At 72.3% G+C, this 55963-nt stretch carries 52 protein-coding genes and 1 pseudogene (1 of these 53 cut by a window edge); 31 read left to right on the top strand and 22 right to left on the bottom strand.

All coding sequences use genetic code 11. The features are described from left to right. The 4 genes from folB to ACZ4U1_RS35975 all read right to left on the bottom strand — a co-directional run. Nucleotides 1-77: the 5' portion of a dihydroneopterin aldolase gene (gene folB / locus ACZ4U1_RS35990; protein WP_059251576.1), read on the bottom strand. It extends 283 nt beyond the left edge of the window; the window shows 77 of its 360 coding nt (coding positions 1-77); its start codon is at nt 75-77; the stop codon falls past the left edge of the window. 228 nt (nt 78-305) lie between these two features. Further along, nucleotides 306-842: a nuclear transport factor 2 family protein gene (locus tag ACZ4U1_RS35985; protein ID WP_467908376.1), complete on the bottom strand. Its 537-nt coding sequence runs from the start codon at nt 840-842 to the stop codon at nt 306-308. Next, on the bottom strand, nt 839-1768 hold the full coding sequence (folP, locus tag ACZ4U1_RS35980; protein ID WP_467908375.1) for a dihydropteroate synthase: 930 nt from the start codon (nt 1766-1768) through the stop codon (nt 839-841). Before folP ends, ACZ4U1_RS35985 begins: the two co-directional genes overlap by 4 nt. Nucleotides 1769-1905: 137 nt before the next feature. Then, nucleotides 1906-3720, bottom strand: coding sequence for a phosphatidylglycerol lysyltransferase domain-containing protein (locus ACZ4U1_RS35975; protein WP_467908374.1), 1815 nt, complete (start codon nt 3718-3720; stop codon nt 1906-1908). 225 nt (nt 3721-3945) lie between these two features. Here ACZ4U1_RS35975 and ACZ4U1_RS35970 point away from each other — a divergent pair, with 225 nt between their 5' ends. Beyond that, nucleotides 3946-5073, top strand: a complete 1128-nt coding sequence (locus ACZ4U1_RS35970; RefSeq protein ID WP_467908373.1) for an alpha/beta hydrolase — start codon at nt 3946-3948, stop codon at nt 5071-5073. 97 nt (nt 5074-5170) lie between these two features. Next, complete coding sequence (locus tag ACZ4U1_RS35965) at nt 5171-6433, top strand: hypothetical protein (protein WP_467908372.1); 1263 nt, start codon at nt 5171-5173, stop codon at nt 6431-6433. Nucleotides 6434-6520: 87 nt separating this feature from the next. On the opposite strand, the gene ACZ4U1_RS35960 is transcribed toward ACZ4U1_RS35965, so the two are convergent. Both ACZ4U1_RS35960 and ACZ4U1_RS35955 read right to left on the bottom strand, forming a co-directional pair. Continuing rightward, nucleotides 6521-7858 carry a PH domain-containing protein gene (locus tag ACZ4U1_RS35960; RefSeq protein ID WP_467908371.1) on the bottom strand — a complete coding sequence of 446 codons (1338 nt, stop codon included), beginning with the start codon at nt 7856-7858 and terminating at the stop codon, nt 6521-6523. Next, on the bottom strand, nt 7855-8370 hold the full coding sequence (locus ACZ4U1_RS35955) for a PH domain-containing protein (protein ID WP_467908370.1): 516 nt from the start codon (nt 8368-8370) through the stop codon (nt 7855-7857). The genes ACZ4U1_RS35960 and ACZ4U1_RS35955 overlap by 4 nt, the downstream gene beginning before the upstream one ends. 31 nt (nt 8371-8401) lie before the next feature. Here ACZ4U1_RS35955 and ACZ4U1_RS35950 point away from each other — a divergent pair, with 31 nt between their 5' ends. After that, nucleotides 8402-9553 (top strand): NADH-quinone oxidoreductase subunit D, encoded by a 1152-nt coding sequence (locus ACZ4U1_RS35950; protein WP_467908369.1) that lies wholly within the window; start codon nt 8402-8404, stop codon nt 9551-9553. A gap of 45 nt (nt 9554-9598) precedes the next feature. Here ACZ4U1_RS35950 and ACZ4U1_RS35945 read toward each other — a convergent pair whose 3' ends face one another. Next, a complete protein-coding gene (locus tag ACZ4U1_RS35945) occupies nt 9599-10897 on the bottom strand; it encodes an SAM-dependent methyltransferase (RefSeq protein ID WP_467908368.1) in 1299 nt (432 codons plus the stop codon). Between the two features lie 118 nt (nt 10898-11015). Between ACZ4U1_RS35945 and ACZ4U1_RS35940 the strand changes: the two genes are divergently transcribed. Together ACZ4U1_RS35940 and ACZ4U1_RS35935 are read left to right on the top strand one after the other, a co-directional pair. Then, nucleotides 11016-12221 carry a sensor histidine kinase gene (locus tag ACZ4U1_RS35940; protein WP_467908367.1) on the top strand — a complete coding sequence of 402 codons (1206 nt, stop codon included), beginning with the start codon at nt 11016-11018 and terminating at the stop codon, nt 12219-12221. A 51-nt stretch (nt 12222-12272) separates the two neighbouring features. Further along, nucleotides 12273-12944, top strand: a complete 672-nt coding sequence (locus ACZ4U1_RS35935) for a response regulator (RefSeq protein WP_467908366.1) — start codon at nt 12273-12275, stop codon at nt 12942-12944. 261 nt (nt 12945-13205) lie between these two features. Here the strand turns inward: ACZ4U1_RS35935 and ACZ4U1_RS35930 are convergent, their stop codons facing one another. Next, nucleotides 13206-14309, bottom strand: a complete 1104-nt coding sequence (locus tag ACZ4U1_RS35930; protein ID WP_467908365.1) for a DUF5937 family protein — start codon at nt 14307-14309, stop codon at nt 13206-13208. 160 nt (nt 14310-14469) lie between these two features. On the opposite strand from ACZ4U1_RS35930, the gene ACZ4U1_RS35925 reads away from it, so the two are divergent. Next, complete coding sequence (locus ACZ4U1_RS35925; RefSeq protein ID WP_467908364.1) at nt 14470-14676, top strand: hypothetical protein; 207 nt, start codon at nt 14470-14472, stop codon at nt 14674-14676. Here the strand turns inward: ACZ4U1_RS35925 and ACZ4U1_RS35920 are convergent. Next, a complete protein-coding gene (locus ACZ4U1_RS35920; protein ID WP_467908363.1) occupies nt 14673-15857 on the bottom strand; it encodes a threonine aldolase family protein in 1185 nt (394 codons plus the stop codon). The genes ACZ4U1_RS35925 and ACZ4U1_RS35920 overlap by 4 nt on opposite strands. A 184-nt stretch (nt 15858-16041) precedes the next feature. Here ACZ4U1_RS35920 and ACZ4U1_RS35915 point away from each other — a divergent pair, with 184 nt between their 5' ends. The 10 genes from ACZ4U1_RS35915 (at nt 16042) to ACZ4U1_RS35870 (ending at nt 24324) form a co-directional block, all read left to right on the top strand. Further along, nucleotides 16042-17052, top strand: a complete 1011-nt coding sequence (locus ACZ4U1_RS35915) for a Rossmann-like and DUF2520 domain-containing protein (RefSeq protein ID WP_467908362.1) — start codon at nt 16042-16044, stop codon at nt 17050-17052. After that, nucleotides 17049-18041: a pantoate--beta-alanine ligase gene (panC, locus tag ACZ4U1_RS35910; protein WP_467908361.1), complete on the top strand. Its 993-nt coding sequence runs from the start codon at nt 17049-17051 to the stop codon at nt 18039-18041. The genes ACZ4U1_RS35915 and panC overlap by 4 nt, the downstream gene beginning before the upstream one ends. After that, nucleotides 18038-19735, top strand: a complete 1698-nt coding sequence (locus ACZ4U1_RS35905) for an L-aspartate oxidase (RefSeq protein WP_467908360.1) — start codon at nt 18038-18040, stop codon at nt 19733-19735. The genes panC and ACZ4U1_RS35905 overlap by 4 nt, the downstream gene beginning before the upstream one ends. 25 nt (nt 19736-19760) lie before the next feature. Further along, nucleotides 19761-20738: a carboxylating nicotinate-nucleotide diphosphorylase gene (gene nadC / locus ACZ4U1_RS35900; RefSeq protein WP_467908359.1), complete on the top strand. Its 978-nt coding sequence runs from the start codon at nt 19761-19763 to the stop codon at nt 20736-20738. Between the two features lie 5 nt (nt 20739-20743). Further along, a complete protein-coding gene (locus tag ACZ4U1_RS35895) occupies nt 20744-21541 on the top strand; it encodes a type III pantothenate kinase (protein WP_467908358.1) in 798 nt (265 codons plus the stop codon). A gap of 159 nt (nt 21542-21700) precedes the next feature. Next, nucleotides 21701-22357 (top strand): hypothetical protein, encoded by a 657-nt coding sequence (locus tag ACZ4U1_RS35890; protein WP_467908445.1) that lies wholly within the window; start codon nt 21701-21703, stop codon nt 22355-22357. Nucleotides 22358-22466: 109 nt separating this feature from the next. After that, a complete protein-coding gene (locus ACZ4U1_RS35885) occupies nt 22467-22643 on the top strand; it encodes a hypothetical protein (RefSeq protein ID WP_467908357.1) in 177 nt (58 codons plus the stop codon). A 176-nt stretch (nt 22644-22819) separates the two neighbouring features. Beyond that, on the top strand, nt 22820-23242 hold the full coding sequence (locus ACZ4U1_RS35880) for a BlaI/MecI/CopY family transcriptional regulator (protein ID WP_467908444.1): 423 nt from the start codon (nt 22820-22822) through the stop codon (nt 23240-23242). Nucleotides 23243-23251: 9 nt separating this feature from the next. Beyond that, nucleotides 23252-23785 carry an amino-acid N-acetyltransferase gene (locus tag ACZ4U1_RS35875; protein ID WP_030651520.1) on the top strand — a complete coding sequence of 178 codons (534 nt, stop codon included), beginning with the start codon at nt 23252-23254 and terminating at the stop codon, nt 23783-23785. A 203-nt stretch (nt 23786-23988) separates the two neighbouring features. Next, nucleotides 23989-24324: a histone-like nucleoid-structuring protein Lsr2 gene (locus ACZ4U1_RS35870; protein WP_059251614.1), complete on the top strand. Its 336-nt coding sequence runs from the start codon at nt 23989-23991 to the stop codon at nt 24322-24324. Here ACZ4U1_RS35870 and ACZ4U1_RS35865 read toward each other — a convergent pair. After that, nucleotides 24303-24956 (bottom strand): SCO3374 family protein, encoded by a 654-nt coding sequence (locus tag ACZ4U1_RS35865; RefSeq protein ID WP_467908356.1) that lies wholly within the window; start codon nt 24954-24956, stop codon nt 24303-24305. The genes ACZ4U1_RS35870 and ACZ4U1_RS35865 overlap by 22 nt on opposite strands. 447 nt (nt 24957-25403) lie before the next feature. On the opposite strand from ACZ4U1_RS35865, the gene ACZ4U1_RS35860 reads away from it, so the two are divergent. Beyond that, nucleotides 25404-27929, top strand: a complete 2526-nt coding sequence (locus tag ACZ4U1_RS35860; RefSeq protein ID WP_467908355.1) for an ATP-dependent Clp protease ATP-binding subunit — start codon at nt 25404-25406, stop codon at nt 27927-27929. Between the two features lie 241 nt (nt 27930-28170). On the opposite strand, the gene ACZ4U1_RS35855 is transcribed toward ACZ4U1_RS35860, so the two are convergent. After that, nucleotides 28171-28791, bottom strand: coding sequence for an HAD family acid phosphatase (locus ACZ4U1_RS35855; RefSeq protein WP_467908354.1), 621 nt, complete (start codon nt 28789-28791; stop codon nt 28171-28173). Between the two features lie 463 nt (nt 28792-29254). Between ACZ4U1_RS35855 and ACZ4U1_RS35850 the strand changes: the two genes are divergently transcribed. Then, nucleotides 29255-29806, top strand: a complete 552-nt coding sequence (locus tag ACZ4U1_RS35850; RefSeq protein WP_467908353.1) for a M23 family metallopeptidase — start codon at nt 29255-29257, stop codon at nt 29804-29806. Nucleotides 29807-29838: 32 nt separating this feature from the next. Here ACZ4U1_RS35850 and ACZ4U1_RS35845 read toward each other — a convergent pair whose 3' ends face one another. Further along, nucleotides 29839-30438 carry a TetR/AcrR family transcriptional regulator gene (locus ACZ4U1_RS35845; protein WP_467908352.1) on the bottom strand — a complete coding sequence of 200 codons (600 nt, stop codon included), beginning with the start codon at nt 30436-30438 and terminating at the stop codon, nt 29839-29841. 129 nt (nt 30439-30567) lie between these two features. Here ACZ4U1_RS35845 and ACZ4U1_RS35840 point away from each other — a divergent pair, with 129 nt between their 5' ends. After that, nucleotides 30568-32151, top strand: a complete 1584-nt coding sequence (locus ACZ4U1_RS35840) for an MDR family MFS transporter (RefSeq protein WP_467908350.1) — start codon at nt 30568-30570, stop codon at nt 32149-32151. Nucleotides 32152-32240: 89 nt separating this feature from the next. On the opposite strand, the gene cseC is transcribed toward ACZ4U1_RS35840, so the two are convergent. The 5 genes from cseC to ACZ4U1_RS35815 form a co-directional block, all read right to left on the bottom strand. Beyond that, nucleotides 32241-33605: a two-component system sensor histidine kinase CseC gene (gene cseC, locus ACZ4U1_RS35835; protein WP_467908349.1), complete on the bottom strand. Its 1365-nt coding sequence runs from the start codon at nt 33603-33605 to the stop codon at nt 32241-32243. Between the two features lie 13 nt (nt 33606-33618). Next, the gene (cseB, locus tag ACZ4U1_RS35830; protein WP_467908348.1) at nt 33619-34323 is read right to left on the bottom strand and encodes a two-component system response regulator CseB; all 705 of its coding nucleotides are present in this window, start codon (nt 34321-34323) and stop codon (nt 33619-33621) included. A gap of 78 nt (nt 34324-34401) precedes the next feature. Then, nucleotides 34402-35001, bottom strand: a complete 600-nt coding sequence (locus tag ACZ4U1_RS35825; protein WP_467908347.1) for a hypothetical protein — start codon at nt 34999-35001, stop codon at nt 34402-34404. Nucleotides 35002-35042: 41 nt separating this feature from the next. Continuing rightward, nucleotides 35043-35582, bottom strand: a complete 540-nt coding sequence (locus ACZ4U1_RS35820; protein WP_055703482.1) for a SigE family RNA polymerase sigma factor — start codon at nt 35580-35582, stop codon at nt 35043-35045. A gap of 276 nt (nt 35583-35858) precedes the next feature. Then, nucleotides 35859-36734: an A/G-specific adenine glycosylase gene (locus tag ACZ4U1_RS35815; RefSeq protein WP_189303624.1), complete on the bottom strand. Its 876-nt coding sequence runs from the start codon at nt 36732-36734 to the stop codon at nt 35859-35861. A 180-nt stretch (nt 36735-36914) separates the two neighbouring features. Here ACZ4U1_RS35815 and ACZ4U1_RS35810 point away from each other — a divergent pair, with 180 nt between their 5' ends. Continuing rightward, the gene (locus tag ACZ4U1_RS35810; protein WP_467908346.1) at nt 36915-37739 is read left to right on the top strand and encodes a hypothetical protein; all 825 of its coding nucleotides are present in this window, start codon (nt 36915-36917) and stop codon (nt 37737-37739) included. A gap of 36 nt (nt 37740-37775) precedes the next feature. On the opposite strand, the gene disA is transcribed toward ACZ4U1_RS35810, so the two are convergent. Together disA and radA are read right to left on the bottom strand one after the other, a co-directional pair. Then, a complete protein-coding gene (gene disA / locus ACZ4U1_RS35805) occupies nt 37776-38900 on the bottom strand; it encodes a DNA integrity scanning diadenylate cyclase DisA (RefSeq protein ID WP_467908344.1) in 1125 nt (374 codons plus the stop codon). An 80-nt stretch (nt 38901-38980) separates the two neighbouring features. After that, a complete protein-coding gene (radA, locus tag ACZ4U1_RS35800) occupies nt 38981-40390 on the bottom strand; it encodes a DNA repair protein RadA (RefSeq protein WP_361694235.1) in 1410 nt (469 codons plus the stop codon). A 253-nt stretch (nt 40391-40643) separates the two neighbouring features. Between radA and ACZ4U1_RS35795 the strand changes: the two genes are divergently transcribed. Beyond that, the gene (locus tag ACZ4U1_RS35795) at nt 40644-42497 is read left to right on the top strand and encodes a BACON domain-containing protein (RefSeq protein ID WP_467908343.1); all 1854 of its coding nucleotides are present in this window, start codon (nt 40644-40646) and stop codon (nt 42495-42497) included. A gap of 12 nt (nt 42498-42509) precedes the next feature. On the opposite strand, the gene ACZ4U1_RS35790 is transcribed toward ACZ4U1_RS35795, so the two are convergent. Then, on the bottom strand, nt 42510-43340 hold the full coding sequence (locus tag ACZ4U1_RS35790; protein ID WP_467908342.1) for a DUF3109 family protein: 831 nt from the start codon (nt 43338-43340) through the stop codon (nt 42510-42512). A 71-nt stretch (nt 43341-43411) separates the two neighbouring features. On the opposite strand from ACZ4U1_RS35790, the gene ACZ4U1_RS35785 reads away from it, so the two are divergent. From ACZ4U1_RS35785 to ilvD, 4 genes are all read left to right on the top strand, one after another. Beyond that, nucleotides 43412-44344 (top strand): Ppx/GppA family phosphatase, encoded by a 933-nt coding sequence (locus tag ACZ4U1_RS35785; RefSeq protein WP_467908341.1) that lies wholly within the window; start codon nt 43412-43414, stop codon nt 44342-44344. Between the two features lie 144 nt (nt 44345-44488). Then, complete coding sequence (locus ACZ4U1_RS35780; RefSeq protein ID WP_467908340.1) at nt 44489-45313, top strand: sugar phosphate isomerase/epimerase family protein; 825 nt, start codon at nt 44489-44491, stop codon at nt 45311-45313. After that, nucleotides 45310-46071, top strand: a complete 762-nt coding sequence (locus tag ACZ4U1_RS35775; protein ID WP_467908339.1) for a TetR/AcrR family transcriptional regulator — start codon at nt 45310-45312, stop codon at nt 46069-46071. Before ACZ4U1_RS35780 ends, ACZ4U1_RS35775 begins: the two co-directional genes overlap by 4 nt. A 95-nt stretch (nt 46072-46166) precedes the next feature. Further along, a complete protein-coding gene (ilvD, locus tag ACZ4U1_RS35770; protein ID WP_467908338.1) occupies nt 46167-48020 on the top strand; it encodes a dihydroxy-acid dehydratase in 1854 nt (617 codons plus the stop codon). 82 nt (nt 48021-48102) lie between these two features. Here the strand turns inward: ilvD and ACZ4U1_RS35765 are convergent, their stop codons facing one another. Then, on the bottom strand, nt 48103-50241 hold the full coding sequence (locus ACZ4U1_RS35765; RefSeq protein ID WP_467908337.1) for a serine/threonine-protein kinase: 2139 nt from the start codon (nt 50239-50241) through the stop codon (nt 48103-48105). A 154-nt stretch (nt 50242-50395) separates the two neighbouring features. On the opposite strand from ACZ4U1_RS35765, the gene ACZ4U1_RS35760 reads away from it, so the two are divergent. From ACZ4U1_RS35760 to proC, 6 genes and pseudogenes are all read left to right on the top strand, one after another. Beyond that, nucleotides 50396-50713 carry an SH3 domain-containing protein gene (locus ACZ4U1_RS35760; RefSeq protein ID WP_467908336.1) on the top strand — a complete coding sequence of 106 codons (318 nt, stop codon included), beginning with the start codon at nt 50396-50398 and terminating at the stop codon, nt 50711-50713. Nucleotides 50714-50760: 47 nt separating this feature from the next. Beyond that, nucleotides 50761-51303: an EamA/RhaT family transporter gene (locus tag ACZ4U1_RS35755; protein WP_467908335.1), complete on the top strand. Its 543-nt coding sequence runs from the start codon at nt 50761-50763 to the stop codon at nt 51301-51303. A gap of 59 nt (nt 51304-51362) precedes the next feature. Next, nucleotides 51363-51766: pseudogene (locus ACZ4U1_RS35750) on the top strand (SAM-dependent methyltransferase); the annotation flags it as partial. 80 nt (nt 51767-51846) lie between these two features. Then, nucleotides 51847-52668, top strand: coding sequence for an ABC transporter ATP-binding protein (locus ACZ4U1_RS35745; RefSeq protein WP_467908334.1), 822 nt, complete (start codon nt 51847-51849; stop codon nt 52666-52668). Beyond that, entirely contained in the window at nt 52665-53465 is an 801-nt protein-coding gene (locus ACZ4U1_RS35740; RefSeq protein WP_467908333.1) for an ABC transporter permease, read from the top strand. Before ACZ4U1_RS35745 ends, ACZ4U1_RS35740 begins: the two co-directional genes overlap by 4 nt. Before the next feature lie 79 nt (nt 53466-53544). Then, nucleotides 53545-54357 carry a pyrroline-5-carboxylate reductase gene (proC, locus tag ACZ4U1_RS35735; protein WP_467908332.1) on the top strand — a complete coding sequence of 271 codons (813 nt, stop codon included), beginning with the start codon at nt 53545-53547 and terminating at the stop codon, nt 54355-54357. 28 nt (nt 54358-54385) lie between these two features. Here proC and trpS read toward each other — a convergent pair whose 3' ends face one another. Next, nucleotides 54386-55411, bottom strand: coding sequence for a tryptophan--tRNA ligase (gene trpS, locus ACZ4U1_RS35730; protein WP_467908331.1), 1026 nt, complete (start codon nt 55409-55411; stop codon nt 54386-54388). Nucleotides 55412-55963: the final 552 nt, after the last annotated feature.

Here is a 55963-nt window from a genome sequence, read left to right as displayed (position 1 = left end):
TGGCCCTCCTCGCGCTCCTTGGGGAACACACCGTGGTGCCCGCGGGCCTTGAGGCCGCGCAGCGCGACACGATCCACGCGAATCACTCCTGCAATCGTCGGGAACGACCGGCCGGTACCGCGTGCGGGCGGCACGCCGGTCTCAGACGAATCTACCTGCGGGCACCGACAAAGCCGGGCCGCGGGGGCGCCGGCACCGGCCGCCACCCGGAGGGTTCACCGCGTGTTTCCCCTGGGGAACCCGGCCCTGTCATGGGCTGGTAGCCGCTCCTACCCCGGGGTAGGTGATTCCAACCACGTCCCGGCTCAGGCGAGGGGGCCGCCGTCCGGATCCACGCCGTTCACGTGCTGGTCGTCGTCGCCGTCGTCGTCGGTCTCGGCGAGTACGGGGGAGGCGTGGTGCGACCAGAGCTTCCAGCCGGAGGGGGTGCGCCGGAACACGTTCGTGGCGACGACGAGCTGGCCGACCAGCGGACCCAGCTCGGCGCCCTCCTCGGGGGCGGGCCCGCCGCTGAGGATGTTCTCCGTGCAGGTCACGACCGCGGTGTCACCGGTCACGGAGACGTGCACATCGGTCAGGAAGAACTGGATGTAGTCGGTGTTGGCCATGATCAGGGCGTACGACCGGAGGACCTCGCCACGGCCGGTGAGGACCGGCCAGCCGGGGTGGACGCAGGAGATCACGCCGGTGTCCGCGGGGTCGTGGTAGGTCTCGTCCACGCCCAGGTCGGCGGGGGTCAGCCAGAGGGAGGAGACCTCCTCGAAGTCGCCGCGTTCCAGCGCCTCGTAGAAGGCGGTGTTGGCGGCCTCCACCTGCTCGACGTCGGTGTGGGGGGCGCTCACCGGTCTCCGTCCGCCCCGCGCTCGCCCTCAGCGCCCGGCGCCGTTCCCGTCGTACGCGCCCCCTCCTCGCGTGCCCCCTCCACGGCCCGTGCCACCCGGACCGCGTCCGCCGTGGCGCGTACCTCGTGCACGCGCACCGCCCAGGCGCCGGCGTGGGCCGCGAGTGCGGAGACGGCGGCCGTGGCCGCGTCGCGCTCCCGGGCGGGCGGGGGAGCGCCCTCGGGGCCGGCGAGGACCCGGCCGAGGAACCGCTTGCGGGAGGCGGCGACCAGCAGGGGGTGGCCGAGGGTGTGCAGGCGGTCGAGGTGGGCGAGGAGCGCGAGATCGTGCTCGGCCTCCTTGGAGAAGCCGAGGCCCGGGTCGACGACGATGCGCTCCGGGGCGATGCCGCCGGCCAGCACGGCCTCCACGCGCGCGTGCAGCTCCTCCACGACCTCCCCGACGACGTCCTCGTACACGCCCTTGACGTTGCCGCCCTGGAGGAAGCCGCGCCAGTGCATGACGACGAAGGGGGCGTCCGCGGCGGCGACCACCGGGATCATCGCCGGGTCGGCGAGGCCGCCGCTGACGTCGTTGACGAGGGCGGCGCCGGCCGCGAGGGCCTGTTCGGCGACGGAGGCGCGCATGGTGTCGACGGAGACGACGACTCCCTCGGAGGCGAGGCCGCGCACCACGGGGATGACCCGCCGCAGCTCCTCCGCCTCGTCCACGCGCGTGGCCCCGGGCCGGGTGGACTCGCCGCCGACGTCGACCAGGTCCGCGCCCTCGGCGACGAGATCCAGGCCGTGCTTGACGGCGACGGTCGTGTCGAACCAGCGGCCGCCGTCGGAGAAGGAGTCGGGGGTCACGTTCACGACCCCCATGACCGCGCACCGGTCCCATGCCGGAAGGCCGGCGACTCGGCCGCGCCCGCTGAGGTTGTTCATACGTTCAGCGTAGGCCCAGCAGGGTGCCGGGAACGCGCCGCGGCCCGGGCGGAAGCCCCCGTGCTGGAGGGGGAGGGGGCTTCCACCCGGGCCGGTCTCGGGGCCGTACCGCTCGGCGCGTGCACGACTCGGCCTGCTCAGGCCGCTCGCACGTCCCGTTCGGTCACCGCGTGTGCGCAGGGGCGCCCGGTGGTCGTCCGGCGCCGGCGCAGGAAGCGCGGCAGCGGGAGGGCGAAGTTGACGAAGCCCTCCGCCTGCATGGCGGCGAAGCCGATGCGGGGCAGGTCGGCGGAGGCCCGGTAGACCACGAACCGCGGCTCCCAGCGGGGCTGGAACTTGGCGTTGAACTTGTACAGCGACTCGATCTGGAACCAGCGCGAGAGGAACACCAGCAGCCCGCGCCAGGCGCGCAGCACCGGACCGGCGCCGATCTTCTCCCCGCGCGCGAGGGCCGAGCGGAACATCGCGAAGTTCAGCGAGACCCGGGTGATGCGGAACTTCGGCGCGGCCTGCAGGGCGGCGACGATCAGCAGCTCGTTCATGCCCGGGTCGGCGCTGCGGTCACGGCGCATCAGGTCCAGCGAGACGCCGTCCGTGCCCCAGGGCACGAAGTGGAGTATCGCCTTCAGGTCGCCGTACTCGCCCGGTTCGTCGTCGGCCTTGTGCGCGGTGGCGATCAGGCAGTCGCCGTCGGACGGGTCGCCGATGCGGCCGAGCGCCATGGAGAAGCCGCGCTCGGTGTCCGTCCCGCGCCAGTCCTCCGCCGCCCGGCGGATCCGCTCCAGCTCGGCGTCGCCGAGGTCACGAACACGCCGTACCCGGGTCTCGTAGCCGGCCCGCTCGATGCGCTTGACCATCTGGCGCACGTTGCGCATCGCGCGTCCGGCGAGTGAGAAATCCGCCACGTCCACCACCGCCTCGTCGCCCAGCTCCAGGGCGTCCAGGCCGGTCTCACGGGTCCACACCTCGCCGCCCGTCTCCGAGCAGCCCATGACCGCGGGCGTCCAGGAGTGGGCCCTGGCCTCGTCCATGAAGCGCTCGATGGCGCCCGGCCAGGCCTCGACGTCCCCGATGGGGTCGCCGCTGGCGAGCATCACCCCGGACACGACCCGGTAGGTGACGGCGGCCTTGCCGCTCGGCGAGAACACGACCGCTTTGTCGCGGCGCAGCGCGAAGTGGCCGAGCGAGTCGCGCCGGCCGTGCTTCTCCAGCAGCGCGCGCAGCTTCACCTCGTCCTCCTCGGTGAGGTGCGCGGCCGGGTGCTCGGGGCGGAAGGCCAGGTAGATGGTGGTGACCGCGGTGATCCAGCCGAGGGCGCCGAGGGAGAACGCGACCGTCCAGGAGGTGTTGCCCTGGTAGTCGACCGGGCCCTCGAAGCCGAACAGCCCGTAGATGACGTGCGTCAGCCGGTCGGCCAGACTCGGGTCGCCGATCGTCCGGTTGGGGTGGACGCTGACGATGACCAGGCCCAGGGCGAGGGAACCGGCGCTCATGAGCACGAAGTTGGCGAGCGCCCGCCACCTGCTGCGCGGGTCGGGAAGCGCCGCGAACTGGTCCCGGTGGCGCAGCAGCGGCACCAGCAGCGCGACCGCGATGAGCACGCCGACGATCGAGTGCCGGTACGCGAACTGCGCCGCCGCCCCCGCCGGGAGCAGCGCGACCGCGGCGCGCCAGGCCCGGCGCTTGCGCCGCTTGAGCCCGTGCGCGAGCAGCAGCAACAGCACGCCCGCGCTGAGCGAGAGCGCCGCCGCGAACGGGCCGAAGGAGCCCGGCAGCACCTCGGCGATGGCGTGCATACGGCTGTGCCTGAAGCGCGGGAAGACGCCCGCGGCGATGTCCAGGAGGCCCACGAGCGCGGCCGCCCTGCCGACCCAGACGGGGACGGCCTCGGGGCGCGGGCCGCGCAGTATGCGCCGCGCCCTGCTTGATCGGCCCGGAACCTCGCCCGACATTTCCCCATCTATCCTGACAGACATCGCATCCCGTAGTTCTGCGAGAGACCTTGGACCCGGGCCCGATCGGGCGTCCGGCGACATTGCGCCCTCTAGGACGGTGTCTCGGGGAGAGAGGTTCACTCCCCACCGGAAAGTCGGGTCAAAGGCCAAGGAAAGCCCCGGGCAAGTCCACGCGACGATGCGTGGCCGCGCACGGGCGGAAAGCGCAGGCAGGAAGCAGCCATGGGTCTCACGAGCAACAAAGTGCTGGTGCTGGCGATTCTGATCGCCCTGGTGCTGTTCATCGGCACGGTGTGGCTGTGGCCGCGCCTGGCGCGCCAGAACTGGCGGACCGTCAGCGGACGGATCGGTCTGCTGCTGTTCACCCAGGTGGCGCTCTTCGCCTGCGTCGGGCTCGCCGCCAACCAGGCGTTCGGTTTCTACGCCAGCTGGGCCGACCTGTTCGGCAAGGAGACCGACCAGGGCGTGGTCATCGACCACTCGGCCAACGGCAGCACCGGCGGCCCGCTCCAGGTGGTCTCCACCTCCGACGTGCCGGGCGTGCGCGCCGCGCGGCCGGAGACGGGCGGGCAGATCCAGAAGGTCGACATCGTGGGCCGTACGACCCACATGGTCACGCCGGCGTACGTCTACCTGCCGCCGGAGTACTTCCAGCCGCAGTACCGGACCCGTACGTTCCCGGTCTCGGTCGTGCTGACCGGCTACCCGGGCACCTCGCGGTCGCTGGTGGACAAGCTGAACTACCCGAGCACGGCGCAGCGGCTGGCCAAGGACGGGCGGATGCAGCCGATGATCCTCGTGATGCTGCGGCCGACGGTGGCGCCGCCGCGGGACACCGAGTGCGTGGACGTACCGGGCGGGCCGCAAGCGGAAACGTTTTTTGCCAAAGATCTGCCGGACGCCGTCCTGAGCCACTACCGGGCCGGCAAGCGGCCGGGCAGCTGGGGCGTCATCGGCGACTCCACGGGCGGCTACTGCGCGCTCAAGCTCGCCATGCACCACCCGAACGTCTACGCGGCCGGTGCGGGCCTCTCGCCGTACTACAAGGCGCCGATCGACCCCACCACCGGTGACCTCTTCCACGGCGACAAGACGCTGCAGAACCGTTCCGACCTGTTCTGGCTGCTGGAGCACGAGGAGGCGCCGGACACCTCACTGCTCGTCACCAGCAGCAAGGTCGGCGAACACAACTACAAGTCCACGCTGAAGTTCATAGAGCAGGTGCAGGCCACCAACCTGACCCGGATCTCCTCGATCATCCTGGAGAGCGGCGGGCACAACTTCAACACCTGGCGGCGCGAGATCCCGCCGACGCTCCAGTGGATCAGCGGCCGGCTCACCGACCGCTGACCCGGTGGGCCCCCGACGCCCCGTGAAGCCTTCCGGATGGCTGTGTTTTTACGGGGCGGGGACCCATGATTCGCCTACGCGCGGTAAGTTTCTGGCCATGCCACGTGGACGCCACCGCCATTCCCCGCCTCTGCACCGGCTGTTGCCTCCCTCGGCGATCGCCGGCGTCTCCGTCGTCTGCGCGCTGGGTCCCTGGGTGTTCTCCGAGGCCACCGTGTTGCGCGCGCTCGCCGCTGCGGCCGCCGCGACGGCGGTCGTCGGCGCGGTCGTGATGCGCCGCTGGGACGCGCAGGCGGGCAAGCGGGTCGCCGAACTCACGCGCGCGCGTGCGGGCGACGAGTGGCGGTACGAGGAACGGGTCGCCGAACTGGAGACCGACCTGGAGGAATCCCGCGAACTGCGCGCCAAGCTGGAACAGCGGCTGCGTGCCAAGCGGGCCGAGCTGGCCGGCCTGCGCAACGAGCACGCGGCCCTGCTGCGCCGGTACGCCACCGCCGAGACCGAGCGCGCGAGCGCCCTGGAGGGGCGGCGGCGGCTGGAGATCGAGGCGGCGGTGCCCGTGCAGTCGTCGTCGCCGGCCTTGCCGCCCGCGCGCAGTGCCGAACCTGTGGCTTCTTCGGAGGAGCCCGGGACCGAGGGGCGGCCGGCGGTGTTCTCGCCCGAGGGCGCCCGCCTGTACCGGCAGGCCCTGACGGCTCTGGCCCTGTTCGACCGGGAGACCGCGAGCGAGCCCGAGGCCGAGACCGAGGCCGAGTCCGAGGCGGAAGCAGAGGCAGCGGAGGCCGAGTCCGGTTCCGGGGGCGTCGAGGGGGAAGCCGCTGAGCCGGTGACGGCCTCCGAGGACACCGAGGACACCGAGGCCGAGGCCGGTGCGGCGGAGGCGCCGGTGGCATCGGAGGCAGCGTCAAAGGCTCCGGAGGCTCCGGAGAGCGCGGCCACCGGCACCGGCGCGGTCGCCAAAGGAGAAGGCGCCGCGGCAGCCCTGACGGACGGCGCCGACGCCTCCCACGCGGTCGAGGTCGCGCCCCCCGCGGGCCAGCCGCCCGCCGGGCACTTCACGGTGCCGACCGCGGTGGCCGTCGTACCGGCGACGCCCGCGCGCCGCCCGGTGGTCGAGGGCGGGTTCGACTTCTTCGGCACCCAGAAGGGCGCGCCGAAGACCACGCTGGACTCCGTGCAGAACGAGGACCTCGCCGACGTGGTCGGCCCGGAGGCGCTCGCCGTGCACAAGGCCGAGTCCGAGGCCGGGTTCAAGCCGGCCGACGCGCGGTCCCGGGAGGTCGGCCAGGTCATCGACCTGACGGCACACGACGAGACCGAGCAGATCGACGTCCAGGGGCTGCGCAGCGCGGCCTCCTGAGTCCCCGTCAGCCACAGCCTGCGAACACCGGGCCCGGCCCTCACACGAGGGAGCCGGGCCCGAGGTGTCGGGTCGGGTGGGCGCCGGTCAGTCGGTGGTCATCCAGCGGTCGGGGAGGGCGTCCCGGCGGCCTGTGCGGGATCGTTCCGCTTGTTCGCCGAGGAGCCGCGCGGCCTCCTCCGCGTCCCGCAGCCGGGCCGTGACGGTCTTGTCGGCCCCGGTGTCCACGTGTACGTCGGCGAGTCCCCAGCGGCGCTCCCAGGGCCCCTGGGTGAGCCGTACGCTCTGCACCTTGGCGTGCGGGACGAGCGAGAGCCGGCGGCACAGCAGGCCGCTCCGGGCGGCGAACACGGTGCCGGTGACCGCGAGCCGGTGCCCGCGCCACCACACCGGCACGCACCACCGGGCCCGGCGCGGCACCCGCGACAGTTCCCGGGGCACCGTCACACCGGGCAGCACCCGCGCGACGACCTCCTCGGCGACCGCGCGCGGGGCGACCGGTATCAGCACCGAGTTCTCGGATCCGGCCACGTCCAGTTCCACCCGCACCCAGCCGCGCCGCCGCCACAGCAGCGGCTCCACGATCCGGACGGTCTGCACCCGGCCGGGCGGCACCGTCTCGTGCGTGCGGTCGAGCAGTCCGTGGTCGATGCGCAGCCCGTCCGGGGACTCGCTCACCGTCCAGTCGAACTCGGTGACGAACCGGCCCACACTGCTCGCGCCGGCCGCGCCGAGCAGGGGCACGGCACTGGCGACGACCGTCCACAGGCTGTGGGTGGTCAGCCACAGCACGGTCGGTACGACCAGCGCGGCGCACAGCGAACCCCAGGTGGCGCCCGTCAGCACCAGGGAGCGCACCAGCTCGCGCGGCGGCACGCGCAGCAGCGTCCGCGCCGGCGCCTCTCCGACCTCGTGCGCCGTCTCCGGGGCGAAACCCGCCGCGCGCGCGAGCAGTTCCGCGCGCAGGGCACGCGCCTCCCGCTCGCCCAGGAAGGCCAGCTCGTCCTTGTCGTCGGCGCCGACGACGTCGATCCGCAGCTTCGCGACGCCCGCCACGCGCGCGAGGAGCGGACGGGAGACGTCCACGGCCTGGATGCGCTCCAGCCGGATGTGCGCGGTCCGCCGGAACAGCAGTCCGGTCCGTATGCGCAGTTCCGTGCCGGTGACGGCGTAGTGCGTGAACCACCAGGACAGGAAGCCGTAGAGGCCGGCCGCCGGCACCAGGACCGCGAGTCCCAGCAGGAGCATGGTCCCGGTCAGCCGGGTGAGCTGCTCCTGGGCGCTGTTCGGGTCGTGCACCGCCCAGCCGGCCAGTACGGCGAGCGGCGCCCACGCCCGGCGGAAGGGCGTGACGGGGTGCAGCCGGCGCTCGGTGACGGGCGGGCGCTCCGGTATGCCGTCGTCGGTGTGCTCGGGGGTCGTCACAGGCCCGCCGATCGTGCCTCGCCCAGCTCGGTCAGCCGGTCGCGCAGACGTTCCGCCTCGGCCGGGTCCAGGCCGGGGACGGTCGCGTCGGTCGCGGCGGCGGCCGTGTGCAGCTGCACGGTGGCCAGCCCGAAGCGCCGCTCCAGCGGCCCGGAGGTCACCTCCACCAGCTGCATCCGCCCGTACGGCACCACCGTCTCCTCGCGCCACAGGACACCGCGGCTGATCAGCAGGTCGTCCGCGCGCTCGGCGTACCGCCAGGACCGCCAGTTGCGCTCCAGCAGCCGCCAGCACCAGGCGGCGAAGACCGGCGGCAGCAGCGCGCAGGCCGCCCACGCGGGCCCCGCGAAGAGCCCCGGCAGCAGCCCCGCGGCGACCGCGAGCACCCCCGCCCACACCACCAGCACCAGCCGGCGCACCTTCAGCAGCCCGGGCTCCAGCCCGCGCCACACCGGCTGCTCCGCCGGTGCTCCGGCCCCGTCCAGGCTCCCCGTTTCGCTCCCCGTTTCCATGAGGCCAGCGTACGTAGGGGAAACTGGGGTCATGACTCCTACGACGGAGACCACGGTCGGCATCGGCGGCGCGGCGGAGAGCACCGACATGGTGCTCAACATCGGGCCCCAGCACCCGTCCACGCACGGCGTGCTGCGGCTCAGGCTCGTGCTGGACGGGGAGCGCATCGTGCGCGCGGAGCCGGTGATCGGCTATATGCACCGCGGCGCCGAGAAGCTCTTCGAGGCACGCGACTACCGGCAGATCATCGTGCTCGCCAACCGCCACGACTGGCTGTCGGCGTTCTCGAACGAGCTGGGCGTGGTCCTCGCCGTGGAGCGGATGCTCGGCATGGAGGTCCCCGAGCGGGCGGTGTGGACCCGCACCCTGCTCGCCGAGCTGAACCGGGTGCTGAACCACCTGATGTTCCTCGGCTCCTACCCGCTGGAGCTTGGCGGGATCACTCCGGTGTTCTACGCGTTCCGGGAGCGCGAGGTGCTCCAGAACGTCATGGAGGAGGTCTCCGGCGGGCGCATGCACTACATGTTCAACCGCGTCGGCGGCCTCAAGGAGGACCTGCCGGCGGGCTGGACCGCACGCGCGCGTGCCGCCGTCGCCGACGTGCGCTCGCGCATGGACGTCTTCGACGACCTGGTCCTAGGCAACGAGATCTTCCGGGGCCGCACGCGGGACGTGGGCGTGCTGGCACCGGAGGCCGTGCACGCCTACGGCGTGAGCGGGCCCATCGCGCGCGGCTCGGGCGTCGACTTCGACCTGCGCCGCGACGAGCCGTACCTGGCCTACGGCGACCTCCAGGACACGCTCGAGGTCGTCACCCGGAGCGAGGGCGACTGCCTCGCCCGCTTCGAGGTGCTGCTGGCGCAGACCCACAACGCGCTGGACCTCGCCGACGCCTGCCTGGACCGGATCGCCGAGCTGCCGCCCGGGCCGATCAACCAGCGGCTGCCGAAGGTGCTGAAGGCGCCCGAGGGGCACACGTACGCGTGGACCGAGAACCCGCTCGGGATCAACGGCTACTACCTGGTCAGCAAGGGCGAGAAGACCCCGTACCGGCTGAAGCTGCGCTCGGCGTCGTACAACAACATCCAGGCGCTCACCGAGCTGCTGCCGGGGACGCTGGTGGCGGACATGGTGGCGATCCTGGGCTCGATGTTCTTCGTGGTCGGCGACATCGACAAGTAGGCCGCGCGGGCCTGCGGGGCGCCGTTCACCGCCCCGGGGCGCGGTTCACCGGTCCGGCGGGTCCTGTGGGGCCTGGCCGAGCGGGTCCGGGATGCCCACCGGCTGGAGCAGCCAGCCGAAGTCGCCGAGACCGCCCGGTGCCGTCAGCTCGGCGGCCTCACCGGCACTCGCCAGGGCGCGCACATAGGCGGACGGGTCCGTCGAGGCCAGCGCCAGCGGGGGGCGTGCGCCGGTGATGTCCAGAGCGCGCAGAGCGGCGCGTTGCGTGAGCAGGCGCGCGGGAGGAAGCATGCGCGCCGTTTCGTGGGTCCCGTGCGCCGTGGTCGGGGGCGCCTGCGCCGTGTTGCCAGGCGTACGGGAAGGACTGTGCGCTGCGCTGGACGGCGTGTGCGCCGTGTCTGATGGCGTCGGGGAGGAAGTGCGGGCCGTGTCGGCCGGCGTGTGCGCCGTGCCTGTGGGGGCTTGGGAGGGGGCGCGCGCCGTGTCGTACGGCGTGGGCGCTGTGTCCGAAGGCGCTCGGCCCGCGCTGGGCGCCGGGGCGCACGCGTCCGCGCACGCGTCCAGGGCGACGTGGGCCGTGATGTCGCACGACCCGTCCGGCACGGGTGCCGTCTCGCGGCCCTCCCGGAAGCCGGTGAGTGTGCCGAACGGGGGGCGCGTGTCCACGGTGTGGGCGTAGTCCACGGCCACCGCGAGCCCCCGCTCCACCCGCTCCACGGCCGCCGCCCAGGCCCGGTCCCGGGGCAGCCCGATCTCGGCCCGCAGCCCCTCCTCGGGCGGCAGCGGCCACCAGCGCGCGAGCCAGTCGGCCGCCGCGCCCGTCACGGGCTCCCCGAGCCGCTCGGAGCCGTCCTCCGCGACGAGCACCAGCCGGGGCACGCCCGCGGAGTCCACCTCCACGACGTCCACCGGGACGTTGTCCAGCCACTCGTTGGCGAACAGCAGCCCGGTGACCGCGTCCGGCAGTTCGCTCAGCCAGGTGATCCGTCCGTCCAGGCCGGCCGGGCGGTCGGCGATCTCCACGGCGTACACGCGCGCGCGTGCCGCCACGTCGGCCGGCAGCGCGGCGAGCACCCCGCCGGCCAGCTCGCCCCGCCCGGCACCCATGTCGACGAAGTCCAGCACCGGGGGCCGGCCGAGCGCGGCGTCGACCCGGCACAGCAGCGCGGCCACGGCGCGCGCGAACAGCGCGGAGGCGTGCACGGACGTACGGAAGTGACCGGCCGGGCCCTCCGGGCGCCGGTAGAACCCGCCGGGGCCGTACAGGGCCGTCTCGGCCGCCGCGCGCCAGCCGCGCGGGCCGGGATTCCCGCGGGCACCCTCCGCCGTCGTCTCATCCGTCACCGGACCAGACTAGGCACACAGATGATCACGGCATCCACCTTGGGGAGTACGTGCGCCGAGCACGGATCGACCCAACGGTTGACCCCTGCACGCATCCGGTTTCCCTACTCTGGGTTACGTGCAGCGCCTCTATGACTTCCTCCGCCGCCACCCGACCTGGGTCGACGTCTTCTGGGCCGTCGTCCTGCTCGGGGTGTCCGCGGTGAGCGTGGTCAACCTCCACGGGACGCCCGGCAATCACGGGTCGATCCCCGCGGGGATGGCGGTGTCCGCGGTGCTGTGTGCCGTCGTGGCGCTGCGCCGCCGTTTCCCGGAGCCGATGCTGCTGGTCGCTCTCGTGACCGGGCTGGCCCAGGTGGTCCTGGACGTCGAGACGACCGTCGCCGACTTCGCCATGCTGGTGATCACCTACACGGTCGCCGCGGTCGGCGCCCGCTGGGCCTCCCGGCTCGCCCTCGCCGTCAGCCTCTGTGCGGCGACCGTGGCCCAGATCCGCTGGCCGGAGGAGCAGGCCGGCTTCCCCGGGCAGGTCGCCATAGCGGTGTTCCAGACCGTTCCCTTCGCCCTCGCCTGGGTGCTCGGCGACTCCATGCGCACCCGGCGCGCCTACTTCGCCCAGCTGGAGGAGCGCGCGGCCCGCCTGGAGAAGGAGCGCGAGGCGCAGGCGAAGGTCGCGGTGGCCGCCGAGCGCGCCCGGATCGCGCGCGAGCTGCACGACGTCGTCGCGCACAACGTGTCGGTGATGGTGGTGCAGGCCGACGGCGCCGCCTACGTCATGGACACAGCGCCCGACCAGGCGAAGAAGGCCCTGGAGACGATCTCCTCCACCGGCCGCCAGGCCCTGGCCGAGATGCGCCGCCTGCTGGGCGTGCTGCGCACCGGGGAGCACCAGGAGAGCGGGGAGTACGTCCCGCAGCCCGACGTCGAGCAGATCGACGACCTCATCGAGCAGTGCCGCAGCTCCGGCCTGCCGGTCGACTTCAAGGTGGAGGGCACCCCGCGCCCGCTGCCCAGCGGCGTGGAGCTGACCGCGTACCGGATCGTGCAGGAGGCGCTCACCAACACGCGCAAGCACGGCGGGCCGAACGCGGGCGCGAGCGTACGCCTGGTCTACTTCGACGACGGCCTCGGCCTGCTGGTCGAGGACGACGGCAAGGGCGCCCCGCACGAGCTGTACGAGGAGGGCGGCGCCGACGGGCAGGGGCACGGCCTGATCGGCATGCGCGAACGCGTCGGCATGGTCGGCGGCACGCTGGACGCCGGCCCGCGCCCTGGCGGAGGATTCCGCATCAGCGCCCTGCTGCCGCTCAAACCGGCGCACTGACCGATCCCTGACCCTCCCTGACCCTCCCTGACCCCGAACGGAAGAGGCCCGATGACGATCCGCGTGATGCTCGTGGACGACCAGGTGCTGCTGCGCACCGGGTTCCGGATGGTGCTCGCCGCGCAGCCGGACATGGAGGTCGTCGCGGAGGCGGGCGACGGCGTGGAGGCCCTCCAGGTGCTGCGGGCCACCGCCGTCGACGTGGTCCTGATGGACGTCCGCATGCCGAAACTCGACGGCGTGGAGACCACCCGCCGCATCTGCGCGGACCCGAACCCGCCGAAGGTCCTCATCCTGACCACCTTCGACCTGGACGAGTACGCCTTCTCCGGGCTGAAGGCGGGCGCCTCCGGTTTCATGCTCAAGGACGTGCCGCCCGGCGATCTCCTCGCCGCCATCCGTGCCGTGCACAGCGGTGACGCGGTCGTGGCGCCGTCCACCACCCGGCGCCTGCTGGACCGCTTCGCGCCGATGCTGCCCTCCGCCGGCAAGGAGCCCCAGCACAAGGAGCTGGAGCGGCTCACCGAGCGGGAGCGCGAGGTGATGGTGCTGGTCGCGCAGGGTCTGTCCAACGGCGAGATCGCGGCCCGGCTGGTGCTGAGCGAGGCGACCGTGAAGACCCATGTGGGCCGCATCCTGACCAAGCTCGGGCTGCGCGACCGGGTGCAGGTGGTCGTGCTCGCGTACGAGACGGGGCTGGTGCGGGCAGGCGGCCACGGCTGACGGCTGCGACCCGGTCCCCGGCTCGGACGGTTGCCCCCCGGCTCCGGCTCGGACGGTTGCCCCCCGGTTCCGGCTCGGACGGTTGCCCCCCCGGTTCCGGCTCGGACGGTTGCCGCCCGGGTCCTCGGCTGAGATGGCTGTCCCCGGTTCCGGCTCGGACGGTTGCCGCCTGGCCCCGGCTCAGACGGCTGGCGCCCGGTCCCCGGCTCAGATGGCTGCCGCCCGGGTCCCCGGCTCAGACGGCTGCCGCCCGCCCCCCGCTCAGCGCAGGACGCCCTCGATGAAGTCGCTGCCCAGCCGGGCCACCGCGGACAGGTCCAGCTGGTGCTGGACGTACCGGCCGCGCCGGCAGTCGGTGATCAGGCCCGCCTTCTTCAGCACGCTCAGGTGCCGGGATATCTCGGGCGCCGACATGCCGTGGGCGTCGGCCAGTTCGCTCGTGGTGTGCGGGGCGCGCGCGAGGTGCCGGCACAGCCGCATCCGCACCGGGTGCGCCAGCGCCTCCAGCCGGCGCGTGAGCTGCTCCACGGACGGGGCCTGCGGCCGGGAACCGCTCGCGGGGTAGGTGATCGCGGGCTGCCAGCCGTACCGGTGCAGGACCATCACGTGTGGCCAGCCGAGGCTGGTCGGCACCAGCACCAGGCCGCCGTCGCCGGTGGCGGTGCGGCCCACCAGCAGCTTGTCGACCGTGACGACCCCGGCCTCCTCGTCCAGCGAGATCGCCCCGGACAGGGACGCGAGGGCCTCGCCGAGCCCCTTTCGGCGCAGCAGTTCCGTCTTGTGCCGGGCGTCCGCGGCCAGCTGGGGCTGGATGCGGGCCCAGGTGTCGGCGAAGAAGGCGTCGTCGCAGTCGAGCATCAGCTGCCGGAACCAGGCGCGGACGACGGGCGGATCCGCCAGCAGGCGGCGCGTGAACCGCTCCTGGACGGCACCGCGCGCGGCGGCCAGCTCCAGGGAGCGCCGGCGCAGCTCCGGGTCGTCCAGCGGGCCGGGCTCCTGGACGTCGTAGCGCAGCTGGCAGGTGAACTCCAGGGCGGCGTTGACGAACTGTTCGTCCGTCAGCTTGTCCAGCAGGTCCAGCTCCTCCGCGAGCGTGGCCCCGGGGAGCGCGCGCCCGCCCGGGATGCCGGCGAACGGCGCGAAGACGTCCGAGAACGTCGAACGCCACAGGAAGTCCGCCTCGCACAGCCGGTCGGCCAGACCCGGGTCCAGCCGGGTGGACACGGCGGTCGCCCAGCCCTGTAGCTCCGGGTGGTGGCCGGGCTCGCTCAGCGCGTGCAGCGCCATCCCCATCTCCGCCAGCGGGGAGGGCACGACGGAGACCCTCTCCAGGGGCAGTCCGGTGATGTCGATGGTCACGCTCATGTCCCCATGGTGCACCGGGCCACTGACAGCGCCCCCGTGGATTGACGGCAGCTGTCAATCCACGGGACACCAGCGCCGATCAGGAGCAACGTTGGGGGCGCCAGGGCAGCCGCGGAGCCCGATCGGTCACCCCTCAGCCACGTCCCGAAGGCGGTCCTCCATGAGCGTCACCCAGCAGTACCTCCTCGACAGCTACCGCGCCCGCCTGCACGGCGAGCCCGAGCCGCCCGCGCCGGGCCGCCACGACCTCGACCTCGTCCGCGAGGTGCGCGACCACCGGCGCTTCCGCGCGGTCATCGCCGGACGACCGGCGCCCGGGCGGCTCCGGCGAACCCTGGCCCGCTGGCTGCGCCCCCGCGCCCTCTAGGCCCTCCCGGGCAGGCGGTCCACGAAGTCCCGTACGGCCGCGCGGACGTCGTCCGCCGTCCACTCGAGGCCCGCGGCCTGGACGCCGACCTCCGTGAACGCGAGGCCGGGCCCGCCGGCGTCCCAGGCGTTCGCGAAGAGCATCACCGAGGTCTCCTCGGCCTGGCGGACGGCCGCCTCGGCGGCCACCTCCGGCTCGTACGGCAGCCAGACCTGGAACTGGTGGGTGTGCGGCTCCTCCGGGTGGACGCGGGCCCAGGACAGCCCGGCCGCCGCGAAGCCCTCGCGCAGCGCGGCGGCCACCACGCGCGCGTGCCGCACGTACTCGGGCAGCCGGGGCACTTCGCGCTCCAGGCCGACGAGCGCGGACAGGACGGTCGGGAACTGCTGGAAGATCATGCCGCCGTACCGGTGCCGCCAGGTCTTCGCCTCCTCCACCAGCGTCCGCGGACCGGCGAGCGCGGCGCCGCCGAAGCCGCCGACGGACTTGTAGAACGACACGTAGACGCTGTCGGCGAGGCCCGCGATCTCCTCCAGCGGGCGCCCGAAGTGCTCGGTGCACTCCCACAGGCGCGCGCCGTCGAAGTGCACCACCGCGTCGCGCTCCCGCGCCGCCTCGACGGCCTCGGTCAGCTCTTCCCAGGTGGGCAGCACGAAACCGGCGTCCCTGAGGGGCAGCTCCAGCATCAGCGCCCCGAAGGGCTCTTCGAGGTCGCGTATCTCGGCCGCCGTGGGCAACCGGCGCCCACCGCCCACCCTGACCGGACGCAACCCGCTGACCTGGCTGAACGCCTGCCGTTCGTGCACCTCCGGGTGGGCCATCGGGTGCAGGGCCACCGTCGGGTCGCCGGTGCGGGCCGCCCAGCAGCGCAGGGCCACCTGCTGCGCCATGGTGCCCGTCGGGAAGAACGCGGCGGCCTCGGTGCCGAGCAGCGCGGCGACCCGCTCCTCCAGGGCGGCCACGATCCGGTTGCCGTAGACGTCGGCCGGCTCGTCCAGGTCGTAGACGCCGTCCGCGGCCTCCGTCAGCTCCGTGAGTCGTTCGCGGAGCGTGCCCGCCCAGCCCCCGCGGGCCAGCGTGCGGCGCGCCTGCCGCTGGGCCGCCGTGCGCCGCTCGCGCAACCGCTCCCGTGCCGCCTGTTCCGTGTCCTGCCCTGTGCGCTGTTCAGCCGTGTCGGTCATGCCGTGGATCATGCCCTGCACGGCCCCGCGCGACAGCCGGGTTTTCCCGTGACGGAGGCGCGGGCGACGACGTGGCGAAACCCACAGCCTGTGGACGGCCGGCCGTCGCCCCACCCGATAGCGTTAACATGACGAGAAATCGTCCGGTACCCAGAGCGGACTGGAACGGGAAGGCCGCCGTCGCGTGAGTACAGTCCACCAGCCAGACCTCAAGGACCGCCCCGCGCGGCTCACCGTCGGCGTCGTCGGCGCCGGTCGCGTGGGCCCCGCGCTGGCCGCGTCCCTCCAGCTCGCCGGGCACCGCCCGGTCGCCGTCTCCGGAGTCTCCGACGCCTCCCGCAGGCGCGCCGAGGCCATGCTCCCGGACGTCCCGCTGGTGCCGCCCGCCGAGGTGCTCCAGCGCGCCGACCTGGTGCTGCTCACCGTCCCCGACGACGCCCTGCCCGGCCTGGTCGCCGGCCTCGCCGAGACCGGCGCGGTACGGCCGGGACAGCTGCTCGTGCACACCTCCGGCCGGTACGGCGCGAAGGTCCTCGACCCGGCCCTGCGCGCGGGCGCGCTGCCCATGGCCCTGCACCCGGCGATGACCTTCACCGGCACCCCTGTCGACGTGCAGCGCCTGGCCGGCTGCTCCTTCGGCGTCACCGCGCCCGAGGAGCTGCGGCTGGCCGCCCAGGCCCTCGTCATCGAGATGGGCGGCGAGCCGGAGTGGATCAGCGAGGAGAACCGCCCGCTGTACCACGCGGCCCTCGCCCTCGGCGCCAACCACCTGGTGACCCTGGTCGCCCAGTCCATGGAGCTGCTGCGCACCGCCGGCGTGGAGGCACCCGACCGGATGCTCGGCCCGCTGCTCGGCGCCGCCCTGGACAACGCCCTGCGCTCCGGCGACGCCGCCCTGACCGGCCCGGTCGCGCGCGGGGACGCCGGTACGGTCGCCGCGCACGTCACCGAGCTGCGCAGGCACGCCCCGCAGGCCGTGGCGGGCTATCTGGCGATGGCCCGCGCGACCGCCGACCGCGCGCTCGCCCACGGCCTGCTGAAGCCGGAACTCGCCGAGGACCTCCTCGGGGTACTCGCCGACGGAGGCCACGCGAGCCACGCGGGCCAAGGAGGCGAGGAAACCGACGGCACGACCGGCACTGAGGGAACCGACGGCTCCGACGGCACGACCGGCACCGAGGGGAACGACCGATGACCACCGCCCTGCTGAGCACCGCCGAAGAGCTGCACGCGCGCGTGCGCCACGGCCGCCGCGCCGTCGTGATGACCATGGGCGCCCTGCACGAGGGCCACGCGACCCTGATCCGCACCGCGCGGGAGACCGCCGGTCCGGACGGCGAGGTCGTCGTCACCGTCTTCGTGAACCCGCTGCAGTTCGGCGCGGGGGAGGACCTCGACCGCTACCCGCGCACCCTGGACGCCGACCTCGAGCTTGCCGAGCGGGCAGGCGCGGACGCCGTGTTCGCGCCCTCCGTGGACGAGGTCTATCCGGGCGGCGAACCGCAGGTGCGCATCTCGGCGGGCCCCATGGGCGAGCGCCTGGAGGGTGCCTCGCGGCCCGGGCACTTCGACGGGATGCTCACCGTCGTCGCCAAGCTGCTGCACCTCACCCGTCCCGACGTCGCCCTGTTCGGGCAGAAGGACGCCCAGCAGCTGGCCCTGATCCGGCGCATGGTGCGGGACCTGAACTTCGGCGTCGACATCGTCGCCGTACCGACCGTGCGCGAGGAGGACGGGCTCGCCCTGTCCAGCCGCAACCGCTACCTCTCGCCCGACGAGCGGCGTACCGCGCTCGCGCTGTCCCGCGCGCTGTTCGCCGGCCGGGACCGGCACGCGGCGCAGGAGGCGCTGCGCGCGCGGGCCCGCGAAGTGCCCTCCACGCGTGCGCGTGCCGAGGCGCTGAGCGCGATAGGGGAGTCCCGCGCTGCGGCCGACGCGCACGCGGTGGCCACCGCCGCGCCCGGCGGCCCGGCGGCCGTCCGCGCCGCCGCCCGCCAGGTGCTGGACGAGGCCGTCCGCCTCGACCCGCCGCTGCGGCTGGACTACCTCGCGCTGGTCGACCCCGCCGACTTCACCGAGATCGGCGACGACTTCACCGGCGAGGCCGTCCTCGCCGTCGCCGCCCGGGTCGGCACGACCCGGCTGATCGACAACCTCCCTCTCACTTTCGGAGCCGCCTCGTGACCAGCACAGGCATACGACTGCACGCACCCGCACCCGGCTGGGCCATCTCCGCGGACGTGGTCGTCGTCGGCTCCGGCGTGGCCGGTCTGACCGCGGCCCTGCGCTGCGAGGCCGCCGGCCTCAGCACGGTCGTCGTCACCAAGGCCCGCCTGGACGACGGCTCCACCCGCTGGGCGCAGGGCGGCATCGCCGCCGCCCTCGGCGAGGGCGACACGCCCGAGCAGCACCTGGGCGACACCCTGGTCGCGGGCGCCGGCCTGTGCGACGAGGAGGCCGTACGGATCCTCGTCACCGAGGGCCCCGACGCGGTACGGCGGCTGATCTCCACCGGCGCCCACTTCGACACCGACGACCAGGGCGACATCCACCTCACCCGTGAGGGCGGCCACCACCGGCGCCGGATCGCGCACGCGGGCGGCGACGCGACCGGCGCGGAGGTCTCCCGGGCGCTCGTCGAGGCCGTCCACGCGCGCGGGCTGCGCACCATCGAGAACGCCCTGGTGCTGGACCTGCTGACGGACGCCGAGGGCCGTACGGCCGGTGTCACCCTGCACGTGATGGGCGAGGGCCAGCACGACGGCGTGGGCGCCGTGCACGCCCCCGCGGTGGTCCTCGCGACCGGCGGCATGGGCCAGGTGTTCTCCGCGACCACCAACCCGTCGGTGTCGACCGGCGACGGTGTGGCGCTGGCGCTGCGCGCGGGCGCCGAGGTGAGCGACCTGGAGTTCGTGCAGTTCCACCCGACCGTGCTCTTCCTCGGCCCGGATGCCGAGGGACAGCAGCCGCTCGTCTCCGAGGCGGTGCGCGGTGAGGGCGCCCACCTGGTCGACGGGGACGGCGTGCGCTTCATGGTCGGCCAGCACGAGCTGGCGGAGCTGGCGCCGCGCGACATCGTCGCCAAGGGCATCCTGCGGCGGATGCTGGAGCAGGACGCCGAGCACATGTTCCTCGACGCCCGGCACTTCGGCGCCGAGATGTGGGAGCACCGCTTCCCGACCATCCTGGCCGCCTGCCGGGCCAACGGCATCGACCCGGTCACCGAGCCCATCCCGATCGCCCCGGCCGCCCACTACGCCTCCGGAGGCGTCCGCACCGACGCCCGGGGCCGGACCACCGTGCCCGGCCTGTACGCGTGCGGCGAGGTCGCCTGCACCGGCGTGCACGGCGCAAACCGGCTCGCCTCCAACTCCCTCCTCGAAGGGCTCGTCTACGCCGAGCGGATCGCCGCCGACATCGCCGCCGCCCACGCGGACAACGGCCTCCACGCGCGCGTGCCCGCGCCGGTCCCGGAGCCCGAGAAGCCCGCGCACCCGCTGCTCGCCCCCGAGGCCCGGTTCGCCATCCAGCGGATCATGACCGAGGGCGCCGGCGTGCTGCGCTCCGAGGAGTCTCTCGCACGGGCCGCGGACCAGCTCCAGAGGCTGCACGCAGAAGCCCGCGACGCGCTCCACGAGAACGGCAAGACCGCCGAGCCCGGCGTGGACACCTGGGAGGCGACGAACCTCCTGTGCGTGGCCCGGGTCCTGGTCACCGCGGCCCGGCTGCGCGAGGAGACCCGCGGCTGCCACTGGCGCGAGGACCGCGCCGAGCGCGACGACGTCAACTGGCGGCGCCACATCGTCGTACGGCTCAATCCGGACCGGTCGCTGGCCGTACACAGCACCGACACCGCAGACTTCCCCCCTATCCGGTAACAGCGCCCCAGGAGCAGTGACAGACGTGAGCACCGACGACCTTCCCCTCGCCTCGACCGGCGGCTGCGGCGACGGCTGCGCCTGCGGCGCCGAGGGTGACGAGGAGTACCTGGAGTGCGGGCTCGACCCCGCGCTCGCCGAGCTGCTGGCCGCTGCCGGACTCGACCCCGTGGAGGTCGAGGACATCGCCAACGTCGCCATCCAGGAGGACCTGGACGGCGGGGTGGACGTGACGACCGTGTCCACCATCCCCGAGGACGCGGTGGCCACCGCCGACTTCACCGCGCGCGAGGCGGGTGTCGTGGCCGGTCTGCACGTCGCCGAGGCCGTGCTCTCCGTGGTCTGCACGGACGAGTTCGAGGTCGAGCGGCACGTGCTGGACGGTGACCGGGTGGAGGCCGGGCAGAAGCTGCTGTCGGTCACCACGCGCACGCGTGACCTGCTCACCGCCGAGCGCAGCGCGCTGAACATCCTGTGCCGGCTGTCCGGCATCGCGACCGCCACGCGCGCGTGGACGGACGCGCTGGAGGGCACCAAGGCGCGCGTGCGCGACACCCGCAAGACGACCCCGGGCCTGCGCTCGCTGGAGAAGTTCGCCGTCCGCTGCGGCGGGGGCGTCAACCACCGCATGTCGCTGTCCGACGCGGCCCTGGTGAAGGACAACCACGTGGTCGCGGCCGGTGGCGTCGCGCAGGCGTTCAAGGCCGTACGGGAGCGGTTCCCGGAGGTGCCGATCGAGGTGGAGGTCGACACCCTGCACCAGCTGCGCGAGGTCGTGGACGCGGGCGCCGACCTGATCCTGCTGGACAACTTCACGCCGAACGAGTGCGCGGAGGCCGTCGGCATCGTCGGCGGGCGGGCGCTGCTGGAGGCCTCCGGGCGGCTGACGCTCGCCAACGCGCGCGCGTACGCCGACACCGGCGTCGACTTCCTCGCCGTGGGCGCGCTCACGCACTCCTCGCCGATCCTGGACATCGGCCTGGACCTGCGCGAGGCGGAGTAACGGCCATGCTCCTCACGATCGACGTCGGCAACACGCACACCGTCCTCGGCCTGTTCGACGGTGAGGACATCGTCGAGCACTGGCGCATCTCCACGGACGCGCGCCGCACGGCGGACGAGCTGGCGGTGCTGCTCCAGGGCCTGATGGGCATGCACCCGCTGCTCGGCGAGGAGCTGGGCGACGGCATCGACGGCATCGCGATCTGCGCGACCGTCCCCTCGGTGCTGCACGAGCTGCGCGAGGTCACCCGGCGGTACTACGGCGACGTGCCCGCCGTCCTCGTGGAGCCGGGCGTGAAGACGGGCGTGCCGATCCAGTTCGACAACCCCAAGGAGGTCGGCGCCGACCGCATCATCAACGCGGTCGCGGCGAACGAGCTGTACGGCGGCCCGGCGATCGTCGTCGACTTCGGCACGGCGACCACCTTCGACGCGGTCTCCGCGCGCGGGGAGTACGTCGGCGGGGTCATCGCCCCCGGCATCGAGATCTCGGTGGAGGCCCTCGGGATCAGGGCCGCGCAGCTGCGGAAGATCGAGGTGGCCCGGCCCCGGAACGTGATCGGCAAGAACACCGTGGAGGCCATGCAGTCGGGCGTCGTGTTCGGCTTCGCCGGGCAGGTCGACGGGGTGGTCAGCCGGATGGCCCGGGAACTGGCCGACGACCCCGACGACGTCACGGTGATCGCCACGGGCGGCCTCGCGCCGGTGGTGCTCGGCGAGTCCTCGGTGATCGACGAGCACCAGCCGTGGCTGACACTGATCGGGCTGCGTCTGGTCTACGAGCGGAACGTGTCACGGCTGTGAGGGACCGCCGGCGTCCGCGCGGGCGCCGGCCTCTCCGGTGACACCGGACGAGGGAAACCCGGAGCGACACGCGGCGAAACAACATCCGGATTCGTCACTTTTGTCCGATTAGTTCGGTAGCGTCGCCGCATGCCCACGCCATACGGATCCCGCGGCGGCATGGCGTTCGGCGTGGAGGAGCTGCGTGTGCTCCGCCGCGCCCTCGCCCTCGCCCTCCACCCCGGCCACGCCTCCGCCGAGGACGTGCAGGACTGTTTCCGGCTCGCCGAGTCGCTCGACGAGGCGATGTGCGAGGGGGCCAGGCTGCGCGCCTTCCTGGTGGCCGACCTGGGCCGCTACCGGGCCGCCCTGCCGGGCACCGCCGCCGGCTACCTGAGTCTGCTGGAGGAGGCGCTCGGCGCCGGGCACCGGCCGACGCCGGACGACCTCGCCGCGCTCCGCGCGCTGCGCGGGAATCCCGCGGCGGCGGCCCTGCTGGACCGCTGCCAGGCGCTGGCCGAGCAGGACGTGCGGGCCCGGTTCGCGCAGGGCGCGCGGAAGGTGCCGGCGCCCGCCGTGCCGCCCGCGCGGACGCGCCTGCTGGCCCTTGCGGGCGGCGCGGGGGGCTCCGGGGTCCGCCAGGACGAGGGAGAGGCCGAGGAGCCGCCCAAGGCCCCGCAGGAGCCCGCGGAGGAGCCGGGCCCGAAGCCGACACCCGCCCCGGCGGAGCGGCCCGCCGTCCCCAAGCGCCCCATCCCCACCCCGGGCGAGGTCTTCCCCCGCCGCAAGCCGGCCCCGCCGGCCGAGCCCGAGTCCCGCCGGCTGGCCGCGGGCTAGCCCCCGCCGGACGCGTCCGCCGACCCGCTCACCTGTGCGGTTTCCAGGGGCCCGGCGATCGGGTGTACCCCGGCCCTTCCGGGGCTTTCGGCGTGGCTACCCTGGTGGCATGGACTACGTCTCCGCGCTCGTGCCCCCGGTCGTCATGGCCGTGTTCTTCATCGGTGTGGTCAGGGTGATCGTGAAGACCCAGGGCGGGGCCGCCAAGGCCAGGGAGGACGCGGCCGTCGACGCCGCCCTCGCGCGCGCGGAGGCCGCTCCCAAGGCCTCCGCGGGCGACGCCTGAGCAGACGCCCGAGGGGCAGGAACCTGCCCCCTCGCGATCCTGCCCCTCCCTGCGGGCCCCACGCCCTTTTTGTTCGCGTTTGCAGTCCTAGCGCACGTCCGGCACGCCATTGCCGGGATCTCCCACTATTGTTCTGAGGTGTGCCTCGCCCATTGGGAGAACTCGAAGACGCGGTCATGACGCGGGTGTGGAAGTGGAACCGCCCGGTGACCGTTCGAGAAGTCCTGGAAGACCTCCAGCAGGAACGCTCCATCGCGTACACCACCGTGATGACGGTTTTGGACAATCTCCATCAGAAGGGCTGGGTGCGCCGCGAGGCGGAAGGCCGGGCCTATCGATATGAGGCTGTGTCGACACGCGCCGCCTACGCCGCCGCCCTCATGAACGACGCCTGGTCGCAGAGCGACAACCCCGCCGCCGCACTCGTCGCCTTCTTCGGCATGATGAGCGAGGAACAGCGCCAGGCCCTCAGGGACGCCGTACGCATCGTCCAGGGACCGGAAGAAACCCGGGAAGCCCCCGAACCCCGCCAACATCAAGCCCCCGAAGCCCGCCGAGAGGAGAACCCCGGCTCGGCAGAGGGCGCGGACGGGCGATAGCGTCCGCTCATGTCAGCAGAGCGTCCCGAAGTCTCCGCAAAAGCCATCACCGTCCGCCGGGCCCGGACCAGCGATGTCCCCGCCGTGCGCCGCCTCCTCGACGCCTACGTCCGCGACCGCATCCTGCTCGACAAAGCCACGGTCACGCTTTACGAGGACATCCAGGAGTTCTGGGTCGCGGAACGCGACGACAACGCCGAGGTGGTCGGCTGCGGCGCGCTCCACGTCATGTGGGAGGACCTCGCGGAAGTCCGGACTCTGGCGGTGAAGCCCGGGCTCAAGGGCGCCGGCGTCGGACATCAGTTGCTGGAGAAGTTGCTCCAGACCGCGCGCTGGCTCGGCGTTCGCCGCGTTTTCTGCCTGACCTTCGAAGTGGACTTCTTCGGGAAGCACGGCTTCGTGGAGATCGGCGAGACGCCGGTCGACACCGATGTCTACGCGGAGCTGTTGCGTTCCTATGACGAGGGCGTCGCGGAGTTCCTGGGTCTCGAACGAGTGAAGCCGAACACCTTGGGCAACAGCCGGATGCTTCTGCATCTGTGATCGTCATTGCCCCGGTTCCCTATGTCCGAAACGCGCATGTTTCCGGAGGCGGGTGCCCCGCTGGTCCACTCCCGAGGGTTTGTGTTTTTCCGGCAAAAGCGGTTTGCTTTCCGACGTACTGCAGTACTGCATATAACAGGGGCGGCGAAACGGCGGACGCCGCACACCCCTGGTCCTCAACGTTATCGATGAAAGGAAATGCGGTGGCACAGAAGGTTCAGGTCCTTCTTGTCGACGACCTCGACGGCGGCGAGGCGGACGAGACCGTGACGTTCGCGCTGGACGGCAAGACGTACGAGATCGATCTCACGACTGCCAATGCGGACAAGCTGCGCAGCCTTCTTGATCCCTATGTGAAGGGCGGCCGGCGTACCGGTGGCCGTGCTTCCGGCGGACGTGGAAAGGCGCGTGCCGCTTCCGGCGGCAACCAGGACACCGCGGCGATCCGCGCCTGGGCGAAGGAGAACGGTTACGAGGTCAACGACCGCGGCCGCGTTCCCGCGTCCATCCGCGAGGCCTACGAGAAGGCCAACGGCTGATCCCGCCGGTCGGCGGGGTGCCCGGCGCACGCGCGCCGCAACCGGACCCGGTGACACTGCGCTGCCACCGTGTCCACCAGTCGCACGAGATCGGGAGCGCTCCCCTCGCGCCCCACGGTGGTGGCCGGCATGCCCGGCATGGCCGGCAGCGAGGCCTCGACCTCACGCCCCGGCCCGGGGGGCCGCAGCCAAACAGCGGCCCCCTGCACGGCTCCCGGCGCGGCACCGCGCCCCGCGGGTGGCCTCGGCGCCTCCAGCGTGTCGCCCGCCCCGAGGACCCGCAGGTCCAGGGGTACGGCGCCCCACTCCAGCCAGTCCAGCAGCCCCGGCAGCTCCTCCGCGCTGCCCGCGGCCAGCAGCAGCTCCATCCGGTCGCCCCGAAGGGCCACCGGGGAGCCCGGTGCGAGATGCCGGAGCGCCTGAGCGCCCGCCTCGGCCGGAACGTCCAGCACGTCGAACCGCACCCCCGTGAGCAGCCGCAACGGCCGTCCGGGCGGCCCGGGCACTGTCGGCCAGCCCAGATCGTTCTCGTACCAGCGCCGGACCCGGGCCTCGGGGCCGGCGCAGGGATCGCCGACGGCCGGTGCGTCCGGATCGAGGGGCCGGCGGGGAAGAGGGACCGTGGAGGTCATGGGGACCGAGCAGGCCATGCCCAGTGCAACCGTCCGACACCCCTGCGGGTTACGCTGGGTGCCCTGTCGGCTGCGCAGAGTTCCGGAAACGGGGCGCTTGGGGGTCCGGAGAGGCGCAAGGTTGTTCGCCCATAGCGGAGGGAACCGGTGCGCGCGGCATGGAGTGTCAGTCCCTGCGGGTAAGACATGCCTAGTGGGAGGGGGCGACACGCAGGAAAGGCCGTCTCACGTTCGCCATCGGCGTACTGGCGACTGGGGTAACTGCCTGGCCTGCGGGAACATCGTCTCGCACCATCGGGTTGGAGCAGATGTCGGCGCACACGGTCAGGAGGCCATCGACGGTGTCGGCAGTTGGAATGAGCGGTCCCCGCTTGCGGGACTAAGCTGCGGAAGGACAGGGAGGGGAAGTTCCCCCCACTGCCTGACCGCTCTGAGGAGCGATTAACGATGTTCGAGAGGTTCACCGACCGCGCGCGGCGGGTTGTCGTCCTGGCTCAGGAAGAAGCCCGGATGCTCAACCACAACTACATCGGCACCGAGCACATCCTCCTGGGTCTCATCCACGAGGGCGAAGGTGTCGCCGCTAAGGCCCTGGAGAGCCTCGGCATTTCGCTTGAGGCGGTCCGCCAGCAGGTGGAGGAGATCATCGGCCAGGGCCAGCAGGCCCCGTCCGGGCACATCCCCTTCACCCCCCGTGCCAAGAAGGTCCTGGAGCTGTCGCTCCGCGAGGCCCTTCAGCTGGGCCACAACTACATCGGCACGGAGCACATCCTGCTCGGCCTGATCCGCGAGGGCGAGGGCGTCGCCGCCCAGGTCCTGGTCAAGCTGGGCGCAGATCTGAACCGCGTGCGGCAGCAGGTGATCCAGCTGCTCTCCGGTTACCAGGGCAAGGAGACCGCCGCCGCCGGCGGGCCTGCCGAGGGCACGCCCTCGACGTCCCTGGTCCTCGACCAGTTCGGCCGGAACCTCACCCAGGCCGCTCGTGAGTCCAAGCTCGACCCGGTCATCGGGCGCGAGAAGGAGATCGAGCGGGTCATGCAGGTGCTGTCCCGCCGTACCAAGAACAACCCGGTGCTGATCGGTGAGCCCGGCGTCGGCAAGACCGCCGTCGTGGAGGGCCTCGCCCAGGCCATCGTCAAGGGCGAGGTGCCCGAGACGCTCAAGGACAAGCACCTCTACACGCTGGACCTCGGCGCCCTGGTCGCCGGCTCCCGCTACCGCGGTGACTTCGAGGAGCGCCTGAAGAAGGTGCTCAAGGAGATCCGCACGCGCGGCGACATCATCCTGTTCATCGACGAGCTGCACACGCTGGTCGGTGCGGGTGCCGCCGAGGGCGCCATCGACGCGGCCTCCATCCTGAAGCCGATGCTGGCCCGCGGTGAGCTGCAGACCATCGGTGCGACCACCCTGGACGAGTACCGCAAGCACCTGGAGAAGGACGCGGCCCTGGAGCGCCGCTTCCAGCCCATCCAGGTCGCCGAGCCGTCCCTGCCGCACACGATCGAGATCCTCAAGGGTCTGCGTGACCGGTACGAGGCGCACCACCGCGTCTCCATCACGGACGAGGCCCTGGTCCAGGCGGCCACCCTGGCCGACCGCTACATCTCGGACCGCTTCCTGCCGGACAAGGCGATCGACCTGATCGACGAGGCCGGTTCCCGGATGCGGATCCGCCGGATGACCGCTCCGCCGGACCTGCGCGAGTTCGACGAGAAGATCGCCGCCGTCCGCCGGGACAAGGAGTCCGCGATCGACTCGCAGGACTTCGAGAAGGCCGCCTCCCTGCGCGACAAGGAGAAGCAGCTCCTGGCCGCCAAGGCGAAGCGGGAGAAGGAGTGGAAGGCCGGCGACATGGACGTCGTCGCCGAGGTCGACGGCGAGCTGATCGCCGAGGTCCTCGCCACGGCCACCGGCATCCCGGTCTTCAAGCTGACCGAGGAGGAGTCCTCCCGCCTGCTCCGCATGGAGGAGGAACTCCACAAGCGGGTCATCGGCCAGGACGACGCCGTCAAGGCGCTGTCGAAGGCGATCCGCCGTACGCGCGCCGGTCTGAAGGACCCGAAGCGTCCGGGTGGTTCGTTCATCTTCGCCGGCCCGTCCGGTGTCGGTAAGACCGAGCTGTCCAAGGCGCTCGCCGAGTTCCTCTTCGGCGACGAGGACGCGCTGATCTCCCTCGACATGTCGGAGTTCAGCGAGAAGCACACGGTGTCGCGTCTCTTCGGTTCGCCCCCCGGATACGTGGGCTACGAGGAGGGCGGCCAGCTGACGGAGAAGGTGCGCCGCAAGCCGTTCTCGGTCGTCCTCTTCGACGAGGTCGAGAAGGCCCACCCGGACATCTTCAACTCGCTGCTGCAGATCCTGGAGGACGGTCGCCTGACCGACTCCCAGGGCCGGGTCGTGGACTTCAAGAACACGGTCATCATCATGACGACCAACCTCGGGACCCGGGACATCTCCAAGGGCTTCAACCTGGGCTTCGCCGCCTCGGGTGACACGAAGACCAACTACGAGCGCATGAAGAACAAGGTGTCGGACGAGCTGAAGCAGCACTTCCGCCCCGAGTTCCTCAACCGCGTCGACGACGTGGTCGTCTTCCCGCAGCTGACCCAGGCCGACATCCTGCGGATCGTCGACCTGATGATCGGCAAGGTGGACGAGCGCCTGAAGGACCGGGACATGGGCATCGAACTGTCCCAGTCCGCCAAGGAACTGCTGTCCAAGAAGGGTTACGACCCCGTGCTGGGCGCCCGGCCGCTGCGCCGTACGATCCAGCGCGAGATCGAGGACTCGCTGTCGGAGAAGATCCTCTTCGGCGAGCTGCGCCCCGGTCACATCGTGGTCGTGGACACCGAGGGCGAGGGCGAGTCCCAGACCTTCACCTTCCGCGGTGAGGAGAAGTCGGCGCTGCCCGACGTCCCGCCGATCGAGCAGGCCGCGGGTGGGGCTGGGCCCAACCTGAGCAAGGACGCGTAAGCCTCCTGCGGTTCGACCGAGGAAGGGGCCGGTGCCTTTGGGCACCGGCCCCTTCCGGCGTTCTCCGCGCTGGTCCAGGATCACGGAACGCAGTCCCGGCAACCGGGACGCAGCCGGAGGGATTCGGGGTGCCGAGCAGCACCCGCAGATGCGTCAGGCGCGCTCGTACGGCCGGCGCCGTCCGCTACCCCCGTGTGCGTACGACGTACGGATGGAGCCCAGCCAGCGCGTGGGCCGCGTGTTACGACAACTGTCCGTCGTAGTCGGGCAGTTTGAAGGTTTTCTCGGCGTGGCCGCCGGACAGGTCGGTGGCGCTGTTGCCGATGTTCGCGATGATCGTGTAGCCGTCGTTCTCGATGCCGACGCGCTGGGCGGTCTTGTAGGCGGCGACGTCCTTGAAGAGGTCGAGCAGGCCGCGCACATGGAGGCCGGAGACGTCGTAGCCGTCGTGTTCGAGGTTGTACTCGGTGGGCCAGTACAGGACGCCGGGGCGGGCGGTGACGAAGAAGAGGGAGACGCCGTGCTCCTGGGCGTACCGGGCGACGTCGAGGACCGGCTTGTTGGCCGGCTGGGGGTAGCTGAAGCCGAAGTCGGTCTCCAGCGTGGTGTTGTCGATGTCGAAGACGATCGCCTGCTTCTCGCCGGGCTTCGCGGCGGCGATGCGGTCCTTGAGGTACGGCAGGGCCTGGTCCATGACCGTCTGGCAGTCCTTCTGCCAGGTGGCGTAGTCGACCTTCGCGGAGGAGGTGCTCGCGGAGGAGGTGCTCGTGGTCGCGGCCTCGGCCGGGGCGGCCATCGCGGCCAGGGCGGCCACGGAGACGGCGGTCACGGAGATGCGGCGCGCCCAGGGGCGTCTGGTCATCGGTGGGGGTCCTCTCGCGTCTCTGAATGTCAGGGGCATGATCTGAGGCGAGGGTGGCGCGAGGGGAACCGTAGGGTTACTGGACGGTAGGTGCCTAGAGGTCTGCGTCACATTTCTGTGATCGTCCGCCTGGGGCGCCGGTGATAAGGGGCACAGGCGAAATGTCCGGTACTAGCCGTGATAGTGGGATCTCTTAGATGGAGAAAAGGGGCATAAACGGAGAAAGTGGGTTTTCGCTCCGGAATTCCACCAGGAAGAAGCCCTCGTCAGTGGCCGGATCCCTGTGGGTCGGGACTGTCAAGAAAGGGGATGGTTTTACGGTCTTCTACTAGCAGGCGCCGTAGATGGGGCGTTTTGGGCTTGATGTGGTGGTCGGTTACCAAGGAACAGCCGCTTCGGTGGACGTCTTCGTGGACGTCTGTGCGCCGGGTGGCCGACCTGTTCCCGAGTCCACGAGGTCCCGATGTTCCGACGCTTCACGTCCCGCTCCGCCCGTCCGTCCTCGCTCCGTGCCCGCGTGACCGTTCTGGCTGCCGGAATCGGCGCCACGGCCGTGCTGGGGACCGGGGTCGCGAGCGCCGCCACCGCGTCCCCCGCCGCCTGGGTCGACCCGGTGAAGAAGTACACGCTCTCCGCCAGCTTCGCGCAGGCCGGCAACATGTGGTCGGCCAAGCACAGCGGTCAGGACTTCGCCGTGCCGACCGGCACCGAGGTCGTCGCCGCGCACGGCGGCACCGTCGTCAAGGCCGGCCCCAACGGTGCCGGTGACGGCCCCGCCTACGGCAACGCCGTCGTCGTCAAGCACGGCAACGGCACCTACTCGCAGTACGCGCACCTGTCCCGGGTCGACGTCAGGATCGGCCAGGTCGTCGCGACCGGCCAGCACATCGCCCTGTCCGGCTCCACCGGCAACTCCACCGGTCCGCACCTGCACTTCGAGATCCGTACGACCCCGAACTACGGCTCCGCCATCGACCCTGTCGCGTTCCTGCGCGCCAAGGGCGTGAAGGTCTGATCCAGGGGCCGACCCGGCACTGACCGGGGCCTCTACTCCCTCTCGCGGGCGTGTTCGTGCGCCTGCGAGATCAGGTCCAGGGCGACTTCGAGAACGGCCTCGCGCTTTTTCCCGGAGTCGCCTTCGAGGTCCTGCATCACGAACATCCCGGCGTGCAGCGTGAACAGCGCGCTGACGGAGCGCACCTGGTCCACCAGCTCCGCCTCCGGGTCGATCAGGATGTCCCGCAGGCCGCGCATCCGGTCCTTGAACGTGTCGCCGATGCGCAGTTCACGGACGGTCGCCTGGTTCTCCTGCATGAAGCGGAACAGCGGCTCCGCGCCCGCGAGCGCCTGGCTGTAGCGGCGGATGATCTCCTGCTTGGTCTCCAGGGTGTGCGGCTGCCGCTTGCCCCACTCGATCAGGTCCTCGATCGGCTTCGTCAGATCCTCGAAGAGGCTGACGATGATCTCTTCCTTCGTCTTGAAGTGGTAGTACAGGGCCGCCTTCGTGACGTCGAGACGCTCGGCGATCTCGCGCAGGGAGGTCTTCTCGTAGCCCTGCTCCGCGAAGAGTCCGAGAGCCACGTCCTGGATGCGCTGGCGGGTGTTGCCGCGGCGCTGCTGCTTGGTGCCGTCCATCGTGACGCCCATCCTCGTACTCCTCGCGCTCCCGCGGAAACTTACTTGACGCCCGGCTAGTAGCGCGTCTACCTTCCCCAGTGTAGTGAGTACTAGCCGGGCGGCAAGTAAGTAGTCGCCGCAGGGGGAAACGGGAAGACGATGGCGGACAAGGTCGAAAACGAAATAGAGGGCAAACAGCCTAAGAGTGTGCGCGTGGTGCTGCTCGCGCTCATGATCGCGATGATGCTCGCGATGCTCGACAACATGATCGTGGGTACGGCGATGCCCACCATCGTGGGCGAGCTGGGCGGCCTGGAGCACCTCTCCTGGGTCGTCACCGGCTACACCCTGGCCACCGCGGCCTCCACCCCGATCTGGGGCAAGCTCGGTGACATGTACGGGCGCAAGGGCGCCTTCCTCAGCTCCATCGTGATCTTCCTGATCGGTTCGGCGCTGAGCGGCATGGCCCAGGACATGGGCCAGCTGATCGGGTTCCGGGCCGTGCAGGGTCTGGGCGCCGGCGGTCTGATGGTCGGCGTCATGGCGATCATCGGCGACCTCGTGCCGCCGCGGGAGCGGGGCAAGTACCAGGGCATGATGGCCGGCGTCATGGCGCTGGCCATGATCGGCGGTCCGCTGGTAGGCGGCACCATCACCGACAACTGGGGCTGGCGCTGGGCCTTCTACATCAACCTGCCGCTGGGCGCGGTCGCCCTCGCGCTGGTCACCGCCGTGCTGCACCTGCCGAGGAAGCGGTCCAAGGCGGGCATCGACTACCTGGGCGTCATCCTGCTGACCGTCGGCATCACCGCGATCGTGCTGGTCACCACCTGGGGCGGCACCGAGTACGCCTGGACCTCCGCGCGGATCATGGAGCTGATCGGCATCGGCGTGGCCGCGCTGATCGGGTTCGTGTTCTGGCAGACCAAGGCCGCCGAGCCGGTCCTGCCGCTGCACATCTTCAAGAGCCGCAACTTCACTCTGATGTCGGTCATCGGCTTCATCACCGGCTTCGTGATGTTCGGCGCCACCCTGTTCCTGCCGCTGTACCAGCAGGCCGTGCAGGGCGCCTCCGCGACCAACTCCGGCCTGCTGCTCCTGCCGATGCTCGGCGCGATGCTCGTGACCTCGATGGTCGCCGGGCGGGTCACCACCAACAGCGGCCGGTACAAGATCTTCCCGATCGCCGGCGGCGCCCTGATGATCGTCGGCATGTACCTGCTGTCCACGATGGACACCGGGACGACCCGGCTCACCTCCGGCGTCTTCATGGCGGTGGTCGGCGCCGGCATGGGCTGCCTGATGCAGATCACCATGCTGGTCGCGCAGAACAGCGTGGAGATGAAGGACATGGGTGTGGCGTCCTCCTCGGCCACCCTGTTCCGTACCCTCGGCTCCTCCTTCGGTGTGGCCATCATGGGTGCGCTGTTCAACCACCGGGTCCAGGACGTCATGGCCGAGCGGGCCGGCGCGCTGGGCAAGAACATCACCGAGAAGTCGGCGCAGCTGGACGCGAAGAGCCTGGAGAAGCTGCCGGCGGTGGCCCGCGAGGCCTACCAGCACGCGGTGTCCTCCGGTACGCACTCCGCGTTCCTGCTGGGCGCCGGGATCGCGGTGCTGGTGCTGATCGCGTCGCTGTTCGTCAAGGAGGTGCCGCTGAAGGGCGGTCCGCAGAAGCCGGCTCCTGCGGACGGCGGCGACGGCGCGGACGCGGCGCCGGCGGCTGTGGCCGAGACCGTCTGACCCTTCCCTGACCTCGAAGGCCCCGGTGCGTGTCCGCCGCCGGGGCCTTCGGCCGTCTCGGTTCAGCTCGCGATGGCAGACCCCCGTGCCTACGCGTGCCCCTGGTTCCCCCCGGACGTCGGCAGCATGGGATAGCTGCCGGTGTTGGTGGGGGCGTGTTCCGGTAGCCACAGGACGGCGACCGCGCCCTCGCCGGGGAGGCCGGCGGGGGTACCCGCGGCGCGTACGTTGCGGAACGTCAGACGGGCGCCGAGGACGCGTGCCTGGCCCGCCGCGATGGTCAGACCCAGGCCGTGGCCCTGTCCGGCACGGTCCCTGCTGCCGGTGCGGAACCGGCTCGGCCCCTCGGCGAGCAGCTCCTCGGGGAAGCCGGGGCCGTGGTCGCGGACCCGGATGACCCGGCCCTCCACGGTCACCTCGACGGGCGGCCTGCCGTGCCGGGCCGCGTTGGCGAGCAGGTTGAACAGCACCCGCTCCAGCCGCCGCGGGTCGGTCGTGACCTCGGACTCGTGCACCACCCGCACGGTGACGTCCGGATCCTTGGCCGCCACCCGGCGCGCCACGAACTCGCCGAGCATGATGTCCTGCAGCTCCGCCCGCTCCGAGGCGCTGTCCAGCCGGGCCACCTCCAGCACGTCCTCGACCAGGGTGCGCATGGCCTTGGCCCGGTCCAGGACAAGCTCCGTCGGCCGGCCCGGCGGCAGCAGCTCGGCGGCCGTCAGGAGCCCCGTCACCGGGGTGCGCAGCTCGTGCGCGATGTCCGCGGTGACCCGCCGCTCGGCCTCCAGCCGCTGTCGCAGCGCGTCCGCCATGGCGTCGACCGCGCGCGCGAGTTCGTCGGTCTCGTCCCGTACGACCCCGCCGATGGCCTCCTGCACCCGCACGTCGGTCTCGCCCGCCGCGGCCTGGTTCGCCGCGGCCGCCGCCTTGCGCAGCCGCCGGGACAGCTGCCCGCCGATCAGCACGCCCAGCGCGCTCCCGCCGAGCACGACCGCGACCGAGCCGATGACCAGCGCCTGGTCCAGGTCCCGCAGCATGTCGGTGCTGCGGTCCGGCAGCCGCAGGTGCACGGACAGCACATGGCCGTCCTTGGCCGGTACGGCCGCCCAGATGTCCGGCACGCCACGGCGCTCGGAGACGTCACTGACCCGGCGGCCCCGCTCCATCTTCTCGCGCAGTGCCAGGGGCAGCCGCGGGTCGTCGACCTTCCCCCAGGGGAAGACCGGTCCCCGGTTCGACTCGTAGTTGTGCTGGACCAGCAGGAGCCGGTCGTTGGCCAGCTCGCGCGCGTTGTCCAGCATCGAGACACGGGCCGCGTTGTGCACGACCAGGCTCAGCACGATCGCCACCAGCCCGGCCACCAGCGCGATCGCCGCGCTGACCTTCCATCTGAGCCCGGTGCGCAGGCCCGCGCGCTCCATGCGCCGGACCGGGTGCCGAAGAATCCCCCGCATGCCGCCGCTCCGCTCAGGCCTTCAGCTTGTAGCCGAAGCCGCGGACCGTCTCGATCCGGTCCTGGCCGATCTTCTGCCGCAACCGCTGCACATGCACGTCCACGACCCGGGTGTCTCCGCCCCAGCCGTAGTCCCACACACGCTCCAGCAGCTTGTCGCGGGAGAGCACGGTGCCCGGCGCGGAGGAGAACTCCAGCAGCAGCCGCATCTCGGTCGGGGTCAGCGCCACCGGCCGCCCGGCCCGGCGCACCTCCATGCCGTCGGTGTCGATCTCCAGGTCACCGAAGGTCAGCGTGCCACCGCCGACCCCGGACCCGGACTCCTCCGCCTGCGCGGCCCCGCCGGCGTGCCCGAAGCGGCGCAGCACCGCACGGATCCGGGCGACCAGCACGGCACCGTCGAAGGGCTTGGTCACATAGTCGTCGGCGCCCGCCTCCAGGCCCAGGACGACGTCGATGGAGTCGGCGCGCGCCGACAACATGATGACCGGCACGGTCGACTCGTCCCGGATCCGGCGGCACAGGCTGACGCCGTCCAGGCCGGGCACCATGACGTCCAGCAGCGCGATGTCGGGGCGGTTCGCCCGGAACGCCTCCAGGCCCGACAGTCCGTCGGGCATGGCGGTGACCGCGAAGCCGTCCCGCTCCAGCGCGAGCTGGGTGGCCTCGCGGATGACGTCGTCGTCCTCGACGAACAGGACGTGGGTCTGCTCTGCCATCCCGGTGCTCTCAGTCCTCGTGACTCGTGGTGTGCGACTCGTATGGGTAAGGGGTGCCGCGGCGGTGCGTGCGGGCGGTCAGCTGTCCGGCACGGGCGTCGGGCCCCCGCCGACGGACTTGCTGTACTCGTTCCGTGTGGCCGTCCCCGCGGCGAACCGTCCCGCCTTCCACCGGTAGGGGGTCACGATTTCACCGGACGGGCTGGAGACGGGGTCGCCCTTCTCGTAATACTGCCGGGTCACCGACAGGACGCCCTGGTCGATCTCGGCGTAGACCGGGGTCTCCTCGCTCGCGAAGACGTTCCTGAACGCGCCGTCCTCGTCCCGGTACACATACGAGCCGATGCCGACCGCGTCGGCGCAGGTCAGCACGTTGATGACGACATCGTCCACCGGGCCGCCGGTCAGGTCGCCGTACGAGACGTCGACCGGGTACTCGTCGCCGTTGCACGGCTGCAGTTCCCGCTTCACCGCGGCCGACACGTCGGGGTCGCTCTTGACCAGCGCCACGGGATCCACCCGCCGGTAGTTCTCCGACGGGCTCGGGGACGGGGAGGCGACGGCCCCGGCCACCGCCGAGGCGTGTGCCGGGCCCTCGTCCCGCGCACCCGTGCCCCCGCTGCCGCACGCGGCGACGAAAAGGGCGAGGGCGGCGAGCGCGGCCCCCACCGCGATCACCGCCTGTGAACTCCCTCGGACCCGTACGGGCCGGGCCCCGGTCAGGCCGCGCAACGCTCCCGCTCCTCACGCTCCAGCGCGCGTGCGTCCAGATCGCGGGCCTCCAGCTCCTCACGGAGCCGGGCGAGCGCCCGGTGCAGCGTGCTCTTGACCGTACCGGCCGACATGCCGAGGGCAGCGGCCGTCTCCTCTGTGGACATCTGCTCCCAGTGTCGCAGCACCACGACACTGCGCTGCTTCGGTGCGAGCACCTTCATGACATCCATCAGCAGGGCCCGGTCGGCGTGCTGCTCGGTCGAGTCCTCCACGGAGGCGTCCGGCAGCTGCTCGGTCGGCACTTCTTCCAGCTTGCGCGCCCGCCACCACTCGGTCCGCGTGTTGATCATGACCCGGCGCAGATAGGCGTCGGCGAGCCGCTTGTCGGCGATGCCCTCCCAGCGGCCGTACGTCCGCACCAGCGCGGTCTGCAGCAGGTCCTGGGCGTCGACCGGGTCCGGCACCAGTCGGCGCGCACTGCGCAGCAGCGCGTCCTGCCGGGTGCGGACGTACTCCTCGAATTCGAGCACCTCGCCCTGCGCCATGATCAACCGCCTCCGTTCCCCGTTGTGCTTCCGGCTCATTGCCTGAAGTTCCGCTGTCCCCGCACCCGGTGGTCCGCCGGGCACGGAGAAGAAGCTACGGAGTGGTTGTCACGAGGCTGTGCGTACCAGCCTGCGGCTGGCAATCGGCTATCCGTCGGTTGTGTAACGGAAGCAGGAAAGGGGTAAAGCGAGCGGGCTGAATGTCCCTTTATGGATAGCTTTGTCGGACCTGGGTGCTCGGTAACAGACGCCGTACGGCTGTGACCTGTCTGTGTGTCAGCCCAGCGGCAGCCGGTACAGGCCACCCGGCAACGGCTCCACCAGACCGTCCGCGACCAGCCCGTCGAGCGCCCGGGCCCGCTGCACCGGCTCGTGCCACACCCGGTCCAGCACCGCCTGCGGCACCGGCGCGTGCGCCTCCCGCAACACGGCCAGCAGCTTGCCGCGCACCTGCCGGTCCGTCCCGGCGTACGTCTGCCCGCGGCGCGGCGGGCCCGCGTGCTCCGGCTTGCCCGCGAGCCGCCACGCGCACTGCGCGGCGATCGGGCACCGCGGGCACCCCTCGTTCTTCGCCGTGCACACCAGCGCGCCCAGCTCCATCGACGCGGCGGCCCATCGCGCGGCGGTCCGCTCGTCCTCCGGCAGCAGCTCCCGCGCCAGGCGCCGCTCGGCGGCCGTGGTCGCGTTCGGCGGGTACTGCACACCGGTCACCGCCCGCGCCAGCACCCGGCGGACATTGGTGTCCAGCACCGCGTGCCGCTGCCCGTACGCGAAGGAGGCCACCGCGGCGGCCGTGTACTCACCGATGCCGGGCAGCGCCAGCAGCTGCGCGTGATCCGTCGGTACGTCCCCGCCGTGCCGTTCCGTTATGGCGACCGCGGCACCGTGCAGGCGCAGGGCGCGGCGCGGATAGCCGAGCCGGCCCCAGGCGCGCACCGCCTCGCCCGGCGCCTCCTTCGCGAGGTCGGCCGGGCGCGGCCAGCGGGCCAGCCACTCCTCGTAGACGGGCAGGACCCGGTTCACCGGGGTCTGCTGGAGCATGAACTCGCTGACCATCACGCCCCACGGGCCCGCCTCCGGGCGGCGCCAGGGGAGGTCGCGGGCGTGGGCGTCGAACCAGGCGATCACGGGGGCGTGCAGCTTCTCGGTCATGGCCTTCCGATCCTGCCACGGGTTGACGGACATCATGGGTGACCCTGCGTTCACCGAGCGTGGCGGAAAGTGAAGAACCGTGCCGCCTGCGGCAGTTGCCGGGATGATGATCCGGAAAAGTTGATGCCGGCGCGGCGGGTGGCGCAAGCGAGCGCGGAGATCTCTCGTACAGTTTGCGCCGTGGGATCTCTGCGCAATCCGGTCGGGCCGCTTCCCTCCTCCATCTACTGGCGTCGGAGGGCCGTACTGCTGTCCGTGGTCGCCCTGTTGGCGCTGGTGATCACGTGGATCGTCACCGCCGGCGGCGGGGGCGGCAAGAAGAGCGCCGACGGGTCCAACGGCAAGAACCCCACGCACACCATCACGCCCGGACCGTCTCCGTCCGGTTCCGCGATCAGCCAACACCCGGGCGGCCGGGAGGAGTCCGGCGGGGGCTCCGGCGGAAGCGGTGGTGGCAGCGGCTCCGGTTCCGGTTCCGGTTCGGCTTCCGGCGGGGCCGGCGGCTCGACCGAGGGCTCCTCCGGCGCGGGTGGCGGTTCCGGTACGGCGTCCGGTGGCGGCAACGTCGGTGCGGGCGACGCGCTCCCGGCATCCTCCACGCTGCCCAAGTGCACCGCCGACGCGGTGGCGTTGAGCCTGCGCAGCGCGCTCAACTCCTACTCGCCGGACCAGACCCCGACCTTCGAACTCACCGCGAAGAACACCTCGTCGGCCGACTGCAAGGTCGATCTCGGCCCGAAGAACGCGGTGTTGACGATCACGCCGGCGGACGGGGACGACACCTTCTGGTCCTCGGCCGACTGCCCCGAGGGCGCGGGGAGCCTGGTCTTCCGGGTGCCCGCGGACCAGAGCATCACCTACACCGTGAAGTGGGACCGCAAGCCCAGCGCGCCCCACTGCGGGAAGCCGTCCGGCGGTTCGGCGAAGACGGGTACGTATCTGCTGGAGGCCAAGGCTCCCGGGTACGAAAAGCTGCACGCTTCGTTCGTGCTGGCTGCCGACTGAGGTCGGGAAACCGCGGCGTGCCCAAGGGGCACGGGGTCAGACGTACCGCTCCAGGATCGAGGACTCGGCCAGGCGGGACAGGCCCTCCCGCACGCTCCTCGCCCGGGCCTCGCCGACCCCGTCCACCGTCTGGAGGTCGTCCACGCTCGCGGCCAGCAGCTTCTGCAGGCCCCCGAAGTGCTCCACCAGCCGGTCGATGATGGCGCCCGGAAGACGCGGGACCTTGGCCAGGAGCCGGAAGCCCCGCGGGGACACCGCGGAGTCGAGCGTCTCGGGAGACCCGGTGTAGCCCAGCGCACGCGCCACCGTGCCCATTTCGAGAAGCTCCGCATGGGTCAGCGCGTCCAGCTCGGCCAGCGCCTCCTCGACCGTGCGGGACCGCTTCGCCGTCGGCTCGGGGACGTAGTCCCGGACCACCAGCTCGCGGTCGGGCTCGACCCCGGCGATCAACTCCTCCAGCTGGAGCGCGAGGAGCCGGCCGTCCGTGCCCAGCTCGACCACGTACTCGGCGATCTCGGTGGCGATACGGCGGACCATCTCCAGCCGCTGCGCGACCGCCGACACGTCCCGGACCGTCACCAGGTCCTCGATCTCCAGCGCCGACAGCGTGCCCGCGACCTCGTCCAGCCGGAGCTTGTACCGCTCCAGCGTCGCCAGCGCCTGGTTCGCGCGGGAGAGGATCGCCGCCGAGTCCTCCAGGACACGGCGCTGACCGTCGACGTACAGGGCGATCAGCCGCATCGACTGGGAGACCGAGACCACCGGGAAGCCGACCTGCTTGCTGACCCGGTCCGCCGTGCGGTGCCGGGTGCCCGTCTCCTCCGTGGGGATCGTCGGGTCCGGGACCAGCTGGACGCCCGCGCGCAGGATCTTCGACAGGTCCGAGGACAGCACGATGCCGCCGTCCAGCTTGCACAGCTCCCGCAGCCGGGTCGCGGTGAACTCGACGTCCAGCACGAAACCGCCCGTGCACATCGCCTCGACCGTCTTGTCGGAGCCGAGCACGATGAGGCCACCGGTGTTGCCGCGCAGGACCCGCTCCAGGCCGTCACGCAGGGCCGTACCGGGAGCCACGGCGCTCAGCGAGGCGCGCATCAGGCCATCGGAACCGGCACTCCCACCGGACTTTCCGGGAGCTGCTGCCCGGTCGTTGGCTGCCACTGCACTCCTCCGGTCGCAGGTTCTGACGCGCTCCCGTTCCCGCACTCTGTTCGTACGGACGGGCGAGACCAGGGCAAAGTCTACCGGCGCTCCTCCGCCTCCCGTGGGGCCTCTCGGCGACGGGAGCGCGGCAGGACCCGGAGCGCGTCCCCCATGTCGGCGACTTCCAGGACCTTCATGCCGGCCGGCACCTTCCCCGGATCGGTCGGTACGAGCGCGTGCGTGAAGCCCAGCCGGTGCGCCTCGGCAAGCCTGCGCTGCACGCCCGTGACCCGTCTGACCTCGCCCGCGAGCCCCACCTCGCCGATCGCCACCAGGTTCTTCGGCAGCGGGGTGTCGCTCGCGGCGGAGGCCAGGGCGAGCGCGATGGCGAGGTCGGCGGCCGGCTCCGACAGCTTCACGCCGCCGACCGTCGCCGAGTAGATGTCCCGCTTGCCGAGCGCGCTGATCCGGCCGCGCTGCTCCAGGACGGCCAGCATCATCGACACCCGGGAGGTCTCCAGACCGGACGTCGTACGCCGCGGGGAGGGGATCTGGGAGTCGACGGTGAGCGCCTGCACCTCGGCCACCAGCGGACGGCGGCCTTCCAGGGTGACGGTCAGGCAGGTGCCCGGGACCGGCTCGGCGCGGCGGGTCAGGAACAGGCCGCTGGGGTCGGCGAGGCCCGTGATGCCCTCGTCGTGCAGCTCGAAGCAGCCGACCTCGTCCGTCGCCCCGTACCGGTTCTTCACGCCGCGGACCAGGCGCAGGCGGGCGTGCCGGTCGCCCTCGAAGTGCAGGACGACGTCCACCAGGTGCTCCAGCAGGCGGGGCCCCGCGATGGCGCCGTCCTTGGTGACATGGCCCACCAGCAGCGTGGACATGCCGCGCTCCTTGGAGGCGCGGATCAGGGCACCCGCCACCTCCCGGACCTGGGCCATGCCCCCGGGCGCGCCCTCGATCTCCGGGGAGGCCACCGTCTGCACCGAGTCGAGGATCAGCAGGGACGGCTTGACCTCGTCCAGATGCCCGAGGACGGCGGACAGGTCGGTCTCCGCGGCCAGGTACAGGTGGTCGTCGAGGGCGCCGATGCGGTCGGCGCGCAGCCGCACCTGGCTCGCCGACTCCTCGCCGGTCACGTAGAGGGTGCGGTGCTCGGCGCTCGCCGACTTCGCGGCCACGTCCAGCAGCAGGGTGGACTTGCCGACGCCGGGCTCGCCCGCGAGCAGGACGACCGCGCCCGGTACGAGGCCGCCGCCGAGCACCCGGTCCAGCTCGGGCACGCCGGTCGAGCGGGCGGTGGCCTGCCGGCCGTCGACCTGGCCGATGGGCAGCGCGGAGGTGCTCACACGGCCCGGGGCCGTGGTCCGGACCGCGGGCGCGCCGTACTCCTCGACCGTGCCCCAGGCCTGGCACTCGGGGCAGCGGCCGAGCCACTTGGCCGTCTGCCAGCCGCACTCGGTGCAGCGGTAGGACGGGCGGTCCTTGGTGGTCTTGGTACGGGCAGCCATGCGGAAACCGTAGCCCGCGGCACTGACAACGGGGCCGGGGGGACCGGGCGCGACGGACCGGCGAGCCCGGGCGACGGGCGGGTACAGGGGCGGGGGAACACGGGCGAGTGAGCCGTTCTCGGCCCGCACCCACCGGGAACCAGCCGCGGAATAAAGGGTTCCTGTCCCCTTATGAGGGATCGTTTCACCCGTACGGATTAAAAGTGCTCAAGGTTCCAGAACGGGCACTCCGCCGCCGCCTACGGTCGCACGGGTGATGAGCAGCAGTCCGGAGACCACGACCCGCACGACCGGCGCGCACCGAGCGCACCGCGACGGACGCGAGGCACGTGAAGCACGGCGTGAGGCGCGAGAGGCCCGCGAGGTACGGGAGGCGCGCGACCGCGCCGCCGCGCGCACTCTCGCCCAGCACCCGCCGGCGCGCTACGAGCCGTACCTGGACGGGCTGTTCACCTACTGCCTGTCGGTCCTGTGCGACCACGACACGGCCACCGCCGCCCTCGGCGACGCCCTCGCCCTGGCCGAACGGCGCGGCCACCGGCTCCCGGTGGCCGCCGGCGACCGCAGGGCCTGGCTGTACGCCCTCGCCCGCTGGGCATGCCTGCGCAAACTGACCGAGGCCAAGCAGAAACGTCAGGCCACGCATGCGGCGCCCCGCACGGGGGCCGCGCGGGGCGCGGGGGAGGAGGCTGCGGGGAGAGCCGGGACGGAGACCGGGGGGAGAGCCGGGGCGGGACCGGAAGCAGGTCCCGGAACGGCTCTTGGAACAGGCGTGGGCAAAGGCGCCGCGAAGGCGTCCCCGTCCCCGTCCCCCGCCCTGGAGGCTCAGGAGCGGCGGCGCCGTGAACTCTCCCTGCTCGCCTGGCCGGAGGCGGCCGGTACGACCCCCGAGCAGCGCGAGGCCCTGGAACTCGCCGTCCGCCACCACCTGACCGCCCACGAGGTCGCCGCCGTCCTCGGCATGGAACCCGCCGCGGCGCGGGAGCTGCTCGCCTCCGCCGCCTGCGAGGTCGAGCGCACGCGCGCGGCCCTCGCCGTGGTCCAGACGGGCGGCTGTCCAAGCGTGGCCCACCTCACCGGTGACAGCCGGCTGGTCCTCAGCACGGCCCTGCGCAGCGAGCTGGTCCGGCACGTCGACGACTGCCCGCGCTGCCGCCGCACCGCCGAGCGCGCCGTCCCCGGCCGCTGGCCCGGTGCCACGGTCACCCCCGCCGAGCTACCCGTCCTGGAGGCCCCGCGCGCGGCCCTCCACATGGCCCTGGTTCACCATCCCCGCGTGCGGGGCGCGTCCCTGCCGCGCTTCGACCGGCGTGGCTTCCCGATGGACCCCAAGGACCGCGCGGCCCGCCGCGACCGCCTGCGCGCGCGGGCCGTCACGACGACGGTCGTGGCCACGGTGGTGGCGGCGCCCGTACTGGCGCTCTGGGCCGCCTACCGGGGCGGGCCGGCCGGGGAGGACGACGGCCGCTCCGCGACCGCGCGCGAGGCGCAGGGTCCGGAGGCGCTGGGCGGCGACTCGGCCGGCGGTTACGAGAACGCGGGGAACGCCAGCGTGAGGCCGGGCGCCCGCTTCGGCAAGGACGGCAAGGCGGACGTCTCCGTGGAGGTCGTCAGCGTCGGCGGCGCGGGCGAGAAGGGCGCGGGGCAGCTGGCGGTCAGCGCCGCCAACGACGGCGACACGACGCTGATCACTTTGGCGGCCTCCGGCGGGTCCGAGGTGCGCTGGTCGATGTCCACGGCGTCCGCGTGGCTCTACTTCAGCCAGTCCTCGGGAACCCTCGCGCCCGGGCAGACGTTGACGATCAAGGTGTACGTCGACCATCTGCGCGAGCCGTCCGGCCACTGGCGCGCACGGGTGGCGGTGGCCCCGGCGGGCGCGGTGGTCACGATCGACGGCTACGGCACGGCACCGAGCCGCCCGGCACCCAAGCCGTCGTCCACCCCGCCGTCACCCCCGCCCAGCGCACCCCCCACGGAGCCCCCCACCAGCCAGTCCCCACCGCCCACACAGCCGACCCCCACCCCGAGCACCCCCGCGCCCACGGACACTCCGCCCCCGTCCCCCACCCCGACGGACCCGGAAACCCCGGCCCCGTCGGACACCTAGGGACCACCGGGGTTACGGGGCCGGGTCGGCCGGGTGGGGGGCCAGGAGGGGGAGCTGGGACGACAGGCGCTGTTCGCACAGCTCGACCAGACGGTCGTAGCCCGCCTTGCCCATCAGTTCCGTCAGCTCGGCCCGGTACGAGACGTACACCGGCTCACCCGCGCCGTGCGCCGACGTCGCCGAGGTGCACCACCAGTGCAGGTCGTGGCCGCCAGGGCCCCAGCCCCTGCGGTCGTACTCACCGATCGAGACCTGGAGCACGCGCGTGTCGTCGGGGCGGTCGATCCAGTCGTACGTCCGCCGGATCGGCAGCTGCCAGCACACGTCCGGCTTGGTCTCCAGCGGCTCCCGTCCCTCCCGCAGCGCCAGGATGTGCAGCGAGCAGCCCGCGCCGCCCGCGAACCCGGGCCGGTTCTGGAAGATGCACGAGCCCTGGAAGGGCCGGGTCTGCCGGGAGCCCTCGTCGTCCTCCGAGACCCACCCGTTCCGCGTGCCCTCCTCATGGTGCTGCCAGATCTCCGGCGTGAGACGCGCCACGTGCTCGGCGACCCGCTTCTCGTCGTCCTCGTCCGAGAAGTGCGCCCCCAGCGAGCAGCAGCCGTCGTCCGCCCGGCCCGCCTGAATGCCCTGGCAGCCACTGCCGAAGATGCAGTTCCAGCGAGAGGTCAGCCATGTCAGATCGCAGCGGAACACCTGCTCGTCGTCCGCCGGATCCGGAAACTCCACCCAGGCACGGGCGAAGTCGAGCCCCTTCTCGTCGCCCATCTTCGCCTCCTTGGCGGTTTTGGCGGTCTTACGACCTTTGTCTGCCTTGTCGACCTTCGCCTTTTTCGTCTTTGGCACCCGTCCAGGGTAAGTGGCCCAGGACCGCTCCGGGGACCGAGCACGGAGCTTCTGGCAGTAGCGTTCCGTATATGAGACTCGGTGTCCTGGACGTGGGTTCGAACACGGTGCATCTGCTGGTGGTGGACGCCCACCCCGGCGCGCGCCCGCTGCCCGCGCATTCGCACAAGGCCGAACTTCGGCTCGCCCAGCTCCTCGACGACAGCGGTGCCATCGGCGACGACGGCATCGACAAGCTGATCGCCGTCGTGCGGGACGCGCTCCAGGCCGCCGAGGACAAGGGCGTCGAGGACCTGCTGCCGTTCGCGACCTCCGCCGTCCGCGAGGCCACCAACGCCGACGAGGTCCTCACCCGCGTGGCCGACGAGACCGGCGTACGGCTCCAGGTGCTCACCGGCGCCGAGGAGGCCCGGCTCACCTTCCTCGCCGTCCGCCGCTGGTTCGGCTGGTCCGCCGGAAAGCTGCTGGTCCTGGACATCGGCGGCGGCTCCCTGGAGATCGCCTTCGGCATAGACGAGGAGCCGGACGCGGCCGTCTCCCTCCCGCTCGGCGCCGGCCGCCTCACCGCCGGCTGGCTGCCCGGCGACCCGCCCGCCCCGGAGGACGTCCGCGCCCTGCGCCGGCACGTCCGCACGGAGATCGCCCGCACGGTCGGCGAGTTCAAACGCTTCGGCGCCCCCGACCACGTGGTCGCCACCTCCAAGACCTTCAAGCAGCTCGCCCGCATCGCCGGCGCCGCCCGCAGCGCCGAGGGCCTCTACGTCCAGCGCGAACTCAAGCGCGAGTCCCTGGAGGCCTGGGTCCCGAGGCTGGCCGGCATGACGATCGACCAGCGCGCCGAACTCCCCGGCGTCTCGGACGGCAGGGCCGGCCAGCTCCTCGCGGGCGCCCTGGTCGCCGAGGGCGCGATGGACCTGTTCGGCGTGGAGAGCCTGGAAATCTGCCCCTGGGCCCTGAGGGAAGGCGTGATCCTCCGGCGCCTCGATCACATGGGCTCGGATTAGCGCCCCGAAGGGGGCGCGGGGCTGTATCGATGTGCGGTTCCGCCGCGCGGGCGCGAACCACCACGACGCATCCGCACCCGCGCACATGGCAAACCTCACAACGGCGAATAGGCACCCAACACCGGCACCACTCAACGCCGTAAGGTGACGGACGTGGCTGAACCAACGGACGTGCGTATCGCGCTGTCGACCGCCTCCGTCTACCCGGAGTCGACGGCGACGGCCTTCGAGATCGCCGCGCGCCTCGGTTACGACGGCGTCGAGGTCATGGTGTGGACCGACCCGGTCAGCCAGGACATCGAGGCGCTGCGCCGCCTGTCGGACTACCACGGCATCCCGGTCCTGGCCGTCCACGCCCCCTGCCTGCTGATCACCCAGCGGGTCTGGTCCACCGACCCCTGGGTGAAGCTCCAGCGGGCGCGGGCGGCGGCGGAGAAGCTGGGCGCCTCCACCGTCGTCGTGCACCCGCCGTTCCGCTGGCAGCGCCAGTACGCCCGGGACTTCGTCGACGGGATCTGGCGGATGGCGAACGAGACGGACGTACGGTTCGCCGTCGAGAACATGTACCCCTGGCGCTACCGCGACCGCGAGATGCTCGCCTACGCCCCCGACTGGGACGTCACCAACGACGACTACCGGCACTTCACGATCGATCTCAGCCACACGGCGACGGCCCGCACCGAGGCCCTGGACATGGTCGACCGCATGGGGGACCGGCTCGGGCACGTCCACCTTGCCGACGGCCGCGGCTCGGCCAAGGACGAGCACCTGGTCCCCGGCCGCGGCACCCAGCCCTGCGCCGAGCTGCTGGAGCGCCTGGTGCACACCGGCTTCGACGGCCATGTCGTGATCGAGGTCAACACGCGGCGCGCGATGTCCGGCGCCGAGCGCGAGGCCGACCTCGCCGAGGCCCTCGAATTCACGCGCAAGCACCTGACCGCAGCGGCTGTACGGGTCCCCCGCCGATGACCGAGAACCCGCCCCCGGCGACGAACGACACCCCACCCCCGCCGACGCCCGAGAGCCCGCCCCCGGCGACGGACAACCCTGCGCCCGAGCCCCCGGCGACGGACAACGCTGCGCCCGAGCCCCCGGCGACCGACACTCCCGACTCCGCCCCCGCCCCCGCCTCCCCGGCCCGCCGCCGGGGCCGCCCCCCGCGCACCGAGTCCGCCGGCACCCGGGACCGTATCCTCGCCGCCGCCCGTGAGGAGTTCTCCGCGCGCGGGTACGAGAAGACGTCCGTACGCGGCATCGCCAAGGCGGCCGGCGTGGACTCCGCGCTGGTCCACCACTACTTCGGCACCAAGGAGCAGGTCTTCGAGGCGGCCATCGAGGTCGCCTTCGCGCCCGCCCTGAACGCCCCGCACGCGGTGGCCGACGGCCCGGTGGAGGGCGTGGGGGAGCGGCTGACCCGCTTCGTCCTCGGGGTCTGGGACAACCCCACGACCCGTGCGCCCCTCCTGGCGATCCTCCGCTCCGCCGTGAACAACGAGACCGCCGCCGCCGTCTTCCGCCGGCTCGTCGCCGCCCAGCTGCTGCGCCGGGTCGCCGCCCAGCTGGACCTGCCGGACGCGGAACTGCGCGCCGAGCTGGCGGCCGCCCAGATCGTGGGTACGGCGATGATGCGCTACGTGATCAAACTGGAGCCGCTGGCCTCGGCCGACCTGGAGCAGATCATCGCCCGCGTCGCCCCCGTCGTACAGGGCCACCTGACGGCTCCGTGAAACGGGTGTCCCGCAATTCGGACACCTCGTCCCGCCAGCTGGATGACCGGCGTACGCTCGATAGCAGCCACATCCGTCTGAAGGAGCGAGCGACGATGCCCGAGCTGAGGTCCCGCACAGTCACCCACGGCCGCAACATGGCGGGCGCCCGCGCCCTTATGCGCGCCTCCGGTGTACCCGGTGCGGACATCGGCCGGAAGCCGATCATCGCCGTCGCGAACTCCTTCACCGAGTTCGTGCCGGGCCACACCCACCTCCAGCCGGTCGGCCGGATCGTCAGCGAGGCGATCAAGGAGGCGGGCGGCATCCCGCGCGAGTTCAACACGATCGCGGTCGACGACGGCATCGCCATGGGCCACGGCGGCATGCTGTACTCCCTGCCCTCCCGCGACCTGATCGCGGACTCGGTCGAGTACATGGTCGAGGCCCACTGCGCCGACGCCCTGGTCTGCATCTCCAACTGCGACAAGATCACCCCGGGCATGCTGATGGCCGCCCTGCGCCTGAACATCCCGACGGTGTTCGTCTCCGGCGGCCCCATGGAGTCCGGCCGCGCCACCCTCGTGGACGGCACGGTCCGCACCCTCGACCTGGTCGACGCGATCTCCGACGCCGTCAACGAGAAGATCTCCGACGAGGACATCCTCCGCATCGAGGAGAACGCCTGCCCGACCTGCGGCAGCTGTTCCGGCATGTTCACCGCCAACTCGATGAACTGCCTGACCGAGGCCATCGGCCTCTCCCTGCCCGGCAACGGCTCGGTCCTCGCCACCCACACCGCGCGCCGCGCCCTGTACGAGAACGCGGCCCGCACGGTCATGGACCTCACCCGCCGCTACTACGAGCAGGACGACGACACGGTCCTGCCGCTCAACATCGCCACCTTCCAGGCCTTCGAGAACGCCATGGCGCTGGACATCGCGATGGGCGGCTCCACCAACACGATCCTGCACCTGCTGGCCGCCGCCCAGGAGGCGGGCGTCCCGTTCGGCCTGGACCAGATCGACGCCGTCTCGCGCCGCGTGCCCTGCCTGGCCAAGGTCGCCCCGAACGTCGCCAAGGACCGCACGTACTACATGGAGGACGTGCACCGCGCCGGCGGCATCCCCGCCCTCCTCGGCGAACTGCACCGCGCCGGCCTGCTCAACGAGGACGTGCACGCCGTCCACAGCCCGTCCCTCGCGGACTGGCTGAAGACCTGGGACGTGCGCGGCGGCTCCCCCTCCCCGGAGGCGGTCGAGCTGTGGCACGCGGCCCCCGGCTGCGTCCGCTCCGCCGAGGCCTTCTCCCAGTCCGAGCGCTGGGAGGCCCTGGACGTGGACGCGGAGAACGGCTGCATCCGCTCCGTCGAGCACGCCTACTCCCAGGACGGCGGCCTCGCGGTCCTGCGCGGCAACCTCGCCGTCGACGGCTGTGTGGTGAAGACGGCCGGCGTGGACGAGTCGATCTGGACCTTCGAGGGCCCGGCCGTCGTCTGCGAGGCCCAGGAGGAGGCCGTCCAGCGGATCCTCACCCACGAGGTCAAGGACGGCGACGTCGTCGTCATCCGCTACGAGGGCCCCAAGGGCGGCCCCGGCATGCAGGAGATGCTGTACCCGACCTCGTACCTGAAGGGCCGCGGCCTCGGCAAGAGCTGCGCCCTGATCACCGACGGCCGCTTCTCCGGCGGCACCTCGGGCCTGTCCATCGGCCACGCCTCCCCCGAGGCGGCCTCCGGCGGCACGATCGCCCTGGTCCAGGACGGCGACCGCATCCGCATCGACATCCCGAACCGTACGATCGAGCTGCTGGTCGACGAGGCCGAACTGGCCCGCCGCGAGCAGGCCCTGAACGGCGTCTACGCCCCGAAGAACCGCGACCGCAAGGTCTCCGCCGCCCTCCGCGCCTACGCGGCGATGGCGACGAGCGCGGACAAGGGCGCGGTGCGCGACGTGTCCCGGCTGGGCTGACGGGTCGACGCGCCCCGGCTGGGCTGACGGGTCGTGGGAGGGGTCGCCTTGTGACGGGGGCGGCCCCTCCGCCCTGACCGCGTCACCAGGCCGCCGGTTTCCGGCCGTCCACGGCGAAGACCGTCCCGTCGGGCGCGGCGGCGAGGACGCGGTCGCCGACCGGTACCGGGGCCGGCGGTGTGCTCATGACCTGCGCGGAGTTCGCGCCCAGACGGGCCGGTGTCTGCCCGACGAGCCGGCCCTTCCCGGCGTCCACGGCGAGCAGCCGCCCGTCGCTCGCGGTGAAGAACACCCGCCCGCCGCGCGCGACCGGCTCCGAACCCCGGCTCACCGACGTCTCCAGATGCCACAGATGCCGGCCCGACCGCAGGTCCACGGCGTCCAGGGAGCCTCCGGTGGCCAGCACGTACGCGACGTTCCCGCGCACGGTCGCGTGCGCGCCGTCGAGCACGGCCGGCAGCGCGACGCGCCGGGTCGCGCCGGTCGCAGGGGTGTAGCGGACGATCTCCTTGGCGCCGTACGCGCTGTCCACGGCCAGGAAGAACACCGAACCGTCCCGCGCGGCGAACGGCTTGAGCCAGCCGCGCAGCCGTACGTCCCACCGCACCCGCCCGGTCCCCGGATCGACGGCGGTCACCTGGGTGCTCGCCCCGTCGGCGGACGTACGGGTCGCATACGCCGACGCGTCCCCGGGGAACGCGGCGAAGGACGGCACTCCCTGACCCGGCACAGCACCGCGCCAGCGCGTGTCACCGGTCGCGCCGTCCACCCCGGTGACCGTCCCGTCGGCGCCCGCGAGCAGGGCCGTACCGCCGGCGTACCGCACCGTCGTCCCGGCGGGCAGCCGGCGCTGCCACACCTGCCTGCCCGTGGCCGGGTCGAGCCCCGCGAGCCGTGAGCCGCCGTCCGTGTACGGCTGCACCAGGCCACCGGAGACGGCCGGCGGCCCGCTCGTGGACGTGGTGTCGACCGAGCGCCGCCACAGCAGCCCGCCGCCGTCCGGCGCGAGCGCGAAGACGACCCCCGGTCGCGCGCACAGCAGCTTCCCGGCCCCGTACGCGCACTGCGGCATGCCCTCGCCGCCGACCGCCGGCCGCGCCGACCACGTACCGGCGGAGGCCGCCGTCAGCACCGGCGCACGCTCACCCCCGGCAGGCTGATCGTTTCCGCCGGACACCCACACCGCGGCGAGCGCGCCCACCAGCGCCAGCCCGAGGGCTCCCGCCCCCAGCGCCACCGCCCGTCTGCGGCCGAGGCGCCGTGCCGGCGCGGAGCCCGGTACCGGCTCCGACGGAGGCTCCGGTGCTTCCGGTCCGGACTCCGGTGCGGACTCCGATGTGGACCGCTCCTCGCCCGTCCGCTGCGCCGGTATGAACGCCTGCGTGTCGTACGAGGCCGCCTCCGAGCGCAGTTCCCGCATCAGCTCGTCCGGGGTGGGCCGGTCCGCGGGCTCCTTGGCGAGACACCGCTGCACCAGCGGTGCCAGAGCCTCCGGTACGCCGGCCAGGTCGGGCTCGTCGTGGACCACCTGGTAGGCCACGACGTACGGGCTGTCGGAGTCGAACGGCCCGCGCCCGGTGGCCGCGTGCACCATGACCGAGCCGAGCGCGAAGATGTCGGCGGCCGGGCCCACTTCACGCGGGCGCCGGAACTGCTCGGGCGCCATGAACGGCGGTGTGCCGATCAACTTGCCCGTCTCCGTGCGCAGTTCGCTGTCCTTCGGCCGGGAGATGCCGAAGTCGATGACTTTCGGCCCGTCCTCGGCGAGCAGCACGTTGCTGGGTTTCAGATCCCGGTGCACGACCCCGACCCGGTGGATGTCCCGCAGCGCCTCCGCGAGCCCGGCCATCAGCCGGCGCAGCTGCTCGGGCGGCATGGGACCCTTCCGCTTCACCTGGTCGGAGAGGGTCGGCCCGGGAATGAACAGAGTGGCCATCCAGGGCCGTTCCGCCTCCGGGTCGGCGTCCACGACCGACGCCGTGAAGGCACCGCTGACCCGGCGCGCGGCCGCCACCTCCTGCCGGAAACGGCCCCTGAACTCGGGGTCCCGCGCGAACTCGGCGTGTACGACCTTCACCGCGAGCCGCATCCCCGAGGTACTCCGGGCGAGGTGTACGACCCCCATGCCACCGGATCCCAGACACGACTCCAGCCGATAGTGACCGGCGTACTCGGGAAGTTCCGCTTCCGCGCCCGCTCCCGTGTTGCGCTGTGGCGACATGGACCACCCCCGTGCTCTTCGTCCGCGCGCGCGACGCACGGAGCCTAGTCGATGACTCGTACGAGACAGAGGCGGCTTGCTAGCGTCTGCGTGCGAGTCGCGCGCACGCGTTTCGCGCCGAGTTCCAGTCACATCACGGGGGAGGAGCACGATCATGTCAGTCGACCGCGCACAGGAGACCGAAGGCACCGACGCGGGCACGGCGGTGCAGGCGGCGGCAGCCGTCCGCACCTACGCCGTCGCCCCCGGCGTCCGGCTGAACGTCCGCAGCGGTCCGGGCACCCAGTACAACCTGGTGCGCGTCCTGCCGGAGGGCGTCCGGGTGCCGATCTACTGCCAGACGCCCGGCACGACGGTGTCGGGCACCTACGGCACGACCAACATCTGGGACCTCATCGACAGCGGCGAGTACGTCTCGGACGCCTTCGTCCACACGGGCAGCGACGGCTACATCGCCCCTCGCTGCGGCTGACCCGACCCGCCCGGGAGCCCGCCGCCCTCCGGCGCCATAATCGTCCCGTGAGCGACGAAACCGGCACCCCGGACACCTCGGCGGGCTCCGTCGGCCACGCGGCCGAGGGGGACGCGGCGCCCCAGGGCGGTGGCCCCCGCCCCGAGCCCCTGCGCTTCTTCGGCACGTCCTGGGTGAACCACGACCACGGCTACGCCGCCCGCCGCGCCGGTGTCGCCGTCGGCTCCCTGGCCGCTGCCGCCGCCTCCTGCCTGGTGCTCCGCTTCGCCTACGAGGGCATCCGGATCGCCGAGACCGGTTCCTTCGTGACCGTACTGGTCGTCGCGATGTTCGCGATCTGCAGCGCGTTCGCCTTCCGCAACACCTGGGAGGGCTTCGGCAAACGCCACGACCCCCAGCGCCAGGCCGGCCTGCGCGGCCTGCTCGCCATCGGCTTCGTCGGTTCCCTCCTCGCCTACTTCGTCCGCTCCCTCACCGAGGCGCCGGGCGAGAAGCTGCACCGCGAGGAGTACGAGAAGGCCCGCGAGGCCCACGCCCGCCGCACCAACCGCCGCACCGGCAACCCGTCGAAGAAGAAACGCCGCCGGTAGAACGCGGCGACAGAGGCGAGGGGATGGCAGACCGGCGGCCGTGTCCCAGACATGACCCCATGACTGCCACCCAGCCCTCGCCCGCCGACCCCCGCGTCGTCCACGCGGCCCGGGCCGAGTCCTTCAACTCGGCCGCCGCCCAGTACGCCGCGAACCGCCCCGCCTGTCCGCCCGCCCTCTTCGACGCCGTCGAGGAACTGGCCGGCCGCTCCCTGTCCGGCGCCCTCACCGTCGACGTCGGCGCCGGCACCGGTATCGCCACCGCCCTCCCCGTCGCCGACGCCCACGCCGACCTCGTCACCCACGCCCAGGCCCGGCACTGGACCGACCCGGCCCGCTCGGTGCCGGTGAGCGCATCGAGCCGGCCGACCCCAGTGGGCGCCTGGACTTCACGCGCCGCACGGTCCGCTGGAGCCGCCGCGTCCCGCTCGACACCCACCTCGCCGACATCGGCAGCCACTCGGCCGCCGCAAGCCCTGACCGAACTCCTCACCCCTCCCACCCCCTTGACGTCGCGGCCCTTCCAGCCCAATTATTCATCACATGATGAATTACGCGCCGGACCCGCCACCCCACCCCCGGACCTCCGCCGTCCACGCCCCCGTCCCCACGGCCATCCACGCCGACGACCTCACCGCCACCCGAGGCGCCCGCACCGTCCTGCACCACCTCCGCTTCACCGTCCCCCGCGGCCGGATCACCGGCCTGCTCGGCCCCTCCGGCTGCGGCAAATCCACCCTCATGCGCGCGATCGTCGGCACCCAGGCCAAGGTCACCGGCACCCTGAACGTCCTCGGCCACCCGGCCGGCCACCCCACCCTGCGCAGCCGCGTCGGCTACGTCACCCAAGCCCCCTCCGTCTACGACGACCTCACGGTCCGCCAGAACCTCGACTACTTCGCGGTGATCCTCGACCCCGGCCGAGCCGCCGCCGAACGCCGCCACCAGTACGTCACCCAGGCCATCGCCGACGTCGACCTCACCCGCCACGCCGACGCCCTCGCCGGCAACCTCTCCGGCGGCCAGCGCGGCCGCGTCTCCCTGGCCGTCGCCCTCCTCGGCACCCCCGACCTCCTCGTCCTGGACGAACCGACCGTCGGCCTCGACCCCGTCCTCCGCCGAGACCTCTGGAACCTCTTCCACCACCTGGCAGCCACCCGCGGCACCACCCTCCTCGTCTCCTCCCACGTCATGGACGAGGCCGAGCGCTGTCACCGCCTCCTCCTCATGCGCGAGGGCGAACTCCTCGCCGCCGACACCCCGGACGCCCTGCGCTCCCGCACCGGCACCGACACCGTCGAGGCCGCCTTCCTCCACCTGGTCGACGAGGCCGCCGCGGGCCGCACGAAAGAGAGCACAAGATGAGTACGACCACCCCGGCGACCCCCGCCCCAGCCCCCGCCGCGCCGAGCGCCCCCAGCGCCCTCAACGCCTCCCGCACCACCGCCACCGCGGCCCGCGTCCTGCGCCAGCTGCGCCACGACCCGCGCACCATCGCACTGATGATCCTCATCCCGTGCCTGATGCTGATCCTGCTGCGCTACGTCTTCGACGGGAGCCCCCGCACCTTCGACACCATCGGCGCCTCGCTGCTCGGCATCTTCCCGCTGATCACGATGTTCCTGGTCACCTCCATCGCCACCCTGCGCGAACGCACCTCCGGCACCCTCGAACGCCTCCTCGCCATGCCCCTCGGCAAGGCCGACCTGATCGCCGGCTACGCCCTGGCCTTCGGCGCCGTCGCCGTCGTCCAGTCCGCCCTCGCCACCGGACTCGCCGTCTGGCTCCTCGGCCTCGACGTCACCGGCTCCCCCTGGCTGCTCCTCCTCGTCGCCCTCCTCGACGCCCTGCTCGGCACGGCCCTCGGCCTCTTCGTCTCGGCCTTCGCGGCCTCGGAATTCCAGGCGGTCCAGTTCATGCCCGCGGTGATCTTTCCCCAGCTCCTCCTCTGCGGCCTCTTCACTCCCCGCTCCGACATGCACCCCGCCCTGGAGGCCCTCTCCGACGTCCTGCCGATGTCGTACGCCGTCGACGGCATGAACGAGGTCCTCCGCCACTCCGACATGACCGCGACCTTCGTCCGCGACATCCTGATCGTGGCCGGCTGCGCGCTCCTCGTCCTCGGCCTGGGCGCGGCGACGCTCCGACGGCGCACGGCGTGACCGCGAGCCCCGCCCGGCCCCCGTTCCGCCCACCGGACAGCCGACCCGCCCGCCCCACCCCGGTGCCAGACTGAACCGCATGAGCCAGAAAGTCGCAGTCCTCGGCACCGGCAAGATCGGCGAAGCCCTGCTCAGCGGAATGATCCGGGCCGGCTGGTCGCCCGCCGACCTCCTGGTCACCGCCCGCCGCCCCGAACGCGCCGAAGAACTCCGCGCCCGCTACGGAGTCACCCCGGTCAGCAACACCGAGGCCGCGAAGACCGCCGACACCCTGATCCTCACGGTCAAGCCGCAGGACATGGGCACCCTCCTGGACGAACTCGCCCCGCACGTCCCCGCCGACCGCCTGGTCATCAGCGGAGCCGCCGGCATCCCCACCTCCTTCTTCGAGGAGCGCCTGGCCGCAGGCACCCCCGTCGTCCGTGTCATGACCAACACGCCCGCCCTCGTGGACGAGGCCATGTCCGTCATCTCCGCCGGCAGCCACGCCACCGAGGAGCACCTGGCGCACGCCGAGGAGATCTTCGGCGGCGTCGGCAAGACCCTCCGCGTCCCCGAGAGCCAGCAGGACGCCTGCACCGCGCTGTCCGGCTCCGGTCCGGCGTACTTCTTCTACCTGGTCGAAGCCATGACCGACGCCGGCATCCTGCTCGGCCTGCCCCGCGACAAGGCCCACGACCTCATCGTCCAGTCCGCGATCGGCGCCGCCGTGATGCTCCGCGACAGCGGCGAACACCCCGTCAAGCTCCGGGAGAACGTCACCTCCCCCGCAGGCACCACGATCAACGCCATCCGCGAACTGGAGAACCACGGCGTACGGGCCGCCCTCATCGCCGCCCTCGAAGCCGCCCGCGACCGCAGCCGCGAACTCGCCTCCGGCAAGAAGGACTGACCCGACCGACCCCGCCGAGCGCCGCCGACTACTGCGCGGCGCTCAGCGAAGGCTCCGCAACGGGCGGCAACAGCCCGATCGCCCTGTAAGCCGTATCGACCGTCGGCCGGGCCACCGCCCGCGCCTTCTCCGCACCATCCCGCAGCACCCCCTCCACATACCCCGGATCAGCGCACAGCTCCCGGTGCCTGGCCTGCAGCGGCCGCAGCACCTCCACCACCGCCTCCGCGGTGTCCTTCTTCAAAGAGCCGTACGAGTCGTAAACGTCCGCCAGTGACTCAGGGTTCCCGCCCGTGCACGCAGCGAGAACATCGAGCAGATTCGCGACACCCGGCCGCTCCTCCCGGTCGTAGACGACCTCCCGCCCACTGTCGGTCACCGCGCGCAGCACCTTCTTCCGCACCACGTCCGGCTCGTCCAGCAGATAGACGACCCCCACCCCCGAGTCGTCCGACTTCCCCATCTTCCGCGTCGGCTCCTGCAGGTTCATCACCCGCGCCCCCACCGGCGGCAGCGTCGCCCTCGGCACCACGAACGTGTGCCCGTACCGCTGGTTGAACCGCACCGCCAGATCCCGGGTCAGCTCCACGTGCTGCGCCTGGTCCTCCCCGACCGGAACCTCGTCCGCGCCGTACGCCAGGATGTCCGCCGCCATCAGCACCGGATACGTCAGCAGCGACAGGCGCACGCTCCCACCGCGCGCCCGCTCCTTCGCGGCCTTCTCCTTGTACTGGATCATCCGCCGCATCTCCCCGTCGGCCGCCACGCACTCCAGCAGGTACGACAGCCGGGTGTGCTCGTCCACATGGCTCTGCAGGAACACGGTGCACACCTCGGGGTCGAGCCCCGCCGCGAGCAACAGCGTCGCCGTCTGCCGGCTGAGCCTGAGCACCCGCGCCGGATCGTGGTCCACGGTCAGCGCGTGCAGATCCACCACACAGAACAGCGAGTCGGCCCGGTACTGGTCCGCCTCGGCCCAGCGCCGCATGACCCCCAGGTAGTTGCCCAGGGTCAGGTGCCCGGTCGGCTGAATCCCGCTGAAGACCCGAGTCATCTCCACTCCACCTTCTGGTCGGGACCGCCGCCCCTGCGGCCGGCCCCCTCAGGTCCGGAGGGAGATACGAGAACGGCCGCCGAAGCGGCGGCCGTTGAGTGCATACGTGAGTACGGCCGCCGTCAGGCGGCCCACCAGAACTGGGTACACGTACGCGTCGTCACGTCCTCCACAGTACGCCTGCGGAGTGCTCCCCGGGCCCGAGTTGACACACCCCATGCCCGTGCGTAGTGTTCTCCGGGTTGTCCGACGTGAGCGCCGACTCCGGTCGGTCCCCGGACAGCCATTCCGCAAGCACCACCCACTCCATCGGCACTCTGCTGTCGACTGCTTTGGCGTGTGTATTTGCGAAATGAGGAATCCGCGTTCGAAAGGACGTCGGCCCCCGATTAGCTCGGGAGCCAGGAATCCGCTAAAGTCTCACTCGTCGGAACGGCCCAACAGCCGGGAAGACAAGCCCCCTGACTGGGAGTCAGACGCCGAAAGGATCTGATAGAGTCAGAACCGCCGGAAAGGGAAACGCGAGAGCGAGAACCTGGAAAGCACCGAGGA

Source organism: Streptomyces sp. NPDC028928 (assembly GCF_055564915.1).
This window is presented reverse-complemented; position numbering and strand designations above follow the sequence as displayed.

Bases quoted from the DNA above. Each gene is read 5' to 3' on its own strand.
- ACZ4U1_RS35845 (WP_467908352.1), bottom strand. From the start codon at position 30,438: ATGGGCGTCACGATGGACGGCACCAAGCAGCAGCGCCGCGGCAACACC.
- trpS (WP_467908331.1), bottom strand. From the start codon at position 55,411: ATGACTCGGGTCTTCAGCGGGATTCAGCCGACCGGGCACCTGACCCTG.
- ACZ4U1_RS35840 (WP_467908350.1), top strand. From the start codon at position 30,568: ATGGCGGACAAGGTCGAAAACGAAATAGAGGGCAAACAGCCTAAGAGT.
- ACZ4U1_RS35885 (WP_467908357.1), top strand. From the start codon at position 22,467: ATGGACTACGTCTCCGCGCTCGTGCCCCCGGTCGTCATGGCCGTGTTC.
- ACZ4U1_RS35975 (WP_467908374.1), bottom strand. From the start codon at position 3,720: ATGTCGGGCGAGGTTCCGGGCCGATCAAGCAGGGCGCGGCGCATACTG.
- ACZ4U1_RS35820 (WP_055703482.1), bottom strand. From the start codon at position 35,582: ATGGCGCAGGGCGAGGTGCTCGAATTCGAGGAGTACGTCCGCACCCGG.
- ACZ4U1_RS35785 (WP_467908341.1), top strand. From the start codon at position 43,412: ATGAGACTCGGTGTCCTGGACGTGGGTTCGAACACGGTGCATCTGCTG.
- ACZ4U1_RS35765 (WP_467908337.1), bottom strand. From the start codon at position 50,241: ATGTCGCCACAGCGCAACACGGGAGCGGGCGCGGAAGCGGAACTTCCC.
- ACZ4U1_RS35860 (WP_467908355.1), top strand. From the start codon at position 25,404: ATGTTCGAGAGGTTCACCGACCGCGCGCGGCGGGTTGTCGTCCTGGCT.
- ACZ4U1_RS35865 (WP_467908356.1), bottom strand. From the start codon at position 24,956: ATGACCTCCACGGTCCCTCTTCCCCGCCGGCCCCTCGATCCGGACGCA.
- ACZ4U1_RS35930 (WP_467908365.1), bottom strand. From the start codon at position 14,309: ATGAGCGTGACCATCGACATCACCGGACTGCCCCTGGAGAGGGTCTCC.
- ACZ4U1_RS35950 (WP_467908369.1), top strand. From the start codon at position 8,402: ATGACTCCTACGACGGAGACCACGGTCGGCATCGGCGGCGCGGCGGAG.
- panC (WP_467908361.1), top strand. From the start codon at position 17,049: ATGACCACCGCCCTGCTGAGCACCGCCGAAGAGCTGCACGCGCGCGTG.
- folP (WP_467908375.1), bottom strand. From the start codon at position 1,768: ATGAACAACCTCAGCGGGCGCGGCCGAGTCGCCGGCCTTCCGGCATGG.
- radA (WP_361694235.1), bottom strand. From the start codon at position 40,390: ATGGCTGCCCGTACCAAGACCACCAAGGACCGCCCGTCCTACCGCTGC.
- ACZ4U1_RS35895 (WP_467908358.1), top strand. From the start codon at position 20,744: ATGCTCCTCACGATCGACGTCGGCAACACGCACACCGTCCTCGGCCTG.
- ACZ4U1_RS35855 (WP_467908354.1), bottom strand. From the start codon at position 28,791: ATGACCAGACGCCCCTGGGCGCGCCGCATCTCCGTGACCGCCGTCTCC.
- cseB (WP_467908348.1), bottom strand. From the start codon at position 34,323: ATGGCAGAGCAGACCCACGTCCTGTTCGTCGAGGACGACGACGTCATC.
- proC (WP_467908332.1), top strand. From the start codon at position 53,545: ATGAGCCAGAAAGTCGCAGTCCTCGGCACCGGCAAGATCGGCGAAGCC.
- ACZ4U1_RS35935 (WP_467908366.1), top strand. From the start codon at position 12,273: ATGACGATCCGCGTGATGCTCGTGGACGACCAGGTGCTGCTGCGCACC.
- ACZ4U1_RS35875 (WP_030651520.1), top strand. From the start codon at position 23,252: ATGTCAGCAGAGCGTCCCGAAGTCTCCGCAAAAGCCATCACCGTCCGC.
- ACZ4U1_RS35880 (WP_467908444.1), top strand. From the start codon at position 22,820: ATGACGCGGGTGTGGAAGTGGAACCGCCCGGTGACCGTTCGAGAAGTC.
- ACZ4U1_RS35925 (WP_467908364.1), top strand. From the start codon at position 14,470: ATGAGCGTCACCCAGCAGTACCTCCTCGACAGCTACCGCGCCCGCCTG.
- ACZ4U1_RS35920 (WP_467908363.1), bottom strand. From the start codon at position 15,857: ATGACCGACACGGCTGAACAGCGCACAGGGCAGGACACGGAACAGGCG.
- ACZ4U1_RS35740 (WP_467908333.1), top strand. From the start codon at position 52,665: ATGAGTACGACCACCCCGGCGACCCCCGCCCCAGCCCCCGCCGCGCCG.
- ACZ4U1_RS35965 (WP_467908372.1), top strand. From the start codon at position 5,171: ATGCCACGTGGACGCCACCGCCATTCCCCGCCTCTGCACCGGCTGTTG.
- ACZ4U1_RS35760 (WP_467908336.1), top strand. From the start codon at position 50,396: ATGTCAGTCGACCGCGCACAGGAGACCGAAGGCACCGACGCGGGCACG.
- ACZ4U1_RS35775 (WP_467908339.1), top strand. From the start codon at position 45,310: ATGACCGAGAACCCGCCCCCGGCGACGAACGACACCCCACCCCCGCCG.
- ACZ4U1_RS35850 (WP_467908353.1), top strand. From the start codon at position 29,255: ATGTTCCGACGCTTCACGTCCCGCTCCGCCCGTCCGTCCTCGCTCCGT.
- ilvD (WP_467908338.1), top strand. From the start codon at position 46,167: ATGCCCGAGCTGAGGTCCCGCACAGTCACCCACGGCCGCAACATGGCG.
- cseC (WP_467908349.1), bottom strand. From the start codon at position 33,605: ATGCGGGGGATTCTTCGGCACCCGGTCCGGCGCATGGAGCGCGCGGGC.
- ACZ4U1_RS35815 (WP_189303624.1), bottom strand. From the start codon at position 36,734: ATGACCGAGAAGCTGCACGCCCCCGTGATCGCCTGGTTCGACGCCCAC.
- ACZ4U1_RS35970 (WP_467908373.1), top strand. From the start codon at position 3,946: ATGGGTCTCACGAGCAACAAAGTGCTGGTGCTGGCGATTCTGATCGCC.
- ACZ4U1_RS35890 (WP_467908445.1), top strand. From the start codon at position 21,701: ATGGCGTTCGGCGTGGAGGAGCTGCGTGTGCTCCGCCGCGCCCTCGCC.
- ACZ4U1_RS35745 (WP_467908334.1), top strand. From the start codon at position 51,847: ATGATGAATTACGCGCCGGACCCGCCACCCCACCCCCGGACCTCCGCC.
- ACZ4U1_RS35955 (WP_467908370.1), bottom strand. From the start codon at position 8,370: ATGGAAACGGGGAGCGAAACGGGGAGCCTGGACGGGGCCGGAGCACCG.